At 69.6% G+C, this 57,671-nt stretch carries 39 protein-coding genes and 1 pseudogene (2 of these 40 cut by a window edge); 26 read left to right on the forward strand and 14 right to left on the reverse strand.

The window, feature by feature from the left end; all coding sequences use genetic code 11:
- On the forward strand, positions 1-1,053 hold the 3' portion of the coding sequence (locus tag ACFIMZ_RS27825) for a glycoside hydrolase family 68 protein (protein ID WP_431822687.1). The gene continues 528 nt to the left of window position 1, outside the view; the window shows 1,053 of its 1,581 coding nt (coding positions 529-1,581); its start codon lies beyond the left edge, outside the window; the stop codon is at positions 1,051-1,053.
- Positions 1,054-1,192: 139 nt separating this feature from the next.
- Positions 1,193-2,839 (forward strand): glycoside hydrolase family 32 protein, encoded by a 1,647-nt coding sequence (locus tag ACFIMZ_RS27830; RefSeq protein ID WP_431822688.1) that lies wholly within the window; start codon positions 1,193-1,195, stop codon positions 2,837-2,839.
- A 45-nt stretch (positions 2,840-2,884) separates the two neighbouring features.
- Here ACFIMZ_RS27830 and ACFIMZ_RS27835 read toward each other — a convergent pair whose 3' ends face one another.
- Both ACFIMZ_RS27835 and ACFIMZ_RS27840 read right to left on the reverse strand, forming a co-directional pair.
- Positions 2,885-3,634 carry an SDR family oxidoreductase gene (locus ACFIMZ_RS27835; RefSeq protein WP_431822689.1) on the reverse strand — a complete coding sequence of 250 codons (750 nt, stop codon included), beginning with the start codon at positions 3,632-3,634 and terminating at the stop codon, positions 2,885-2,887.
- Between the two features lie 145 nt (positions 3,635-3,779).
- Positions 3,780-4,696: pseudogene (locus ACFIMZ_RS27840) on the reverse strand (LysR family transcriptional regulator).
- Positions 4,697-4,848: 152 nt separating this feature from the next.
- Between ACFIMZ_RS27840 and ACFIMZ_RS27845 the strand changes: the two are divergent.
- The 8 genes from ACFIMZ_RS27845 to ACFIMZ_RS27880 all read left to right on the forward strand — a co-directional run bounded on the left by ACFIMZ_RS27845 (position 4,849) and on the right by ACFIMZ_RS27880 (position 12,778).
- Positions 4,849-6,309 carry a PLP-dependent aminotransferase family protein gene (locus tag ACFIMZ_RS27845; protein WP_431822690.1) on the forward strand — a complete coding sequence of 487 codons (1,461 nt, stop codon included), beginning with the start codon at positions 4,849-4,851 and terminating at the stop codon, positions 6,307-6,309.
- Positions 6,310-6,425: 116 nt separating this feature from the next.
- A complete protein-coding gene (locus ACFIMZ_RS27850) occupies positions 6,426-6,863 on the forward strand; it encodes a carboxymuconolactone decarboxylase family protein (protein ID WP_431822691.1) in 438 nt (145 codons plus the stop codon).
- Between the two features lie 10 nt (positions 6,864-6,873).
- A complete protein-coding gene (locus ACFIMZ_RS27855) occupies positions 6,874-7,299 on the forward strand; it encodes a cupin domain-containing protein (RefSeq protein WP_431822692.1) in 426 nt (141 codons plus the stop codon).
- Between the two features lie 252 nt (positions 7,300-7,551).
- On the forward strand, positions 7,552-8,226 hold the full coding sequence (locus ACFIMZ_RS27860) for a TetR/AcrR family transcriptional regulator (protein ID WP_431822693.1): 675 nt from the start codon (positions 7,552-7,554) through the stop codon (positions 8,224-8,226).
- A gap of 5 nt (positions 8,227-8,231) precedes the next feature.
- The gene (locus tag ACFIMZ_RS27865; protein ID WP_431825381.1) at positions 8,232-9,185 is read left to right on the forward strand and encodes an HlyD family secretion protein; all 954 of its coding nucleotides are present in this window, start codon (positions 8,232-8,234) and stop codon (positions 9,183-9,185) included.
- Entirely contained in the window at positions 9,182-10,129 is a 948-nt protein-coding gene (locus ACFIMZ_RS27870; RefSeq protein WP_431822694.1) for an ABC transporter ATP-binding protein, read from the forward strand. Before ACFIMZ_RS27865 ends, ACFIMZ_RS27870 begins: the two co-directional genes overlap by 4 nt.
- On the forward strand, positions 10,126-11,280 hold the full coding sequence (locus ACFIMZ_RS27875) for an ABC transporter permease (RefSeq protein ID WP_431822695.1): 1,155 nt from the start codon (positions 10,126-10,128) through the stop codon (positions 11,278-11,280). Before ACFIMZ_RS27870 ends, ACFIMZ_RS27875 begins: the two co-directional genes overlap by 4 nt.
- Before the next feature lie 10 nt (positions 11,281-11,290).
- Positions 11,291-12,778 (forward strand): efflux transporter outer membrane subunit, encoded by a 1,488-nt coding sequence (locus tag ACFIMZ_RS27880; RefSeq protein ID WP_431822696.1) that lies wholly within the window; start codon positions 11,291-11,293, stop codon positions 12,776-12,778.
- A 150-nt stretch (positions 12,779-12,928) separates the two neighbouring features.
- On the opposite strand, the gene ACFIMZ_RS27885 is transcribed toward ACFIMZ_RS27880, so the two are convergent.
- From ACFIMZ_RS27885 to ACFIMZ_RS27895, 3 genes are all read right to left on the reverse strand, one after another.
- A complete protein-coding gene (locus tag ACFIMZ_RS27885) occupies positions 12,929-13,528 on the reverse strand; it encodes a hypothetical protein (RefSeq protein WP_431822697.1) in 600 nt (199 codons plus the stop codon).
- 210 nt (positions 13,529-13,738) lie between these two features.
- Entirely contained in the window at positions 13,739-14,959 is a 1,221-nt protein-coding gene (locus tag ACFIMZ_RS27890) for a porin (protein WP_431822698.1), read from the reverse strand.
- 497 nt (positions 14,960-15,456) lie between these two features.
- A complete protein-coding gene (locus ACFIMZ_RS27895; protein WP_431822699.1) occupies positions 15,457-16,521 on the reverse strand; it encodes a phytoene/squalene synthase family protein in 1,065 nt (354 codons plus the stop codon).
- A 323-nt stretch (positions 16,522-16,844) separates the two neighbouring features.
- Between ACFIMZ_RS27895 and ACFIMZ_RS27900 the strand changes: the two genes are divergently transcribed.
- Complete coding sequence (locus ACFIMZ_RS27900) at positions 16,845-17,987, forward strand: glycerophosphodiester phosphodiesterase (RefSeq protein ID WP_431822700.1); 1,143 nt, start codon at positions 16,845-16,847, stop codon at positions 17,985-17,987.
- A gap of 37 nt (positions 17,988-18,024) precedes the next feature.
- On the opposite strand, the gene ACFIMZ_RS27905 is transcribed toward ACFIMZ_RS27900, so the two are convergent.
- Both ACFIMZ_RS27905 and ACFIMZ_RS27910 read right to left on the reverse strand, forming a co-directional pair.
- The gene (locus ACFIMZ_RS27905) at positions 18,025-19,647 is read right to left on the reverse strand and encodes a rhodanese-related sulfurtransferase (protein WP_431822701.1); all 1,623 of its coding nucleotides are present in this window, start codon (positions 19,645-19,647) and stop codon (positions 18,025-18,027) included.
- 68 nt (positions 19,648-19,715) lie between these two features.
- Complete coding sequence (locus tag ACFIMZ_RS27910) at positions 19,716-20,282, reverse strand: cysteine dioxygenase (protein ID WP_431822702.1); 567 nt, start codon at positions 20,280-20,282, stop codon at positions 19,716-19,718.
- Positions 20,283-20,344: 62 nt separating this feature from the next.
- On the opposite strand from ACFIMZ_RS27910, the gene ACFIMZ_RS27915 reads away from it, so the two are divergent.
- Positions 20,345-21,262 carry a LysR family transcriptional regulator gene (locus ACFIMZ_RS27915; protein ID WP_431822703.1) on the forward strand — a complete coding sequence of 306 codons (918 nt, stop codon included), beginning with the start codon at positions 20,345-20,347 and terminating at the stop codon, positions 21,260-21,262.
- Between the two features lie 76 nt (positions 21,263-21,338).
- Here ACFIMZ_RS27915 and ACFIMZ_RS27920 read toward each other — a convergent pair whose 3' ends face one another.
- Positions 21,339-22,649 carry an acyl-CoA dehydrogenase family protein gene (locus ACFIMZ_RS27920; RefSeq protein WP_431822704.1) on the reverse strand — a complete coding sequence of 437 codons (1,311 nt, stop codon included), beginning with the start codon at positions 22,647-22,649 and terminating at the stop codon, positions 21,339-21,341.
- 193 nt (positions 22,650-22,842) lie between these two features.
- Here ACFIMZ_RS27920 and ACFIMZ_RS27925 point away from each other — a divergent pair, with 193 nt between their 5' ends.
- The 8 genes from ACFIMZ_RS27925 (at position 22,843) to ACFIMZ_RS27960 (ending at position 30,962) form a co-directional block, all read left to right on the forward strand.
- Positions 22,843-23,928 (forward strand): LLM class flavin-dependent oxidoreductase, encoded by a 1,086-nt coding sequence (locus ACFIMZ_RS27925; protein ID WP_431822705.1) that lies wholly within the window; start codon positions 22,843-22,845, stop codon positions 23,926-23,928.
- An 18-nt stretch (positions 23,929-23,946) separates the two neighbouring features.
- Positions 23,947-24,786: a class II aldolase/adducin family protein gene (locus ACFIMZ_RS27930; protein ID WP_431822706.1), complete on the forward strand. Its 840-nt coding sequence runs from the start codon at positions 23,947-23,949 to the stop codon at positions 24,784-24,786.
- 37 nt (positions 24,787-24,823) lie between these two features.
- Entirely contained in the window at positions 24,824-25,864 is a 1,041-nt protein-coding gene (locus tag ACFIMZ_RS27935; RefSeq protein ID WP_431822707.1) for an ABC transporter substrate-binding protein, read from the forward strand.
- Between the two features lie 4 nt (positions 25,865-25,868).
- Positions 25,869-26,969, forward strand: coding sequence for an ABC transporter permease (locus tag ACFIMZ_RS27940; RefSeq protein ID WP_431822708.1), 1,101 nt, complete (start codon positions 25,869-25,871; stop codon positions 26,967-26,969).
- Positions 26,963-27,781 carry an ABC transporter ATP-binding protein gene (locus tag ACFIMZ_RS27945; protein WP_431822709.1) on the forward strand — a complete coding sequence of 273 codons (819 nt, stop codon included), beginning with the start codon at positions 26,963-26,965 and terminating at the stop codon, positions 27,779-27,781. The genes ACFIMZ_RS27940 and ACFIMZ_RS27945 overlap by 7 nt, the downstream gene beginning before the upstream one ends.
- Before the next feature lie 35 nt (positions 27,782-27,816).
- Positions 27,817-28,998 (forward strand): c-type cytochrome, encoded by a 1,182-nt coding sequence (locus ACFIMZ_RS27950; protein WP_431822710.1) that lies wholly within the window; start codon positions 27,817-27,819, stop codon positions 28,996-28,998.
- Between the two features lie 57 nt (positions 28,999-29,055).
- Positions 29,056-30,012 carry an ABC transporter substrate-binding protein gene (locus tag ACFIMZ_RS27955; protein ID WP_431822711.1) on the forward strand — a complete coding sequence of 319 codons (957 nt, stop codon included), beginning with the start codon at positions 29,056-29,058 and terminating at the stop codon, positions 30,010-30,012.
- Between the two features lie 80 nt (positions 30,013-30,092).
- Positions 30,093-30,962, forward strand: coding sequence for an MOSC domain-containing protein (locus ACFIMZ_RS27960; protein ID WP_431822712.1), 870 nt, complete (start codon positions 30,093-30,095; stop codon positions 30,960-30,962).
- 27 nt (positions 30,963-30,989) lie between these two features.
- Here ACFIMZ_RS27960 and ACFIMZ_RS27965 read toward each other — a convergent pair whose 3' ends face one another.
- The 3 genes from ACFIMZ_RS27965 to ACFIMZ_RS27975 form a co-directional block, all read right to left on the reverse strand.
- Positions 30,990-32,393 (reverse strand): sensor histidine kinase N-terminal domain-containing protein, encoded by a 1,404-nt coding sequence (locus ACFIMZ_RS27965; protein WP_431822713.1) that lies wholly within the window; start codon positions 32,391-32,393, stop codon positions 30,990-30,992.
- Complete coding sequence (locus ACFIMZ_RS27970; RefSeq protein WP_431822714.1) at positions 32,390-33,061, reverse strand: response regulator; 672 nt, start codon at positions 33,059-33,061, stop codon at positions 32,390-32,392. The genes ACFIMZ_RS27965 and ACFIMZ_RS27970 overlap by 4 nt, the downstream gene beginning before the upstream one ends.
- Before the next feature lie 86 nt (positions 33,062-33,147).
- Positions 33,148-34,374 carry a multidrug effflux MFS transporter gene (locus ACFIMZ_RS27975; RefSeq protein WP_431822715.1) on the reverse strand — a complete coding sequence of 409 codons (1,227 nt, stop codon included), beginning with the start codon at positions 34,372-34,374 and terminating at the stop codon, positions 33,148-33,150.
- A 104-nt stretch (positions 34,375-34,478) separates the two neighbouring features.
- Here ACFIMZ_RS27975 and ACFIMZ_RS27980 point away from each other — a divergent pair, with 104 nt between their 5' ends.
- The 5 genes from ACFIMZ_RS27980 (at position 34,479) to ACFIMZ_RS28000 (ending at position 41,258) form a co-directional block, all read left to right on the forward strand.
- The gene (locus ACFIMZ_RS27980) at positions 34,479-35,975 is read left to right on the forward strand and encodes a PLP-dependent aminotransferase family protein (RefSeq protein ID WP_431822716.1); all 1,497 of its coding nucleotides are present in this window, start codon (positions 34,479-34,481) and stop codon (positions 35,973-35,975) included.
- A gap of 103 nt (positions 35,976-36,078) precedes the next feature.
- Complete coding sequence (locus ACFIMZ_RS27985; RefSeq protein WP_431822717.1) at positions 36,079-37,167, forward strand: ABC transporter substrate-binding protein; 1,089 nt, start codon at positions 36,079-36,081, stop codon at positions 37,165-37,167.
- 95 nt (positions 37,168-37,262) lie between these two features.
- Positions 37,263-39,032 (forward strand): ABC transporter permease, encoded by a 1,770-nt coding sequence (locus tag ACFIMZ_RS27990; protein WP_431822718.1) that lies wholly within the window; start codon positions 37,263-37,265, stop codon positions 39,030-39,032.
- Positions 39,025-40,092, forward strand: coding sequence for an ABC transporter ATP-binding protein (locus tag ACFIMZ_RS27995; RefSeq protein ID WP_431822719.1), 1,068 nt, complete (start codon positions 39,025-39,027; stop codon positions 40,090-40,092). The genes ACFIMZ_RS27990 and ACFIMZ_RS27995 overlap by 8 nt, the downstream gene beginning before the upstream one ends.
- A 74-nt stretch (positions 40,093-40,166) precedes the next feature.
- Positions 40,167-41,258 carry a porin gene (locus ACFIMZ_RS28000; protein WP_431822720.1) on the forward strand — a complete coding sequence of 364 codons (1,092 nt, stop codon included), beginning with the start codon at positions 40,167-40,169 and terminating at the stop codon, positions 41,256-41,258.
- Between the two features lie 51 nt (positions 41,259-41,309).
- Here ACFIMZ_RS28000 and ACFIMZ_RS28005 read toward each other — a convergent pair whose 3' ends face one another.
- A complete protein-coding gene (locus tag ACFIMZ_RS28005) occupies positions 41,310-42,275 on the reverse strand; it encodes a quinone oxidoreductase family protein (RefSeq protein ID WP_431822721.1) in 966 nt (321 codons plus the stop codon).
- 26 nt (positions 42,276-42,301) lie between these two features.
- Complete coding sequence (locus tag ACFIMZ_RS28010; protein ID WP_431822722.1) at positions 42,302-42,553, reverse strand: hypothetical protein; 252 nt, start codon at positions 42,551-42,553, stop codon at positions 42,302-42,304.
- A 96-nt stretch (positions 42,554-42,649) separates the two neighbouring features.
- On the opposite strand from ACFIMZ_RS28010, the gene ACFIMZ_RS28015 reads away from it, so the two are divergent.
- A complete protein-coding gene (locus ACFIMZ_RS28015; protein ID WP_431822723.1) occupies positions 42,650-43,462 on the forward strand; it encodes an AraC family transcriptional regulator in 813 nt (270 codons plus the stop codon).
- A 149-nt stretch (positions 43,463-43,611) separates the two neighbouring features.
- Here ACFIMZ_RS28015 and ACFIMZ_RS28020 read toward each other — a convergent pair whose 3' ends face one another.
- Positions 43,612-57,671, reverse strand: the 3' portion of a protein-coding gene (locus ACFIMZ_RS28020; RefSeq protein WP_431822724.1) for an SDR family NAD(P)-dependent oxidoreductase. The gene runs 2,935 nt beyond the window's last position; only the last 14,060 of its 16,995 coding nucleotides appear in the window; its start codon lies off the right edge, out of view — the gene reads right to left on this strand; its stop codon occupies positions 43,612-43,614.

Below are 57,671 nucleotides of genomic sequence, written 5' to 3' on the forward strand. Positions count from 1 at the left end.
GACGGCGCGAGCGTCAAGGTGTTCGGCACCGCGCCGATGACCAACAACGCCGAATGGTCGGGCTCCGCGCGCCTCACGCACGGCGACAACGTCAGCCTCTACTACACCGCGACGTCGTTCAACCGCTCGGCGCCGGGCGGCGCCGACATCACGCCGCCCGGCGCGATCATCACGCGCGCCGACGGCCATATCCACGCCGACGACAAGCACGTGTGGTTCAGCGGCTTCGACGATCACAAGGCGCTGCTGCAGCCGGACGGCAACGACTACCAGACGGGCCAGCAGAACACCTACTTCTCGTTCCGCGACCCGTTCGTGTTCACCGACCCCGCGCACCCGGGCAAGACCTACATGGTGTTCGAGGGCAACACGGGCGGCCCGCGCGGCGCGCGCACCTGCACCGAAGCCGACCTCGGCTACGCGCCGAGCGATCCGTTCAAGGAAGACCTCAACGCGGTGATGAATGCCGGCGCAGTGTATCAAAAGGCCAACGTCGGCCTCGCGGTCGCGACGAACCCGCAGCTGACCGAATGGAAGTTCCTGCCGCCGATCCTGTCGGCGAACTGCGTGGACGACCAGACCGAGCGTCCGCAGATCTACCTGAAGGACGGCAAGTACTACCTGTTCACGATCAGCCACCGCAACACGATGGCGGCGGGCGTCGACGGTCCGGACGGCGTGTACGGCTTCGTCGGCAACGGCATCCGCAGCGATTTCCTGCCGCTGAACGGCGGCAGCGGCCTCGTGCTCGGCAACCCGACCGACTTCTCCGCGCCGGCCGGCCAGCCGTACGCGCAGGACCCGAACCAGAACCCGCGCGAATTCCAGTCGTATTCGCACTACGTGATGCCGGGCGGGCGCGTCGAGTCGTTCATCGACGCGATCGGCCCGCGCCGCGGCGGCACGCTCGCGCCGACGGTGAAGGTCAACATCAACGGCGCGTCGACGGCGGTCGACCGCCAGTACGGCCGCGGCGGTCTCGGCGGCTACGGCGACATCCCCGCGAACCTGCCCGCGCAGGGTCCCGGCCACCACGACGGCAACGCGCAGTAATGCGCAGGTGCGCGCATCGGGCGTGTCCCGTGCGCGCGTCCCGCCATCCTCCTCTGCCTGCCGCGCGCTGCGCCGCCAATCCGCATCCGGCGCGCAGCGCGCGGCGGCCCGCTTCGCCGGACGCAGCATGAAACCACGCATGAGAATCACGCTACCCCGCTTTCCCTTCCGCGCGGCGCTGCTGCTCGCGTGCGCGGCCGGCGCGCACGCCGCCGCGCCGCACACCGCCCCATGCGCCGCGCCCGCCGCCGACGGCACGCCGCAATGGCGGCCCGCGCTCCACTACACGCCGCGGCGCAGCTGGATGAACGACCCGAACGGCCTCGTCTACGAGAACGGCCGCTATCACCTGTTCTATCAGTTCAATCCGGCCGGCAACGACTGGGGCAACATGTCCTGGGGCCACGCCATCAGCACCGACCTCGTCCACTGGCGCGAGCAGCCGGTCGCGATGCGCGCGAACGCGACCGAGGAATTCTTCTCGGGCTCGATCGTCGCCGATACCCGCAACACGTCCGGCCTCGGCGCGCCGGGGCAGGCGCCGCTCGTCGCGCTGTATACGAGCGTCTACAAGGCGGGTTCCGGCCACGCGCCCGGCACGCAGGCGCAGTCGCTCGCGTACAGCCTCGATCACGGCGCGACCTGGCAGCCGTACGCGCACAATCCGGTGCTCACGCTCGATCCGGAATCGAAGCAGTTCCGCGACCCGAAGGTGTCGTGGTACGCGCCGGGCAGGTACTGGATCATGACGACGGTCGTCGCCGATGCGCACGTCGTGAAGCTCTATCGCTCCGACGACCTGATCCACTGGGCGTTCCTGAGCGACTTCACGCTGCCGGGCGTGCCACACGAGGGCACGCTGTGGGAAATGCCCGACCTCGTGCCGCTGCCGCTCGACGGCGATCCGATGCGGATCAGGTGGGTGATGATCGTCAACGTCAATCCGTGGTCGATCGCGGGCGGCTCGGGGGCGATGTACTTCGTCGGCGATTTCGACGGCCGCACCTTTACGCCCGATCGCGTCGCGCCCGGCGGCTCCGATCCCGCGCAGTTCCGCTGGGTCGATCACGGCGCGGACTTCTACGCGGCCGGCACGTTCTCCGGCGCGCCGGGCGCGCAACCGGTCGGCATCGCGTGGATGAGCAACTGGGACTATGCGGCCAAGGCGCCGACCACGCCGTGGCGCGGCGCGATGACGCTGCCGCGCGCGTTCGCGCTGAAGACGATCGACGGCGAGCCGCGGCTCGTCGTCACGCCGGCTCCGGCGTTCGACGCGTGGGCGGACGGCCGGCCCGCGACGCATCTCGGCGATGTGAGCGTCGCGTCGGCGACGCGCGAACTGCCGGCCGCGACACGCGGCACGGTGCAGCGGATCACGCTGACGCTCACGCCGCAGTCCGCCGCGCGCGCAGGGCTCGTCGTGCGGCGCTCGGCGGATGGCGCGATCGGCACGCGGATCGTCTACGACACCGCGCGGCAGACGCTGACGCTTGATCGTTCGCAATCCGGCGAATCGAATTTCTCGCACGCGTTCAGCCTGGAGCACATCGTGAACCTGCCGCTCGAGCGCGGCCGCCTGACGCTCGAGATCGTCGTCGATCGCGGCTCGGTCGAAGTGTTCGCCGGCCACGGCCGCACCGCGATCACCGACCTGATCTTCCCGCCCGGCGACGCCGACCGCGTCGCCGTGTTCGCGGAGCATGGCGGCGCGACATTCGGCGGGCTGACGGTGACGAATCTCGCGGGGCCGGACGACGCCGGCCGTGCTTGCGACGCGCCGCGCTAGCAGCGCGAACGCGCCGGTTGACGGCGGACGCCCGCCGTCAGCCGCTCAAAGCAACCCCATCCCGCCCGACGCGATGATTTCCGCGCCGACGATGAACGCGGACTCCGGCGCGCTCAGGTGCAGCACGGTCGACGCGATCTCGTCCGGCGTGCCGAACCGGCCGATCGGCACGAGGCCCTTGATCTTCCCGGCGGTCGCCTCGAGCGCCGCGGCGTCGAGCCCGAGCTTGCCGTACAGCGGCGTCTCCACGGGCCCCGGGCTCACGACGTTCACGCGCACGCCGTTCGGCAGCAGCTCCGTCGACAACGTCTTCGCGAGCGAATTCACCGCGGCCTTGCTCGCCGCGTAGACCGACGACCCCGGCATCCCGATGTGCGCGTTGATCGACCCGTTGATGACGATCGACGCGCCGCGGTTCAGCAGCGGCACGAGCGCCTGGATCTGGAAGTACGCGCCCTTCACGTTGGTGTTGAACACGAGATCCCACAGGGCCTCGTCGACGTCCGCGAACGGCGCGAGCTTCGCGACGCCCGCGTTCACGAACACCGCGTCGAGCCGCGCACCCGCCGCGCCGATCGCGTCCGCGAGTTCACGGGCCGCCGCCACGCTGCCCGCGTCGTTGCGGATCGCGAGCGCGTCGCCACCGAGCGTGCGTTGCGCGGCGGCGAGCGCCTCCACATCGCGCCCGGTGACGATCACCCGCGCGCCTTCCGCCGCGAATGCCCGCGCGGCCGCGAGGCCGATCCCGCTGGTGCCGCCCGTGACGAGCACCGTCTTGCCTTTGAAGCGTTCCATGCTGTTCTCCAGTGATTCCGGTGAATGACCGTGAACGCATGGTGCGCGCGAAGCCGCCCGCTGCCGTACGACTCGCGCGACGAAAACGTTCGAATGCATCGAACGTGTTCCGGCCGCGACGGCTCGCGTGCCGCGCCGCGCGCCGTCACGGCACGACGTCGATCCCGTCGAGCAGGCGCTGCGCCAGACGTGGCGCGCGCAGCTGCTCGAGCCACCACTGCAACGCCCGGCCTTCGCGATCGCCGCGCCACGCGCCATACAGCACGTTCGGCTCGCGCGGCTCGGCGGTCGGCATCTCGACCAGCTCGCCGCGCGCGAGCAGCGTCGCGGCGCGCCGCCGCGGCACCCAGCCGACCCGAGCCCGTCGCGCTGCGCGAGGATCTTCGTGCGCATCGACGGCACCGCCAGCACCGTCTGACCACCCAGCAAGCCGTACGCGCGGCCGGCGGCGAGCCGCGACGAATCCGCGACCACGATCGCGCGATGCGCGCCGATCGCATCGCGCGTCAGCGGGTCGCGCGACGCCGCGAGCGGATGGCGCGGCGACACCGCGAACACCCAGTCGAGCGCGCCCAGCTCGAACCATTTCAGCCCCGGAATCGCCGGCGGCTCGTTGGTCGCGCCGACGATCAGGTCGGCCCGGCCGTCGCGCAGCGCTTCCCAGGTGCCGCCGAGCACCTCGTGCGTGAAGCGCAGCGACACGCCCGATTCGAGCGCGTCGAACGCGCGGACCACCGGCATCATCGATTCGAACTCGAGCAGCTCGTCGCTGACGATCCACAGCCGGTCCTCCCAGCCGCTCGCGATCTGCCGCACCCGTTGCGTGAGCCGCGCGACGTCGAGCATCAGGCGCGCCGCCTCGTCGGCCAGCAACTGGCCGGCGGGCGTGAGCTGCAGCCGATAGCGGCGCCGGTCGAACAGCAGCGCGTCGAAGCGCGCCTCGAGCTGGCGCGCCGCATGCGACACCGTCGACGGCGCCTTGCCGAGGCGCGCCGCCGCGCGCGACAGGCTGCCGGTCGCGCGGATCGCATCGAGCAGCGCGAATTCTTCTTCAGACAACATGGTCACGCTCCGGTCCGGGGACGTCGTGATCGGAATCGTGATCGTAAGGCAGCCGCGCATGCCGGTCCAATCCGCGACGCACCGCCCTTCAACCGGCATACTGGCGGCATGCCGAATCCGGCAAAATCACCCTGAACGAGGTAGCCACTGCGATGGACATCGCGATTCGCATCGACGGCCGTCACGACCTGACCGGCCAGATCTTCCGGCAACTGCGCGCCGCGATCGTCGACGGACGTCTCGCCGGCGGCGCGCGGCTGCCGTCCACCCGCGATCTCGCCGCGCAGCTCGGCGTGTCGCGCAAGACGACGCTCGACGCGTTCGAGCGGCTCGCCGCCGAAGGCTACCTGCACACGCGGCGCGGCGACGGCACGTTCGTCGCCGACGGCCTCGCGCGCGTGCCGCACGAGCCGGCCGCGGCCATGCCGGCGATCGCCGCGGACCGCCGGCCGGCCGACGCGCCGACCGCGCGCGCGATATGGAACGACGTACCCGATGCGCTCGCGATGCCCGAGCCGCTGCCCGCGCTCGGCTTCGATTTCCGCGGCGGCGTGACCGACAAGACACTGTTTCCGTTCAACGTGTGGCGGCGCTGCCTGCACCATGCGCTGCGCCAGCAGGCGCGCGGCCCGGGCCAGTATCACGACCCGGCCGGCGACCAGCAGCTGCGGCTCGCGATCGCGCGCTACGTCGCGTTCAGCCGCGCGGTCGCGTGCAACTGGCAGGACGTGATCGTCACGCAAGGCGCGCAGCAGGCGCTCGACGTGCTCGCGCGCGTCGTGGTGCGGCCCGGCGACGTCGTCGCGGTCGAGGACCCCGGCTACCCGCCGGCCCGCGCCGCGTTCGCGTCGCTCGGCGCGACGGTGGCGGGCGTGCCGGTCGACGCGCACGGGCTCGTCGCCGACCGGCTGCCCGACGACGCGCGCCTCGTCTACGTGACGCCGTCGCACCAGTTCCCGCTCGGCATGCCGATGAGCCTGGAGCGGCGCGTCGCGCTGCTCGAATGGGCGCAGCGGCGGCGGGCCGTCATCATCGAGGATGACTACGACGGCGAGTTCCGCTTCGAAGGACGTCCGATGGAATCGCTGAAGAGCCTCGACCGCGCGGGCCTCGTCGCGTATGTCGGCACGTTCTCGAAGACGATCTTTCCCGAGCTGCGGATCGGCTACGCGATTCCGCCGGCCGCGCTGCGCCCGGCGCTGTGCAAGGCGAAGCAGATCGCCGACTGGCATACCTGCACGCTGACCCAGACCGCGCTCGCCCGCTTCATGCTCGACGGCGATTTCGCGCGGCATCTGCGCCGCATGCAGAAGCACTACGACGCGCGGCGCAAGGTGCTGATCGCGCACCTGCGCGACAGCCTCGCGCCGTGGCTCGACGCGATCGTGCCGGCTGCGGGCATCCACCTCGCCGCGCGCCTCAGGGCCGGCGTCGACGAAGCCACGCTGATCGCCGCGGCGCGCGCGCACGACATCGGGCTGTACGGCATCGCCGCCTTCCACGTCGACGCGCCGCGCCAGGCCGGCCTGCTGTTCGGCTATGGCGGCATCGACGCGACGCGCATCGATACGGCGCTCGCGCAGCTCGCCGCGCTGCTGCGGGCGGCCGGGTGACCGCGCGCCACTGGCTACCTCAATTTATCGGAAATTGGTTATTCCAGCAGGCCAGTCCACTCGCTAATCTGGGTCCTGTCGCGCCGCCGTGCGCATCGATCGAACGAGGACCTGCCATGCAACCCCGCCTGAACTTCTACACCGCCAGCCCGAACGCCATCAAGGTAATGCGCAACGCCGAGGAATTCCTCGCCAAAAGCTCGATCGAGAAGCCGCTTGCCGAGCTCGTGCGGCTGCGCGCGTCGCAGATCAACGGCTGCGCGTTCTGCGTGGACATGCACACCACCGACGCGCGCAAGGGCGGCGAAACCGACCGCCGCCTCGCGACGGTCGTCGCCTGGCGCGAGACGCCGTTCTTCACCGACCGCGAGCGCGCGGCGCTCGAATGGACCGAGGCATTGACGCTGGTCGCGGACAATCACGTGCCGGACGCCGTCTGGGAAGCCGTGAAGCCGCATTTCAGCGACGAGGAGCTGTTCGACCTGTCGCTGCTGGTGACGACGATCAATGCGTGGAATCGCTTCGCGATCGCATTCCGCAAGATGCCCGAGTAAGGAGGCGGCCATGACTCGCAGCGTTTTCGTGCGCGCCGCCGCGTGCGCCGCGCTCATGCTGGGCGCGACGATGCCGGCCGCGCACGCGCACGACGGCGGCGGCAGTGGCAACAGCGTGCGCCCCGTCATGAAGCAGGCCGTGCCGGAAGCGCCCGGCAAGCTGGCCGTGGTCGCCACCGTCGACTACGCGCCCGGCCAGGCGTCCGAGCCGCATCGGCATCTCGGCTCGGTGTTCGCGGTCGTGTCGAAGGGCGAAGTGCTGTCGCAGGTCAACGACGGCCCGCTGCGCCGCTACCGCGCGGGCGAAGGCTGGTATGAACCGCCCGGCTCGCGGCATCTCGTGTCGCGCAACGGGAGCGATACCGAGCCGGCGCAGCTGGTCGTGTTCGGGCTGACGGGGGAGAACGCGCCGCTCAAGTCGGCGCTGGATCGGTAGATGCGATCCTGCCTGCGCGGTCGTCCCGCGCGCCGCCGCGGGCGGATCGGTGCCCCGCCGATCCGCCGGACACCGGCGCATGCTTCTGTAGCCGCTCCCTTCATTGCCACGCCGGCGCCCGCCGCACCGTCCCGCCCCCGTTCCGCCCCGCCCCGCCCACCCGCGCCCCGCCTCGCGCTCCGCCTGACGACCGTCAACTTCGTCGAAAACCCTTCCTTGAAATTAACTAACCCATCAATTAGCGTCGTCTGCATGAACGCGAAATCCGCCGTCGCCAGGCCGCGCGGGCGCCGCCCGTCGGTGGACGACTTCGACCTGCGCAACCACATGCTCGACGTCGCGACGTGCCTGTTCGCCGAGCGCGGCATCGCGGCGACCACGGTCGCGCAGATCGCGGCGGCGGCCGGCGTCACGTCGGCGATGGTCCACTACTACTTCACGAACCGCGAGCAGCTGCTCGACGCGATCGTCGAGGAGCGTCTCGCGCAGGTGATCGCGTTCGTCTGGCGGCCGACCGAGCCGCAGGTCGAGACCGATCCGTTCGCGCTCGTCGCGGAGCTCGTCGACCGCTTCTTCGACGTCACCGCACGGATGCCGTGGCTGCCGTCGCTGTGGCTGCGCGAGATCGTCAACGAAGGCGGCCAGTTGCGCGAGCGGATGGTCAAGCGCATCCCGCTCGAGCACATCGGCCGCTTCGCCGAACGCATCCGGCACGCGCAGCAGGCAGGCGTCGTGAACCCCGCGCTCGAACCCGCGCTCCTGTTCCAGTCGATCATCGCGCTCGTGATGCTGCCGCTCGCGACCGCGAAGCTGTGGCAAAGCGCGCGCGGGCTGCCGCCCATCGACCGCGGCGTGCTGCAGCGGCACGTCGGCGCGCTGCTCGGCTTCGGCATGCAGCCGCCGACCGACTCCGGGAGCCGGTCGTGAACGCGATGCGCGCCACGTCGCTTCTGCTGGCCGCAGGCGTCGCGCTCGCCGCCTGCGGCCAGCGCGCCGACGAGCGCGCGACCTACCAGGGCTACGTCGAAGGCGAATTCGTCTATCTGTCGTCGTCGCAATCGGGCACGCTGACGCAGCTGGCCGTGCAACGTGGCCAGAGCGTCGCCGCGAACACGCCCGCGTTCGCGCTCGAAGCCGTCAACGAGACCGCGGCGCTGCAGCAGGCGCAGCACCAGCTCGCCGTCGCGCAGGCGCAGCTGGCCGACCTGCGGACCGGCAAGCGCCCGCCGGAAGTGAACGTCGCGAAAGCGCAGCTTGCGCAGGCCGTCGCGCAGGCCGGCAAGGCCGCCGACCAGCTCGCGCGCGACGAACGGCAATACCGGGCCGGCGGCATTTCGGCGCAGCAGCTCGACGACTCGCGCACGGCGGCGCGCACGACCGCCGCCCAGGTGCGCGAGCTGCAGAGCCAGGTCGACGTCGCGCGCCTGCCCGGGCGTTCGCAGCAGATCGCCGCGCAGGCCGCGCAGGTCGATGCCGCGCAGGCGGCCGTCGCCGTCGCGCAATGGAAGCTCGACCAGAAGCGCGTCGCCGCGCCGGCGGCCGGGCGCGTCTACGACACGCTGTACCGGCTCGGCGAATGGGTGCAGGCCGGCAGCCCGGTCGTGCAGATGCTGCCGCCGCAGAACGTCAAGGTGCGCTTCTTCGTGCCCGAGACCGCCGTCGCGTCGCTCGCGCCCGGCCACGCGGTCGCGATCCACTGCGACGGCTGCGCGGCCGACGTGCCCGCGCGCATCACCTACGTGTCGAGCCAGGCCGAGTACACGCCGCCCGTCATCTACAGCAACGAAAGCCGCACCAAGCTCGTGTTCATGATCGAGGCCCGGCCGGCCGTCGCCGATGCGCCGAAGCTGCACCCGGGACAGCCGGTCGCCGTGAGGGTGCCGTGAACGCGCCGCCCGTCCCGTACGCGATCGACGTCGACCGCCTGAACAAGCATTTCGGCGACAAGCACGTCGTGAAGGACGTGTCGCTGCGCGTCGCGCGCGGCGAGATCTTCGGCTTCCTCGGCCCGAACGGCAGCGGCAAGACGACGTCGATCCGGATGATGTGCGGCCTGCTCACGCCCGACTCGGGCAGCGGCACCTGCCTCGGCTACGACATCGTGCGCGAGAGCGCGCAGATCAAGCGCAGCGTCGGCTACATGACGCAGCGCTTTTCGTACTGGGAAGACCTGTCGATCCGCGAGAACCTCGACTTCGTCGCGCGCGTGTACCGGATGCCGGACCGCAAGGCGGCCGTCGACCGCGCGCTCGACACGCTCGGCCTGGCGAGCCGCGCGAACCAGCTGACCGGCGCGCTGTCCGGCGGCTGGAAGCAGCGTCTCGCGCTCGCCGCGTGCATGCTGCACGGCCCCGAGCTGCTGCTGCTCGACGAGCCGACCGCCGGCGTCGATCCCGCCGCGCGCCGCGACTTCTGGGAGGAGCTGCACCGGCTCGCCGCGCAGGGCATCTCGGTGCTCGTCAGCACGCACTACATGGACGAAGCCGAGCGCTGCCACAAGCTCGCGTACATCGCGTACGGCGAGCTGCTCGCGCAAGGCACGTCGGCGGAGATCGTCGCGTCGCAAGAGCTCGCGACCTGGGCGATCGGCGGCGAGCGCCTGACGGAACTGTCCGCGCGGCTGCGCGCGATGCCCGGCGTCGACCAGACGGTCGTGTTCGGCGCCGCGCTGCATGTGAGCGGCCGCGACCGCCGCGCGCTGGAGGCGACGGTCGAGCAGGTCGCGGCCGACGCGTCGCTGCAGGTCCGGCCGGTCGACACCGGCCTCGAGGACGTGTTCATCTACCTGATGAGCCGCACGCCCGACCACGCCGGCGGAGCCGCGCGATGAGCACGCGACCGACCTTTCGCTGGTCGTTCTCGATCGCGCGCTGGTGGGGCATCGTGCTGAAGGAATTCCTGCAGCTGCGCCGCGACCGCGTGACGTTCGCGATGATCGTCGGCGTGCCGATCATCCAGCTCACGCTGTTCGGCTTCGCGATCAACACGGACCCGAAGCATCTGCCGACCGCGGTGATCGTCGCCGACGCGAGCCCGTTCTCGCGCAGCTTCATCGCGGCGATGCGCAATTCCGCGTACTTCGACATCGTCGCGACGCTGCCCGACGAAGCGGCCGGCCGGCATGCGCTCGCGCGCGGCGACGTGCAGTTCGTGCTGACGGTGCCCGCCGATTTCTCGCGGCGGCTGCTGCGCGGCGAACGGCCCGCGCTGCTCGTCGAAGCCGACGCGACCGACCCGGTCGCGACCGCGTCCGCGATCGGCGCGCTGCCGGGGCTCGTGCAGCCGGTCGCCGACAAGGACCTCACCGGCCCGCTCGCGCGCCTGAACGGCCGCCCGGCCGCGTTCGACGTCGTGCTGCACCGCCTGTACAACCCCGAGGGGATCACGCAGTACAACGTCGTGCCCGGCCTGATGGGCGTGATCCTGACGATGACGATGGTGATGATGACCGGCCTCGCGATCACGCGCGAGCGCGAGCGCGGCACGATGGAGAACCTGCTCGCGACGCCCGTGCTGCCGCTTGAGGTGATGACCGGCAAGATCGTGCCTTACGTGTTCATCGGGCTGATCCAGGTGTCGATCATCCTCGCGGCCGCGCGCTTCGTGTTCGACGTGCCGTTCGTCGGCGGCGTGTTCGCGATCTACCTGTCCGCGCTGCTGTTCATCGCCGCGAACCTGACGGTCGGCATCACGCTGTCGTCGCTCGCGCAGAACCAGCTGCAGGCGATGCAGCTCGCGGTGTTCTACTTCCTGCCGAACATCCTGCTGTCCGGCTTCATGTTCCCGTTCGCCGGGATGCCGAAGTGGGCGCAGTTCATCGGCAACCTGCTGCCGCTCACCTATTTCAACCGCCTCGTGCGCGGCATCCTGCTCAAGGGCAACGGCTGGGCCGACCTGTGGCCGTCGGTGTGGCCCGTCGCCGTGTTCACCGTGGTCGTGATGACCATCGCGCTGCGCTTCTACCGGCGCACGCTCGACTAGGGGCCCGACGATGCCGCCCGCCCCGCGCCGCGCCCGTCCTGCCGCATGCGGCGTCGCCGTTGCCGCCGTTTTGCTGATCGCCGGATGCGCGGTCGGGCCTGACTTCAGCCCGCCGGCCGCGCCGCCGACGCAGCGCTACACGCGCGGCGAGCCGCCCGCGACGACGGCTGCCGCGAGCGGCGCGGCAGGCAACGCGCAGACCTTCTCGAGCGCCGCGCACGCGCCGCCGCAGTGGTGGACGCAATTCGGCTCCGCGGCGCTGAACCGGCTCGTCGACGACGCGCTGCGGCACAGCCCGACGCTCGACGAAGCACGCGCGCGACTCGACGAGGCCCGGCAGAACTATGTGGCCGAAGCCGGCGCGACGCTGCTGCCCAGCATCGACGCGAGGCTGTCCGGCACGCGCGAGCAAGTCGACACCGCGGCGTTCGGGCTGCCGGCCAATGTGCCGCCGGCGGGGCCGTTCACGCTGTACAACGCGTCGGTCAGCGTGTCGTACGTGCTCGACGTGTTCGGCGGCAACCGGCGCGCGCTCGAGGCGCTGCGCGCGCAGGTCGACTACCAGTCGTACGAGCTTGACGCGGCGCGCCTGACGCTCGCGGGCAACGTCGTCGCGACGGTGATCCGGCGCGCGTCGCTCGCGCGGCAGGTCGCGCTGACCCGCCGGCTCGTCGACGCGCAGGCGCGCCAGTTGCGCATCGTCGAAGCGCGCCACGCAGCGGGCGGCGTGCCGCTCGCGGACGTACATGCGCAGCGCACGCTGCTCGCGCAGACGCAGGCGTCGCTGCCGCCGCTCGCGGCCCAGTCCGCGCAGGCCGGGCACCGGCTCGCGATCCTGCTCGGCGTGCCGCCGTCGGACGCGGACCTGCCCGACGTGCCGCTCGACGCGCTCGCGCTGCCCGGCGCGCTGCCGGTCACGCTGCCGTCGACGCTGGCGCGCGAACGGCCCGACATCCGCGCGGCCGAAGCGCTGCTGCATCAGGCGAGCGCGAACGTCGGCGTCGCGACCGCGTACCTGTATCCGCGCTTCGCGATCTCGGCCGGCGCAGGCTCGGAGCGCATGCGCATCGCGGACCTCGTGAACAGCCTGAACATCTGGAACATCGGGCTGAACCTGACGCAGCCGCTGTTTCATGGCGGCGAGCTGCGCGCGAAGAAGCACGCGGCCGAAGCGGCCTACGACGCGGCGTTCGCCGTCTACCGGCAGACCGTGCTGCAGGCGCTGCAACAGGTCGCGGATGCCATGCGCGCCGTCGAGCAGGATGCGGCGGCGCTGCAGTCGCGCGAGGTGGCCGCGCGCGAAGCCGAAGCCGCCGATGCGATTTCGGCCGACCGCTACGCGGCGGGCGGGCTCAGCGAATTCGGCTGGCTCGACGCGCAGCGACAGGCGCTGCAGACCGCGCTCGACCGCACGCGCGCGCAGGCGGACCGGCTCGCCGACACCGCGGCGCTGTTTCAGGCGCTGGGGGGAAGCCGGATGGAGGACGCCGCGCGCTGACGATGCGCCGGCATGAAAAAGATGGCCCCGTCGAGCCGGGCTACGGGACCACGAAAGGGCACCCCGGCGATGCGCGCCCGGCGGCGCCCCTCGCTCGCCGCCGGGCGGACGACGCGGTCTCGCATGCCGCGTCGTCTGCGTGTCGCCGGATCAATCGGTGCGATCGATCGAGATTTCGATGCCGGCGTGGTTGTTGTCGGCGCCGGCATACGACTTTTTCTTCGCGGTGCAGGCGTAGCCGCGCCAGTCGCCCGACGCATAGACGCGATCGAGATCCCAATCGGAGTACCCGCCGCCGGCAAACAGCACCTTCACGCCGCATCGGCGTATCAGCTCGCTGTCGTTCGCGCGGTTGAAGTCGCCGATCCAGAGGGTCTTCTGCGTGCTCTGGTAGCCGAACTGCCCCTTGTCGACGATGGCGCTCACCGCCGCGTTGAGCGCGTCGGTCGCATACGTGACGTTGCCGGATTTCAGGTGAACGAACACCACGCGGATGTCGTCGCCGCGGATCGTGAACGTCGCGAGCGGGCGGACCTGCTGCGCCAGTACGTCGAGATCCGTGACCCCGGTAATGACGCGTCCGGCGTCCGCCTTCTGCTGAACGGACATCACCGGATTGCCGCCGCGCCAGTTCCGCTCGAATCCCTGTTTGACGACATCTGATTCGGCCAGCAGCACCAGGTCGAAATCCTGGTACTTGATCGCGCCCCACTGCCCGCGGCCGCCCTGGTTCATGTAGAAGATCTTCATCGCTTCTCCTCGTGTTCGTGTGTCGGTAACGAGAAGCGTAGGGGCCGCGCGCGATCGGAGAAATGCGCCGGAAGTCGCGACTTCGGCCCGGGAAGGCCGTCGTATGTCGCCGTTTGGGAAAGCGGATCGTCCGGCCAGAAATGGAAAAACCGGCCCGAAGGCCGGTTTCTGTACCGCGTTCCGGATGCGGCGCTCGCGCGCCGCGCGGAATCAGAAGCGGTGGATCAGGCCGACGCCGACGCCGATCTGGTTCTGGCCTGCGCCAGCGGCGACACCGTCGCCGATCGAGGTCGTTGCCTTGATGATCGCACCCTTGTTGAGCGTGTCGCCGCTCGCGTGCTGGTATGCCTCAACCGCGTACAGGCCCGTGCGCTTCGACAGGCTGTAGTACTGCGACAGCGTGACCTGGTGGTACTTCGCCGAGCTCGTGACGCCGTTCGACTGCGTCGCTGCCGTGTACGAGTAGCCGGCCGCGAAATCCCACTGCGCGTTCGCCTTCCAGTGCAGCACGGCGCCGCCCGTGTTGAAGGTCGCCGTGTTGTGGAACGTCGACAGCGTACCCGGGATGTACTGGACGTTCGAGTACGACACCGAGATGTCCCACGCCGGCGTGAACTGGTAGCCCGCCGTCACCGCAAAACGCTGCTGCGCTTGTGCCGTCTTGTAGCCGTTGTTGATCGCCGTCACGGCCGGCTGGTTGCCGTTGCCCGTCGTCGCATCGGTACCGTTCTGGGCCGTCGAGTTCGCGCCCCAGTCGCCGCCGCCCAGCGTCGAGTTGTTGATGCGCTGGTAACCGACCGCGATGCCTGCCGGGCCGTTCATGTACTGGATCGCCGCGCTCCACGTCGAGCCGCGGTTGAAGCTGCCCGGCACGCCGCCGAGCGAGTACGAGCCGCCGACCGTGAAGCCGTAGTACTTCGGCGAAATGTAGACGATCGAGTTGTTCGCGCGGTAGCTGGTATCCAGCGAATCGATATCGCCCGGGTGCGCGCCGTAGTAGCCGGTCAGCCAGGTCGTCGGGCTGTACGGCGACAGCAGCGTGTAGTACGCGGTGTACTGGCGGCCGGCCGTCAGCGTACCGTACGTCGGGTTGGTCAGGCCGACCCACGCCTGGCGGGTGAACATGCCGCCCGCGAAGGTCGACGTACCGTCGTTGGTCCGCACGCCCGCTTCGAGCTGGAACACCGCCTTCGTGCCGCCGCCCAGATCCTCACTGCCCTTCAGGCCGAAGCGGCTGCCCGCCCACACGCCCGTGGACATCAGAAACTTCGAGTGACCACCCGAGGTTGCGCCGGTCGACGGTGCTGCGTTGTTCTGATAAGCGATACCGTTGTCGACGATACCGTACAGGGTCACGCTGCTCTGTGCGTGTGCGGTGGTGACGGCCGCAAGGCCAGCTGCCGTCATGGCGACAGCGACGCGCTTTTTCATTGATTCTCCGTCCTCAAAGAATGAATTCTTATCTGGTGTGGTTGTGACACATGTGCGAGTACATGCGGACGCAATTCTGACGGATTACCGAATATTTCCCAACCCACATAGTCGGTCATCGTATGATCGACGCAACGCCAAGGTTCACCAAACGGTTAGGCGCCGCCCGCAACGGCACGACTGGCACCGGTTTCAGGCGTTTCCCAGTGAAAACCCTAGCTTTACATTTTTACGTGCGCGCCGCGCCCGTCTCATGTCGTCAGACGCCTGCGGCCCGGCTCGTCTGACGAATCGGCCGACGCAGGCTTGTGTTGCGTTTCGCATGGCCGTGCAGGATGACTGACGAATGTGGCAAACGTATTTCGGCAACCAAAACGTTGCACGGCGGCGTTGCGCGAAGCGGAATGTTGCGGATGGCGAAGCACTGGCGCCCGGCATTGCACCGGGGCGAATGGGAACGCCGACGCGACCGTGCGCGCCGGCGCCTTCCCTATTGATCAGGAGCGGGCCGCCGTCCGGATCGACGCGTCGACCGCGTCAATGAGACGCGTCACCCGCGCGCGGATCGCGGCGTTCGAGCCGACGGTCGCGAGCGACGACGCCATGATCCGGTAGACGCGTTTTCTCGTCACCTTGGCCGGCCGCGCCGGATCGAGCCACGCGTCGTGGCCGGCGAGCAGCTCGAGCGTCTCGAGGCCGATCAGGATCGGCCACAGGCACGCCAGCCGCAGCCGCACGAAGCGGCGCGGAATCGCGACCGTGTACAGGCATGCGTCGCGATACTGCGCGAGCGCGACGCGCAGCAGGTCGAGCAGCACGGCCCGCGCGCGCGGCGACGCATCCGGCGCCAGCAGGTCCGGCACGCCGACCCCGTGGGCGTCCAGCACCTCTTGCGGCAGGTAGCAGCGGCCGATCCGCAGGTCCTTCGCGCAGTCGCGCAGGATGTTGGTCATCTGCAGCGCCTTGCCGAAGCGGATGCCCTTCTCCCGCATGTCCGGCAGGTCCCAGCGCCGCGCGGCCCGCGTGTGCATGCCGGTCATGTCGGTCCAGAACTCGCCGACGCAGCCGGCGACCAGATACGTGTAGCGATCGAGCAGCTCGCGCGACGGCAGCGCGGCCACCTGCCCCGCCTGCTCGTCGGGAAACGTGCGCAGGTCGAATTCCATTCCCGACGTCAGCGTCGCGACGACCTTGCGGATCGCCGCGCTGTCGGCGTCCGACTGCGTGCGCAGCAGCGCGAGCATCGGCTGCATCGAGCCGAGCAGCACGTGCTCGTGGGAATCCGTCTGCATCCGCGTCACGTCTTCGAGCGCTTGCGACAGCGCGACGCCGTCGTCGAGCCGTTCGATGTTCTCCCGCAGCTGCGTCAGCAGCGCCGCGCGGCGGTCGGGCGCGACGAGCGCGGTGTCCGCGATCGTGTCGGCCGCACGGGCGAGCAGGTACGCGAGACCGACCGGGTCGCGCATGCCGTCGGGCAGCACGCGCAACGTCAGGTAGAAGGAGCGGGAAACGTTCTTCAGGAGGTCGCCGAGCAGGTAGGCGGAATCGGTGTGGTTCGTCATGGGTCCGGGAAATTCGGCCGGAGCGCGGGCCGGACGCGCGCGGCGGCCGGCGCCCGCCCCCGTCCGCGAGTCGCCGCATCGCCCGGCGCGGCCGGCGGTCCGCCCGGCCCGGCGATGCAAAATTCCCGCAAGTTTAGTGCATCCGGCGCAAGACCTGCCCACGAACCGGCTGGCGCCGCACGAATCGGCCAGAAAGCAGAAGGTAATATAGATGTAATGATCCGATGAGACGATCGCGTCCCGTTCGGCATCGTTTACATGCCCGCGCCGTCGCGCGCAGGGCGCCCCGACATCCGTCATTTCCATTCCGAAGGTTTACCGACATGTTTTTCAAGCGCTCGTTCGCCCTCCGCTGCGTCCCCGTTGCCTGCGCCGCCACGTTCGTGCTCGCCGGCTGCGGCGGCGACGAAATCACGCGGGATCCCACGCAGCCGCTGTCCGCCAAGGTGCAGGTGGTCGGCCATCGCGGCGCGAGCGCGCTGCGCCCCGAGCACACGCTCGCGTCGTACCGCAAGGCGATCGAGGACGGCGCCGACGTGATCGAGCCCGACCTCGTCTCCACGCGCGACGGCGTGCTCGTCGCGCGCCACGAGAACGAGATCTCCGGCACGACGAACGTGTCGGCGCTGCCGCAGTTCGCGAGCCGCAAGGCGACCAAGACGATCGACGGCGTGCAGCTGACCGGCTGGTTCACCGAGGACTTCACGCTCGCCGAGCTGAAGACGCTGCGCGCGCGCGAGCGCATTCCGCAGTTCCGTCCGGCGAACACCGCGTACAACGACCAGTACGAGATTCCGACCTTCGACGAAATCGTCGCGCTCGCGAAGCAGATGTCCGCGCAGGTCGGCCGCACGATCCACCTGTATCCGGAGACCAAGCACCCGACCTACTTCCAGTCGATCGGCCTGCCGCTCGAGGACCGTCTCGTCGATGCGCTCCAGAAGGACCCGTACACCGCGCGCACCGCGACCATCTACATCCAGTCTTTCGAAGTCGCGAACCTGAAGACGATCCGCAACCGGATCGGGTCCAGCCAGCCGAACTGGAAGCTCGTGCAGCTGATGGACGACGCGGCGCAGCGCCCGTACGACTTCGTGAAGGCGAACGACAAGCGCACGTATGGCGACCTGTCGACGCGTGACGGGATGCGCGAGGTCGCGACCTATGCGAACGGCGTCGGCCCGTACAAGGCGTCGATCATTGCGGTCGGCGCGGACGGCACGCTGCAGCAGCCGACCCCGTACGTGCGCTACGCGCACGAGGCGGGCCTCGTCGTGCATCCGTACACGTTCCGGCCGGAAAACAACTTCCTGCCGGCGTCGCTGAAGGACGGCGGCGCGGCGAGCGCGCGCAACACCGCCGGCTCGGTGCGCGAGATCCAGGCGTACCTGCGCGCGGGCATCGACGGCTTCTTCACCGACGATCCGGCCGTCGGCCGCACGGCGGTCGATACGTTCCAGCGCTAAGCGCCGGGAACGGACGCGCGCCGCGGCCGGGCGCGCGTCAGATCACGCGAAAGTGGTGCGTGCCGTCGCGCCTCAACTGATCGACGAGCCCGAATTCCCAGTCGAGATACGCCTGCATCGCGGCGGCCGCGTTGTCGGTGCCCTCATACGGACGCCGGTAGCGATCGATGCGCGGCGACGCGAGCCGCGTGTCGCCGGATTCGACCGGCAGGCCCGCGTCGATCCACGCCGCGGTGCCGCCGGCCAGCACCACGATCTGCGCCGACGCGGGCAGCAGCGCGCGCGCGTCGGCCGCCGCGAAGCGCGCAAGCAGGCTCGATCCGCAGGTGAACACGTAGCGCCGAGCGGCCGGAATCGCCGCGAGCGCGTCGCGCAACTGCGCGCGCACCGCGAACCACGCGCCCGGGACATGGCGCTTCACGTAATTCGCGCTGGCCGTGACATCGACGATCGCGATCTCGTCGGGCGCCGCTTCGCGCAGCCAGCCCGCCAGCGTCGCGGGCGATACTTCCGCGGCGGCGGGCGCAGCCGGCGCGGCGCGCGGCGGCTGGCCGGTCTCGCCGAACGCCTGCGCGCCGGCCTCGACCACCCGCACGTCCCAGCCCATCTGCGCGAGCCACGACGCGGTCATGTCCGCGCGCACGCCGTCGTCGTCCGCCAGCACGATCCGCGCGCCGCGCACCGGCGCGTGATGGTCGGTCTCCTGCACGAGCTGGCCGCCCGGCGTGCTCGCAAAGCCCGGCAGGTGACCGGCTTCGTATTCCTCCGGCGTGCGCACGTCGAAGCGATACAGCGTGCGGCCCGGCTCCGCGAGCGCGGCCACGTCGGCAAGCGCGATGCGCGGCACGCCCGCCCGGTCGGCGACCTTGCGCGCGGCGCCGCGCGCATCGGCGCGCAGCGTTGCGTCGATCTCGTCCGGGAAACGGCGCGCCGCGCCGTGCTCCAGCGCCTGCCCCGCGAGCGTCCAGCCGATCGTGCCGTTGCGCAGCGCCGCGACCGGATTCGGCAGGCCCGCGTTGATCAGCGACTGCGTGCCGATGATGCTGCGCGTGCGGCCCGCGCAATTGACGATCACCTGCGTCGCCGGGTCCGGCGCAAGCGCGCGCACGCGCAGCACGAGCTCCGCGCCCGGCACGCTGGTCGAGGTCGGAATGTTCATCGTCCGGTATTCGTCGAAACGGCGCGCATCGACGATCACGACGTCCGCGCGCGCGTCGATCAGCGCCTGCACTTCCTGCGCGGACAGCGACGGCGTATGGCGTTCGGCCTCGACCCATTCGCCGAACGACTTGCTCGGCACGTTGACGTCGATGAACAGTTCGCCGCCCGCGGCGCGCCAGCCCGCGAGGCCGCCGTCGAGCAGCCGCACGTCGCCGTAGCCGAGCTGCGCGAGCCGCGCGGCCGCGTGCGGCGCGAGATCCTCGCCGGCCGCGTCGCCGTACACGACGATCGGCGTGTCGCGGCGCGGAATCCGCGTCCACGCGTCCAGTTCGAGCTTCGACAGCGGGAAATTGGCCGCCCACAGCGGGTGGCCCTGCGCATACGGGTCTTCCTCGCGCACGTCGATCAGCGCGATCTCGTCGCCGGCGAGCAGGCGGGCGCGCACGTCCTGATACGACGCGGTGGCGAAGCGTTGGGTGGAATCAGCGGGTTGCGTCACGATGTCGGATGAAGTCGGTGAAAGAAGTGAATGAAATCCCGGGCCATAGCGGCAATGCACGGCGCGCGTCACGCATTCGAATAGCCCGAGATGAACGGCTTCACGGTGCCGTCCTCGAGATAGACGGCGCGCTCGACCTTGCCGATGTTCGCGCCGTACACGTGGATGCTGATCGACACGCGGTCGGCAAATGCATTGCTCACGCGATGGATGTCGCCGATGCGCGGCGACACGGCCTCGACCTGCCCCGGCGAGAGCCGGACCGCGTCGCCGGTCGGCACCGGCCGCCCCTGCGCGTCGAGCCGGTACGGCTGCGAGAACTCGCCGCCGCGCAGCATCCCGATCAGCCCCCACACCGTGTGGTCGTGGATCGGCGTGGTCTGGCCCGGCCCCCACACGAAGCTGACGATCGAGAAGCGCTCGTCCGGATCGAGATACAGCAGGTACTGGCGGTAGCGCTCGGGGTCGGGCTGCGCGAACGCATCGGGCAGCCAGTCGTCGTGCGCGACGAGCGCGCCCAGCAGCGCGCCGCCCTCGTCCAGGATGCGCGCCTCGTTCGCGCCGGACGCGAGCAGCACGTCCAGTCCGTCGACGAACGGGCGCAGCGGCGTGTGCTGCAACGCAAGCGTATTCATCGGCAGCCTCTTCGAATATGATGGATCGTCATGATGCACCCGAATGACCATGCAGAACAAACATGAAAATTAGCGATATCGACGCTTTTGCAGCGGTGGTCCGCTGCCAGACCCTCAGCCAGGCGGCCGCCGAGCTGGGGATGACGCAGCCCGCGATCACGCGGCGCGTGCAGAATCTCGAGGAAGCGCTCGGCGTGGTGCTGCTCGACCGCAACACGAAACCGCCGCGGCCGACCGACATCGGCCGGCAGGTATTCGAGCAATGCCGCGCGATCCTGCGCGAAGTCGACGCGCTGCGCGAGCTGACCGCCGGACAGCGGCCGCCCGCCGGCGCGTTCCGTCTCGGCCTCACGCAGGGCCTCGGCGAGCTGATGCTGCCCGGCCTGCTCGCAACGCTCGGCGCACGCTGGCCCGCGCTCGCGCCGCAGGTCACGACCGCGTGGGGCGGCGCGCTCGTCGAGCGTGTCGCGCGGCGCGAGCTCGACGCGGCGCTCGTGTTCCTCGCGCGCGAGATGGTGCTGCCGCCGCAGGTCGAAGGCGAGCGGCTGCTGGCCACGCGGCTCGTCGCGGTCGGCCGCCACGGCGACTGGCCGCGCCGCAGCTACCGGCTCGCCGACTGCCACGCGCGCGGCTGGGTGCTGAACCCGGACGGCTGCGGCTTCCGCGCGGGCCTGCGCCGCGCGCTCGACGCGCAGCGCCTGCCGCTGCAGGTCACGCTCGATGCGTACGGCCGCGACCTGCAGCTGCAGAGCGTCGCAAACGGCGTCGGCCTCGGCCTGATGCCGTTGCCGCTCGTCGAGCAGAGCCCGCTGCGCGACGCGCTCGACATCGTGCCGCTCGCCGACTTCAAGCCGCAGATCGACCTCTGGCTGCTCCGGCGGCACGACGCGGCCCGTCTCGCCGCGCCGCTCGCGGCGGTGGCCGAACAGGCGCGCGCCGCCTTCGACCTGCCCGCGCACGCGAACGACAAGGCCGCATAAACACACGCCCCACACGCCCCGCACGCCCCGCCCGCCCGGCCCGGCCATCCGGCCGGCCACGGCTGCCATGCGCGGCTTACGCGCCGTCGCGCTGCCGCGCACGCGCTTCCCGTTCCGCGCCGCCTTCCGCCCCCCGCGCCGCATCGAGCGCCGCGCGCCCCGCCGCAACCGCGATCGCATCGTCCTGCGGCGTATGCACGCGGCTGCACAGCACGTCGCGATAGTGACGTTCGAGCGGATTGCTGCGGCTCAGCCCGTGATTGCCCGACAGCTTCAACGCCTGCTCGACCACGCGGATCGCGTGCTCGGTGACGGTCCGCTTGACGAGCCCGCTCGTCGTCAGCGCAAGCGGTGCGCCGGCGTCGGCGCGCGCGATCGCGTCGTCGAGCAGCACGCGGTTCGCATGCAGCCAGCCCTCGATCTCGCCGATCGCTTCCTGCACGCGCGGCAGCGTCGCGAGCGGCGCGCCGAGCCCGCTCGGCGAGCGCGTCGCGACGAATCCGGCCAGCCAGTCGCGCGCCGCGCGCGCGACCGCGTCGTAAAGGCTGCCGAGCAGCGCGACCATCCACGCCTGCTGGTCGGCCTGCGCGTCGACGTCCACGTGGCTCGCCGCCGACGCCGCCCACGCGTCGGGCGCGCGCACGTCCACCGCGTGGCCGGCCGGCAGCCGGACGTCGTCGAACACGACCTCGTGGCTGCCCGACGCGCGCAGGCCCAGATGATCCCAGCTCTCGATCACGCAGATGCCCGGGTCGCCGCGCACCGGATCGCGCGGCACGAGAAATACGCCGACGCGCGGCTCGGGCTCGTCGGTGCGCGCCCACACGGCGAGCCAGCGCAACGCGGGGATGCCGGTGCTGTACAGCTTGCGGCCGGACAGCCGCCAGCCGTCGCCGTCGCGGCGTGCGACCGTCTCGGGCAGGCCGCCGCGCGTCGGCGAGCCGAGCGCCGGCTCGACGCGCAACGCGTTGATCAGCGCCCCGTCGGTCACCGCGCTGTCGAACACCGCGCGCCGCAGCGGCACGGGCCAGCGGCTGTCGGCGCGGCCGAGCGCGCGATGCTGCAGGTACGTCATCGTCAGCACCAGCGCGGTCGCCGGATCGGCCCGCGCCACCGCCGCGACGATCCGGCTCGCCTGCGCGAGCGTCGCGCCCGCGCCGCCGTAGTCGCGCGGCACGACCTGCGCGATCAGCCCCGCGCGCTGCAGTCGCGCGAAGTTCTCGTGCGGAAAGCGGCCGAGCACGTCGTTGCGCGCGGCGTCGGCCGCGAGTTCGGGCGCGAGGCGGTCGAGCAGCGCGGCGACGCGCGCGTCGTCGGCGGGCAGGCGCTGCAAGGGCAACGGCTGCGGCTTTGACGGCGGCGGGGAAACGGCAAGGCGGGCAGGCATCGAAGCGGATTCCATCGAAAAGGCGCAAGCGGAGATCGATCGCGAACGCAAAGCGTAGGCGCGTCGTCCGATCGATCAAACCATGCAAATCTGATATTCAATTCGGGATTGATTATTTCCGTTTCGCATGATCCCGGCGGTAATCTGCGCTCCAGTCCGGCCCGCCGCCGGCCCCCCTGCACCGGAGACCCAGATGAGCGTCGAATTCATCGGCATGATCCAGAGCCAGAAGCAGTCGGAGATCCACCCGCCGGCCGGCAACGCGGTCGATCCCGACTACGTGCGCGACTTCGCCCGCGCACACGAGACGGCCGGCTTCGACCGCATCCTCGTGCCGCACCACTCGACCGGCCCGTCGGCGACGCTGACGATCGCGTACGCGGCCGCCGCGACCGAGCGGATCCACTTCATGCTCGCGCATCGCCCGGGCTTCACCGCGCCGACGCTCGCCGCGCGCCAGATCGCGACGCTCGACCAGTTCAGCCGCGGCCGGCTCGCGGTGCACATCATCTCGGGCGGCTCCGATGCCGAACAGGCGCGCGACGGCGATTTCCTCGACCACGACGCCCGCTACGCGCGCACCGACGAATACCTCGGCATCCTGCGCCGGATCTGGACCGACGAGCAGCCGTTCGACCACGAAGGCGCCCATTACCGCTTCCGCCAGGGCTATTCCGACGTGCGGCCCCACCAGGAGCCGCACGTGCCGATCTATTTCGGCGGCGCGTCGGACGCGGCGCTCGCGGTCGCGGGCAAGCACGCGGACGTCTACGCGCTGTGGGGCGAATCGCTCGACCAGGTGCGCGACCTGACGGCGCGCGTGCGCGCCGAAGCGGCGAAGCACGGTCGGCAGGTGCGCTTCTCGGTGTCGTTCCGCCCGATCCTCGCCGCGACCGAGGACGACGCGTGGGCGCGCGCGCACCGGATCCTCGACGAAACGCGCCGTCTGCGCGAAGCGGCCGGCCTCGGCGCCGGCGGCCCGCTGCAGAGCGAAGGCGCGCGCCGCCTGCTGGCCGCCGCCGAGCGCGGCTCGCGCGTCGACAAGCGGCTGTGGACCGAGATCGCGAAGCTGACCGGCGCGCGCTCGAATTCGACGGCGCTCGTCGGCACGCCCGAGCAGGTCGCCGACGCGCTGCTCGACTACTACGACCTCGGCGTGACGACGTTCCTGATCCGCGGCTTCGATCCGCTCGACGACGCGATCGACTACGGCCGCGAACTGATTCCGCGCGTGCGCGCGGCCGTCGCCGCGCGCGATGCCGCACGCCGCGCCGCCTGACGACGGGAGACGACCACCATGTCCGCCGTCCCGCCCTCGCCCGAGCGCACCGCGTCGGGCCTCGTGCTCGCCGCCGCGCCACGCCAGCATTTCTGGTTCGACCCGCCCGCGCCGCGCACCGACGTCGCCGCCGAGCGCCGCCACCGGCAGGAGCGCCTCGCGGCCGCGTTCCGCCTGTTCGCGCGCCACGGCTTCGCGTCGGGCCTCGCCGGCCACATCACCGCGCGCGACCCGGAGCTGCCCGATCACTTCTGGGTGAATCCGCTCGGCGTGCATTTCTCGCGAATCAGGGTGTCCGACCTGCTGCTCGTCAACGCGCGCGGCGAAACCGCGATCGGCGAACGACCGCTGAACAAGGCCGCGTTCGCGATCCATGCGGCGATCCACGAAGCGCATCCGCAGGTCGTCGCCGCCGCGCACACGCATTCGACCTACGGCAAGGCGTGGTCGACGCTCGGCCGCCTGCTCGATCCGCTGACGCAGGACGCGTGCGTGTTCTACGGGGATCACGCACTGTTCGACGATTTCACCGGGATGGTGGTCGACACGCGCGAAGGCGCGCGGATCGCGCAGGCGCTCGCGAAGCCCGGCGGCGGCACGCACAAGGGCGCGATCCTGAAGAACCACGGCATCCTCACCGCCGGCCCGAGCGTCGAGGCGGCCGCGTGGTGGTACATCGCGCTCGACAACGCCGCGCACACGCAGCTGCTCGCCGAAGCGGCGGGCGCGCCGCAGCCGATCGACCCCGACACCGCCCGCCATACGCACGGCCAGATCGGCGGCCCCGACGGCGCGCTGCATGCGTTCGACAGCCTGTACGCGCGCATCGTCGCCGACGAACCCGACCTGCTCGACTGAGCGTCACGCATCACCCCGCACGACCGGAGACCTGACGATGACACACCCCACCGCCACCGCGCCCGAGGCGCACGATGCGCATGACGGCCGGCGCCGCCGCCTGCTGCGCGCCGCCGGCGCGGCCGCGCTCGCCGCGCCCGCGCTCACGCTCGGCAGCCGCGTGTGGTCCGCGACGCCGCTGAAGAAGCTGACCTTCGCGTGGAACCAGAACGCGTTCTGCCTGACGCCGATCGTCGTCGCGCAGGAGCGCGGCTTCTTCGAGAAGAACGGCCTGAAGGTCGACCTGATCAACTACAGCGGCTCGACCGACCAGCTGCTCGAATCCATCGCGACCGGCAAGGCCGACGCGGCGGTCGGGATGATCCATCGCTGGCTCAAGCCGCTCGAATCCGGCTTCGACGTGAAGATCGTCGGCAGCTCGCACGGCGGCTGCGTGCGGCTGATCGGCGCGAAGGCGGCCGGCGTCACGACGCTGCAGGCGCTGAAGGGCAAGACGGTCGGCGTCAGCGATCTCGCCGCGCCCGGCAAGCATTTCTTCTCGATCCTGCTCGCGAAGAACGGCATCGATCCGGAGCGCGACATCACGTGGCGGCAATATCCGGCCGATTTGCTCGGCGTCGCGGCCGACAAGGGCGAGATCCACGCGATCGCCGACGGCGACCCGAACCTGTACCTGCTCGAGAAGCGCAGCGCCGGCAAGTACGCGGAGCTCGCGACCAACCTGTCCGGCGAATACGCGCACAAGGTGTGCTGCGTGATCGGCGCGCGCGGCGAGCTCGTGCGCAACGACCGCCCGGCCGCCGCCGCGCTCGCGCGGTCGATCGTGCAGGCGACCGAGTTCACGCACGACAATCCGAACGAGGCCGCGAAGGTGTTCACGAAATATTCGCCGAAGATCGATCCGGAAGACCTGCGCAAGCTGTATGCGACGCTCACGTACACGCACCACCCGACCAGCGTCGACCTGCAGCAGGAGATCGCGTTCTACGCGGACGACTTCCGCCGGATCGGCGTGATCAGGAAAAGCACCGACCCGCAGCGCTTCGCGCAGCAGGTCTACGCGAACGTGCTGGGGTGACGCGATGTCGACGCTCGACCATCCTTCCGTGGCGCGCGCCACGTCAGCGCCGGCCGGTACGCCGGGCACCCTGCCGGCGCCGGCATCGCGCATCGCCTGCGCCGCGTGCGAAGCCGCCCGGGCGGCCGACGCCCGCCGCGCGCGCGTCTGGCCGGCCGGCATCGCCGCGGCGCTCGCCTGGGGCGCGCTCGGCGCGGTGACGCGGCTGTGGCCGAACCGCATCGTCGGCTTCAGCGACTGGGCGTACACCGACACCTTCGGCACGGCCGCGTGGGCGATCGCCGCGCTGCTGCTCGTGCTCGCGACGCTCGGCCCGCGCGTGGCCGCGCTGCGCGCGCCGCTCGCGCGCGTGCGTCCGGCCGGCCCGTGGCTCGTCGCGGCGCCGCTCGCGCTGGCGGCATGGGAAATCGCCACCGCGAAGACCGGCTGGCTCCCGACGCCGTTCTTCGCGCCGCCGCAGGCGCTGATCGAGGTCTATGTCGACGACTGGCCGCGCCTGCTGGGCAGCGCCGGCAACACGCTGAAGCTGCTCGGCGTCGGGTTCGCGTACGGCGTCGCGGCCGGGTTCGCGCTCGGCGTGTCGATCGGCTGGTCGCGCCGGGTCGGCTACTGGGTGCATCCGCTGCTGCGCGTGCTCGGGCCGGTGCCGGCCACCGCGCTGCTGCCGCTCACGTTCTACTTCTTTCCGTCGAGCTATTCGGCCGCGACGTTCCTGATCGCGCTGTCGACCGGCTTCCCGGTCGCGGTGCTGACCTGGTCCGGCGTCGCCAGCGTCGACAGGCAGTACTACGACGTTGCCCGCACGCTCGGCGCGAACGCGCGCTTCCTGGTGCTGCGCGTCGCGATTCCCGCCGCGTTGCCGCACGTGTTCGTCGGCATCTTCATGGGCCTGAGCGCGTCGTTCACGGTGCTCGTCGTCGCCGAGATGATGGGCGTCAAGTCCGGGCTCGGCTGGTACCTGAGCTGGGCGCAGGGCTGGGCGTCATACGTGAACATGTACGCGGCGCTGCTCGTGATGGCGCTGCTGTTCTCCGGCCTGATCGCGCTGCTGTTCGCGGTGCGCGACCGCACGCTCGCATGGCAGAAAGGGACCGTCAAATGGTAAGCGCCGCGCTCGACTCCCTTGTCTCCGCTTCGCCGGCGCCGGCCGCCGCAGCGCCGCGCGGCGCGCGCATCGACGTGCGCCGCGTGAGCCATGCGTTCGACACCGCGGGCGGCGCGCTGCCGGTGCTCGACGACGTGACGCTGTCGGTCGCCGCCGGCGAATTCGTCGCGCTGCTCGGCCCGAGCGGCTGCGGGAAATCGACGCTGCTGCGGCTCGTCGCGGGCCTCGACGCCGCGCGGCAAGGCACGATCGCGCAGGACGGCGTGCCGATCGCGCGCCCCGACCCGTCGCGCATCGTCGTGTTCCAGGACCCGACGCTCTATCCGTGGCGCCGCGTGCGCGCGAACGTCTCGCTCGGCCTCGAGGCGCGCGGCGTGCAGCGCACCGCGCGGCATCGCGTCGACGATGCGCTCGCGCGCGTCGGGCTGCAGGACTTCGCGAACGTGTTCCCGCATCAGCTGTCGGGCGGCATGGCGCAGCGCGTCGCGCTCGCCCGCGCGCTCGTCAACGATCCGCGCCTGCTGATCCTCGACGAGCCGCTCGGCAAGCTCGATTCGCTGACGCGGCTGACGATGCAGGCCGAGCTGACCGCGCTGTGGCAGCGCGAGCGCTTCTCCGCGCTGCTCGTCACGCACGACGTCGAGGAAGCGCTGTTCCTCGCGCAGCGCGTGATCGTGTTCGGCCCGCGGCCCGCGCGGATCGTCGCGGAACTGCGCGTCGACCTGCCGTATCCGCGCCATCGCGGCGATCCGCGCGTCGCCGCGCTGCGGCACGACGCGCTGCGCCATCTCGGTCTCGATGCGAGCTGGTAGATGCGCGGCGTCGCATTGCCCCGGCCGCGCCGCCGATGAGCGCGCCGCCGTTCGCCGAGTGGTCGCTCGCGTTCCTGCAGGCGCTGTATCGCCTGCAATGGACGCTCGCGCGGCTGCTGCGCGTCGCCGGCCTGACCGGCGATGCGGACGGCCAGGCCGCGTGGCCGTGGCCGCAGCGGATCGCGATCGAGACGCTGCGCATCGATGCGGGCCTGACGCGGCAGCTCGCGATCGCGTTCGGACTGACGACGCTCGCGGCGGTGCTCGCATTGATCGCGCTCGCTTCGCGCAGGCATCGCATCGTTGCGGTGGGCGCGGCGCTGCTCGCCGCGTGGTGCGCGCCGTGGCCGCCCGCCGCGCTGTGGCTCGCGCCGGCCGCGCCGACCAGTTTCCAGCGCAATCCCGCGCCGTTCTCGGTGACGAGCGTGGTGCATGGCGCGCGGCTGTACGAGCGTCATTGCGCGGCGTGCCACGGTGCCGACGGGCGCGGCGAGGGCCCGCTCGCCGCGTCGCTCGCACACTGGCCGCCGACCTTCGCCGGCACGCTGCTGGCGCGCCGCCTCGACGGCGAGCTGGCCTGGCGCGTGCGGCACGGGATGCGCGATGCGCACGGCGCCGAGTCGATGCCCGGCTTCGGCGCGACGCTCGGCCCGCGCGACACGTGGGCCGTGCTCGACTACCTGAAGGCGCTTGCCGCGGGCAGCGGCGCGCAGGCGGACGGCGCGTGGCCGGTGCCCGTCGCGCTGCCGGCGCTCGACGTGCGCTGCGGCGGGCAGCCCGCGACGCTGCCGCTCGAACGCTGGCGCGAAGGCCAGCGCGTGCGGGTCGTCGCGCTCGCGCGCGGCGCGCCGCCGCCGGCCGAGGACGCACGCTGGCAGACGCTCGTGGTCACGCAGGAGCCGGCCGCCGTCCCGGCCGTCGCCGGGTTGGCGAATTGCGTCGCCGCGACGCCCGGCGCGTGGCTGGCTTTCGCGACGATCGCGGGGACGCCGCCCGATGCGCTCGGCGGCACGCAATTCCTCGCCGACCGCCGCGGCTGGCTGCGCGCGCGGGCCAAGCCCGGCAGCGCCGGCTGGTCGGATGCCGACCTGCTGTGCAGCACGTCCGATTCCGCGCGCTCCGCCGCGCCGGCCGCCGGCCGCGATCCGCTGACCGCGCTGCTGCTGCGGCTCGACGCCGATCCGGTGCGCGACGTGCAGGCCGGCCTGCCGCATTGACGACCGCTCCGCCGCTGCGCGACGACCGGCCCACTTCCTGACCGACCGAGCTCCACGATGATCCCGACCCGACGCCATTTCCTGACCCGCGCCGCCGCCTGCGCGACGCTCGCTGCCGCCCCGCTCACCCTGCGCGCGCAATCCGGCGCACGTCCGCTGCTGCGCGCCGGCGACCAGAAAGGCGGACTGCGCGCGCTGCTCGAAGCGGCGGGCGAACTGAACGGACTCGCGTACGACGTCGCGTGGACCGAATTCCCGGCCGCCGCGCCGCTTGCCGAAGCGTTGAACGCGGGCGCGGTGGATTGCGGGCCGATCGGCGACGCGCCGGTGATCTTCGCGCTTGCGTCGGGCGCGCGGATCAAGGTGATCGGCGCGAGCCGCTCCGATCCGTACGGCACCGCCGTCGTCGTGCGGCCGGACGCGTCGCTGAAGACCGCCGCCGACCTGAAAGGCAAGCGCGTCGGCACGACGCGCGGCTCGATCGGCCATTTCGTCACGCTGAAGGCGCTCGACGCGGCGGGACTCGCGCCGGCCGACGTGTCGTTCCGCTTCCTGCCGCCCGCCGACACGATGCTCGCGCTCGCGAGCGGCTCGATCGACGCATGGGCGACGTGGGAGCCGTACACGGCGCTCGCGGAAACGAGCGGCCGCGCGCGTGTGCTCGTCGACGGCCGCGGCCTGTGGTCGGGGCTCAGCTACGTCGCGGCGACCGACGCCGCGATCGCCGCGAAACGCGACGCGCTGCGCGATTTCCTGCAGCGCGTCGTGCGCGCGCAGGCCTGGTCGTACCGGCATGCCGACGCGTTCTCGGCGACCCTCGCGCGCATCGTCGGCATCCCGCAGCCGGCCGCGAAGCTGCAATTCGAACGGCGCCGCACGCACTGGCAGCCGATCGACGCGGCGGTGATCGCCGAGCAGCAGCGCACGGCCGACTTCTACCTGAAAGCCGGTTTGCTGCGCCAGCCGCTCGACGTGCGTCCGACGTTCGATCGCGGCTTTCCGCTGCCGGCCTGACGCCGAGACTGCGCAAACGCGCGGCGGAGCGATCTGGCACAATCGCGCTTTGAGTTTCCGCGTCAGTCGAAGCCCGCACCATGCCAGCCATCAGCGAACTTTTCGTCTACCCGATCAAATCCTGCGGCGGCATCGCGCTGCGCCGCGCGCTGCTGCTCGAGACCGGGCTCGCATACGACCGTCGCTGGATGGTGACCGACCCGACCGGCGCGATGATGGTCACGCAGCGCACGCATCCGCGCCTCGCGCTCGTGCAGCCCGCATTCGACGGCGACGCGCTGGTGCTGAACGCGCCCGGCATGCCCGAGCTGCGCACGCCGCTCGACGGCGAAGCGTCGGCGCAGACGCCGAAGATGAAGGCAACCGTCTGGCGCGACACCGTCGACGCGATCGACACCGGCGCGGCCACCGCCGCCTGGTTCAGCGAATTCCTCGGCATGCCGGCGAAGCTCGCGCGCTTCGCGCCCGATGCGCGGCGCGCGTGCAACCGTAAATGGACCGGCGAGCTCGACGCATCGACCCAGTTCGCCGACGGCTACCCGCTGCTCGTGATCGGCCAGGCGTCGCTCGACGACCTGAACGCGCGCCTCGTCGCGAAGGGCGCGCCCGCGATTCCGATGGACCGCTTCCGTCCGAACCTCGTCGTGTCGGGCATCGACGCGTTTGAAGAGGATTTCATCGAGCACCTCGATGCCGACGGCGACACGCCGGTGCGGCTGCGCCTCGTGAAGCTGTGCACGCGCTGCCCGGTCCCGACGATCGACCAGCGCACCGGCGCGCCCGATCCCGCATGGCCGCACGAGCCGACCGACACGATGCAGACCTATCGCGCGAACCCGAATTTCGACGGCGCGCTGACGTTCGGCAACAACGCGATCGTCGTGCGCGGCGCGGGGCGTGTTCTCGAAATCGGGCAGGCGCTCGAAGCGGAAATCGGATTCGGCGACTGAACGCGCACGCCATCGGCGGAATACGCGCTAGGCCGCCTCGCGCAGCGCGGGCAGCGTCACCGTCACGATCAACCCGCCCCCGCCGCATCGCCGAGCCCCACCCCCCTGATGCACCCGCGCGATCTCTCTCACGATCGACAGCCCGAGCCCCGTGCCTTCGACGGTCTGCGTCTTGCTGCCGCGATGGAACCGCTCGAACACCGCGTCGCGTTCTTCCGCCGGAATCCCCGGCCCGCTGTCGATCACGTCGAGCCGCGCATGCTCGCCGTCGCGCGACACGCGCACGGTGATCACCGCATGGTCGCCCGCATAGCGGATCGCGTTGTCGATCAGGTTGCCGACCATCTCGCCGAGCAGATCGGACTGCCCCAGCACGTCCACGTCGGCCTCGTGCTCGAAGCCGAGATCGATGTCGCGCGCGCGAGCCACCGGCGACCAGTCGAGCGTCACGCTGCGCGCGAGCCGGTGCAGCGCGACCGGCTGGTGCGCGACCGCGTGCCCGCTGTCCGAATCGAGCCGCGACAGCGACAGCAGCTGCTGGACGATCTTCGCCGCCTGCCGCACCGCGCCGTTCACGCGCCGCAGATGGACGTTCACGCGCGGCTGCTCGGCGGGCCGCAGCGCCAGCTCGACGCCCGCCTGCACGGCCGCGAGCGGCGTCTTCAGCTGGTGCGCGGCGTCCGCGAAGAAGCGCCGCCGCGCGACCTGCATCCGCTGCGTGCGGCCGATGTACTGGTTGATCGAGTCGACGAGCGGCGCGAGCTCGCTCGGCATCCCGCCGGTATCGAGCGGCGTCGGATCGTCCTCGGCGCGCGCGGCGACCGTCGCCGACAAGCGGTTCAGCGGCCGCAGCCCGCGCCCGACGCCGAGCCACACGATGCCCAGCGCGAGCACGACGAGCAGCCCTTCCTGCAGCAGCGAGCCCATCAGGATCTCGCGCGCGAGCGCCTGGCGCGCCTCGATCGTCTCGCCGACCATCACCCACACGATGCGCGACTGCGCGCTCGGCACGTCATGCACCGGCAGCCGCAACGCCGCCATCCGCAGCCGCTCGCCGCGATAGGCCGCATCGTAGTAACGCGTGACGAACAGCGCGCCGTCGCCCGCGTCGCGCCCCTGCGGCAGCGGCAGATCGGGGTAGCCCGTCACCGCGCGGCCGCTGTCCTCGCGGATCAGGTAGAAGATCTTGCCGCCGTCGCTCGATTCGAGCATCTCGAGCGCGAGATACGGCAGGTCGACCTCGATCTCGCCCTGGTTGAGCCGCACGCCTTCGCGGATCGACTTCAGCGACGACGACAGCGTGCGGTCGAACGCGACGTGCGCGGCATTCATCGCGCGCTGGTAGGTGAGCCACGAATCGAGCGCGAGCAGGCCGAGCAGCGGCAGCAGCAGCCACAGCGCGACCTGCATCCGCAGGTTCGGCCGCGTCATTCAGCCTTTGCCTCGAGCAGGTAGCCGAGCCCGCGCAGCGTGACGATCGCGACGCCGCTGTTTTCGAGCTTCTTCCTCAGCCGGTACACGTAGATCTCGATCGCGTCCGCATTGACCGACTCGTCGAGCCCGAAGATCTTCTCCGACAGCGTCTCCTTGTTGATCGCGCGGCCGTTGCGCAGGATCAGCACCTCGAGCACCGAGCGCTCGCGCGGCGTGAGCGGCAGCGCTTCGCCGGCCAGGCGGAAGCTGCGGTCGACGCCGTCGAACGCGAGCGGCCCGCATTCGACTTTCGAATGCTCGTGCCCGAGGCTGCGCCGGATCAGCGCGCGGGCGCGCGCCTCCAGCTCGGTCAGCTCGAACGGTTTCGCGAGATAGTCGTCGGCGCCGAGATCGAGCCCCTTCACACGGTCCTCGACCGAACCGTGCGCGGTGAGGATCAGCACCGGCACCGGATTGCGCCGCGCGCGCAGCCGCCGCAGCACTTCGAGCCCGTCGAGCTTCGGCAGCCCCAGATCGAGGATCACCAGCGCGTAATCCTGCGTGCGCAGCACGTGGTCCGCCGCCTCGCCGTCCGCCATGTGATCGACCGCGAAGCGCGCGGCGGCCAGCGCGTCGGACAGCGACTGCGCCAGGATCGGGTTGTCTTCGACGAGCAGCACACGCATCTGGATTCCTGTCAGGCAAACGTCAGGCCGCTACATTACATGATCCTTTCCGCCGTGACGCCTCTCGGAAACACCTGTATCGCGCGTCAGCCCGCCGCCTTCGACACGCCAGCGCCGCCGGCCGGCCCGGCGTTGCGCTCGCGTAGACCGACGACCACGCCCAGGAACGCGACGCTCGCGCAGACCGTCACCGCGATCATCGGGCGCGCGGTGCCGTCCGACCACCACGCCAGCACGCCGCCGCACCCGGCGGCGATCGCCATCTGGATGAAGAAGAACAGCCCGGAAGCCGTGCCGGCGATCGTCGTGTAAGGCTGCATCACCGCGAACTGGCAGGCCGGAATCGCGATCCCGACGGCGATCATCACGAAGCACATCGGCGCGACGATGGCCGCGGCGGACGCGGGCGCGACGGCGCCGCCGGCCCACAGCATGACGGCCCCGGCCAGGTTGACGCAGGCCGCCGCCGCGATCACCGCATCGGCTTGCCAGCGGCCGCTGGTCCGCCTGAACACGCTCGACCCGATCAGGTACCCGAGCACGGTCAGGCCGAAGATCGCCGCATAGACCGGGCCGGACACGCCCATCTGCCGCTGGAACAGCGTCGACGATTCAGCGATGAACGGGAAGTACGTGCAGTAGACGAAACTGATCGCCAGCGAATAGCGCAGGAAACGGCGCTCACGCAGCAGCCCGGCGTAGGTCCGAAGCAGCCCCGGGCCCGGCGCCGGCCGCGTGTCGCGTTCGCGGGTCTCGGGCAGATAACGCAGCACCATCGCCGTCGCGACGAGCCCGCCGGCCGCGAGCCACGCGAACACGCCGCGCCAGCCGAGCCATTCGGCGACCGCGCTCCCGGCCAGCGGCGCGATCACCGGCGACAGCGCCATGCCCGCCGAGATGCGGCTGAGCATCGTCGCCTGCCGCGCGGCCGGAAAGCGCTCGCGCACGATCACGCGCCCGATCACCGTGCCGGTGCAGCCGCCCAGCGCCTGGAAGACGCGCACGCAGACGAGCGCCGGGATGCTCGTCGACAACGCGCAGGCGACGCTCGCGGCCACGTAGATGCACAGGCCACCGAGCAGGACGGGACGGCGGCCGTACCGATCGGACAACGGCCCCGACACCAGCATCGACAACGCATAGCCGACCATGTACAGGGTCAGCGTGAGCTGCAGCTGGGCATCGGTGCCATGCAGCGCGTCCGCCATCGCGGGCAGCGACGGCAGGTAGGCGTCGATCGTCACGCGCGGCAGGCAGACGACGAGCATCAACAGGAACAACCAGCCCCACTGGGGCAACGAGCGGGTCTTCATACGGCGAATTCGTCTCCAGCAACGTCGGAATGTCACCGGCAGAAATCTACGGGGAAAGTGATATAAGCTGAAGGACCATTAATTCGAACCCTGACTGGACCACTATGACGCGAGGCAAAGCCGCGATTCCGCTCGATCTGCCGTGCCCGCCCGGGCTGTCGACGCAAAGCCCGCAGTCGAAGCAGGAATGCATTGCCGACGCGCTGCGCGACGCGATCCTGAAACGCCTGCTGCCCGGCGACAGTCCGCTGCCGTCCAGCCGGACCCTCGCCGCGCGATGGGGCGTGGCGCGGGGCACGGTCGAAGCGGCCTACGACCGGTTGTGCGCCGAGGGCTACATCGCGCGAACGCAAGGGTCCGGGTCGCGGGTGTGCGCGGTGGTGCCGGACAGCTACCTGCGCGCGTCCGCGCAGTCGCGGGAGAGCGGCCCCCGCCGCTCCGGCGCGGCCCACGAGCCGGCGGCAGCGATGGACACGGCCGCGCCCGAACACGCGGTGCGCCCGGGCGTGCCGTTCATCGCGCGGCTCGCCGATCCCGACTTGCTGCCGTTGCAGCAATGGAAGAAGACCGTCGGAACGAGCCTGCTTGCCGCCACGGCGAGCGACCTCTGTTCGACGCCGTCGCAAGGCGTCGAAAGCCTGCGCGCCGAAATCGCCGGCTACCTGCGCGAATACCGCGGCATCGCTTGCGAAGCCGACGACATCTTCATCACGACCGGCATCCGGCACTCGATCGATCTCGTCGCGCGCACCGTGCTCTCGCCCCGCAGCACGGTACTGATGGAAGATCCGGGCTACGCGTCGGCGTGGCAGATCTTCACGATGGCGGGCGCGACCGTGGTCGACGTGCCGGTCGACCGCGAAGGGATCGAGACGGCCGATCTGCACCGGCATCCCGATGCGCGCGCCGCTTACGTGACGCCCGCGCATCAGGCGCCGCTCGGCGTCACGATGTCGGTGTCCCGCCGGCTCGAACTGCTCGACTGGGCGCAGCGCAATCGGGCGTGGATCATCGAAGACGACTACGACGGCGAGTTCGGTTATCAGGCCGCTCCGCTTCCCGCATTGAAGTCGCTCGACACCTGCGATCGCGTGATCTACTGCGGCTCGTTCAACAAGACGCTGTTCTCCGGGCTGCGCGTCGGCTTCATGGTCGTGCCGGCGGAACTGCGGCCGGCGCTGTCGGCCGTGTGGCGCGTGACCGGGCGCGCCGTCAGCGTGACGCCGCAGCTCGCGCTGGCGCGCTTCATCGGAAGCGGCGATTTCGCGAAGCACCTGCGCGCGAGCCGTCACGCGTACCGCCACCGGCGCGACCTCGTGCTCGAGCAGCTGGCGAAACACGGCAACGGGCAGTACACGGTGTCGGGCGAGCACGCGGGCTTTCATTTCGTGCTGTGGCTGCCGCCCGGCATGGACGACGCGTCGTACGTCGCACGGGCCCAGGGGGCCGGCGTGTCGCTGCAGCCGATCCGCGGATTCTGCCGCAGCGCCGAACTCGCAGCGGGCGTGATCGTCGGCTATGCGGCCTTGACGGCCGCGCACGCGCGGCATGGCGGCCGGCTCCTCGGCAAGCTGCTGGCGCCGACCCCGGGAAATCCATGACACAAACCGCGTCATTGTGAACAGAAATGAAAGCAGGCTGAAAGTGCGCCGCAATTACCATCCGCGTCACTCGAACAACACAGACGCGCAATTGGAGGAAGACATGCCGTTCGCACCGAAGCACCTCGCCGCCATCCTGTCGATCGTCGCCGGCGCCGCCTGGGCGCAGGTTCCGGCCGGATATCCGGGCAGCTACCAGGGCGTCGTCGACGCCGCGAGGAAGGAAGGCAGGCTGATCGTCTATTCGACGACCGACACGGGCCTCGTGCGCCCGCTGATCAAGGACTTCGAAAGCCTGTACGGGATCAAGGTCGAATACAACGACATGAACAGCACCGAGCTGTACAACCGCTACATCAGCGAGAACGCGGCGAACAGCACCAGCGCCGACGTGCTGTGGAGCTCGGCGATGGACCTGCAGGTCAAGCTCGTCAACGACGGCCTGATGGCGTCGTACGAATCGCCCGAAAGCACCCACGTGCCGCAATGGGCGCAATACCAGAAGCTGGCATACGGCACGACGTTCGAGCCGCTCGCGAGCGTCTACAACAAGCGGCTGATTCCCGACAACGAAGTGCCCAAGACCCGCGCCGACCTGATCAAGCTGCTCGCCGCGCAGCCGGACAAGTTCAAGGGCAAGGTCACGACCTACGACATCGAGAAGTCGGGTGTCGGCTTCAACTACCTGACGCAGGACGCGCACGTGAACGAGAAGGTCACGTGGGAGCTCGTGAAGGCGATCGGCGCGACGGGCCCGAAGCTGCAGTCGAGCACCGGCGCGATGATGGAGCGGATCTCGTCCGGCGAGAACCTGATCGGCTACAACATCATCGGCTCGTATGCGTATGCGAAGGCGAAGAAGGACAAGTCGATCGGCTACGTGTTTCCGAAGGACTACACGCAGGTCGTGAGCCGCCTCGCGACGATCTCGAAGAAGGCGAAGAGCCCGAACGCCGCGAAGCTGTGGGTCGACTACCTGCTGTCGCAGCGCGGCCAGACGCTGATCGCGAACCAGGCGAACCTGTATGCGATCCGCGCGGACGTGAACGGCGAGACGTCGGCCGCGAGCCTGACGAAGGAACTGGGCGATTCGCTGAAGCCGATCCAGATCGGCACCGGCCTGCTCGTCTACCTCGACCAGTCGAAGCGCCTCGCGTTCCTCAAGCAGTGGCAACAGTCGATCAAGCGCTGATCGCCGCATAGCGCGTCGCCCGCATCGCGGGCGATGCCGCCTTCCCCTTTCCGACGACTCTCTTTATGCGGCCCGCGGGCCGCAGGGGCGAACTCATGCTTTCAACCAGCACACGCGGAGCGCCGCCGGCCGTTCCGCAACCCACCGGCGGCGGCGCGATTCCCGCGCTGCGCGCCAGCAGCCTGCAGCCGCTCGCCGGCATGCTGCGCTGGATCGTCATCGCGGTGCTGACCGTCGCGGTCGCGCTGCCGCTCGGCTTCATCCTGTTCCAGAGCCTGTTGTCCGCGCCGTTCTTCGACGCGAACCGCACGGTCGGCATCGACGGCTTCCGTTTCATCTTCAACGACCCCGACTTCTGGTCGGCCGTGAAGAACTCGTTCATCATCGCCGGCGGGATGCTGTTCATCTCGATCCCGCTCGGCGGCATCCTCGCGTTCCTGATGGTGCGCACCGACCTGCCCGGCCGCCGCTGGCTCGAGCCGCTGCTGCTCACGCCGGTGTTCGTGTCGCCGATGGTGCTCGCGTTCGGCTACGTGGTCGCGGTCGGTCCGGTCGGCTTCTACTCGGTGTGGTTCAAGGGGCTGTTCGGGGTTGAAAGCGTGCCCTGGAACATCTACTCGATCTTCGCGATCACGCTGATCGTCGGCCTCACGCACGTGCCGCACGTGTACCTGTACTCGTCGGCCGCGCTGCGCAACCTCGGCTCCGACGTCGAGGAAGCGGCGCGCGTCGCGGGCGCGCGGCCGTTTCGCGTCGCGCTCGACGTGAGCCTGCCGATGACGATGCCCGCGCTGCTGTTCGCCGGCGTGCTGGTGTTCTTCCTCGGCTTCGAGGTGTTCGGGCTGCCGCTCGTGCTCGGCGACCCGGAAGGCCACCTCGTGCTCGCGACCTACCTGTACAAGCTCACCAACAAGCTCGGCGTGCCGTCGTATCACCTGATGGCCGCGGTCGCGATCTGCATCGTCGCGATCACGTTCCCGCTCGTGCTGCTGCAGCGCCGTCTGCTGAAGACCGCGAACCGCTTCGTCACCGTCAAGGGCAAGGCCGGCCGCACGACCGTGCTGCCGCTCGGCGTGTGGCGCTGGGTCGCGCTCGCGATCGTTGCGCTGTGGCTTGCGCTGACCGTGATCGTGCCGATCTCCGGCATCGTGCTGCGCGCGTTCGTGACGAGCTGGGGCGAAGGCGTCGCGCTCGCCGAAGTGCTGACGCTCGCGAACTTCGTCGAGCTGTTCGAGCAGGACAACCTCGTGCGGGCGATCGTCAACACGCTCGGCATCGGCGTGATCGGCGGCGCGCTCGCGGTCGGCTTCTACTCGCTCGTCGCGTTCGCCGGCCACCGCCGTCACGACTGGGCGACGAAGCTGCTCGACTACCTCGTGCTGCTGCCGCGCGCGGTGCCGGGTCTGCTCGCCGGTCTCGCATTCCTGTGGATCTTCCTGTTCGTGCCGGGGCTGCGCGAAATCAAGAACTCGATGTGGAGCATCTGGATCGCGTACACGGTCGTGTGGCTCGCGTACGGGATGCGCCTGATCCAGAGCGCGCTGCTGCAGGTCGGGCCGGAGCTCGAGGAAGCCGGGCGCAGCGTCGGCGCGACGCGCGCACGCGTGTCGCTCGACGTGACGCTGCCGCTCGTGCGCTTCGGCCTGCTCGCCGCGTGGCTCCTGATCTTCATGATCTTCGAGCGCGAGTACTCGACCGCCGTCTACCTGCTGTCGCCCGGCACCGAAGTGATCGGCGCGCTGCTCGTGTCGCTGTGGGCGGCCGGCGCCGTCGACCAGGTCGCCGCGCTCTCTGTCATCAACATCGCGATGGTCGGCGCCGGTCTCGGCGTGGCCTTGCGCTTCGGAGTGAAACTTCATGGATAAGCTCATCGTCGACGATCTGCATCTGAGCTACGGCGCGAACCCGATCCTCAAGGGCGTGTCGTTCGAACTCAAGGCCGGCGAGGTCGTGTGCCTGCTCGGCGCGTCCGGCAGCGGCAAGACCACGCTGCTGCGCGCGGTCGCGGGCCTCGAGCAGCCGTCCGGCGGCCGCATCCAGCTCGACGACCGGGTGTTCTTCGACGGCGCGCGGCGCGTCGACCTGCCGGTCGAGCAGCGCTCGCTCGGGCTCGTGTTCCAGTCGTACGCGCTGTGGCCGCACCGCACCGTCGCCGACAACGTCGGCTACGGGCTGAAGCTGCGCCGCGTCGCGCCGGCCGAGCAGAAGCGCCGCGTGCAGAGCGCGCTCGACCAGCTCGGCCTCGGGCATCTCGCCGAGCGCTATCCGCACCAGCTTTCCGGCGGCCAGCAGCAGCGCGTCGCGATCGCGCGCGCGCTCGTCTACAACCCGCCGGTGATCCTGCTCGACGAGCCGCTGTCGAACCTCGACGCGAAGCTGCGCGAGGAAGCGCGCGCGTGGCTGCGCGAGCTGATCGTGTCGCTCGGGCTGTCGGCGCTCTGCGTCACGCACGACCAGACCGAGGCGATGGCGATGTCCGACCGCATCCTGCTGCTGCGCAACGGCCGCATCGAGCAGGAAGGCACGCCGGCCGAGCTGTACGGCGCGCCGCGCTCGCTGTACACGGCCGAGTTCATGGGCAGCAACAACCGGATCGACGCGCGCGTCGCGGCGGTCGACGGTGAATGCGTGACGCTCGCCGGCGACGGCTGGCAACTGCGCGCGCGCGCCCGCGACACGCTCGCGCCCGGCCAGGACGCGCAGGCCGTGATCCGCCTCGAGCGCGTGCAGGTCGCCGACGGCCCCGGCGCGAACCGGCTGCAGGCCGACCTCGTCACGTCGATGTATCTCGGCGACCGCTGGGAATACCTGTTCCATTGCGGCGACCTGCGGCTGCGCGCGTTCGGCCACGTGCCGCGCGCGGCCGGCCGGCACTGGCTCGAATTCCCGACCAACGACTGCTGGGCGTTCGCGACAGCGGGCTGACCCGCGCGGCGGCGCATCGTTCGCCGCCGCGCGCACCACGAATTCCCCTCACAACAAACCAGGAGACACCGTCAATGAAGTCTTGCGCAGCACGTTCCCTTCGCACAGCAGTACTAACCGGCTCGGCGGCCGCGGCGTGCGTCGCTGCCCCGCTCGCCCATGCGCAGTCGTCGGTCACGATCTACGGGATCATGGATGCCGGCATCGAATACACGAACCACGCGGCGCCCGAGGGCGGCAACGCGTTCAAGCTGAAATCCGGCAACAAGAACACGTCGCGCTGGGGGCTGCGCGGCGTCGAGGATCTCGGCGGCGGGCTGAAGGCCGTGTTCCGCCTGGAAAGCGGGATCGACCTCGCGAACGGCGCATTCGACGACGGCCCGGACTCGATCTTCGCGCGCCGCGCGACCGTCGGCCTGAAAGGCAAATGGGGCGAGCTCACGCTGGGCCGCAACTTCACCGTCACCTACGACTACATGCTGCCGTTCGACCCGATGGGCTACGCGCAGAACTATTCGTGGGCGACGTCGTCGACGGCGACCGGCGGCCGCAAGGACGGCCTGTTCACGCGCTCGTCGAACGCGGTGCGCTACGACGGCGAATACGCCGGCTTCAAGTTCGGCGCGATGTACGGGTTCGGCAACGTGGCCGGCAGCGTGAAGACCAGCTCGAAGTACGACTTCGCGCTCGGCTACGAGAAGGGGCCGTTCGCCGCGGTCGTCACGTTCGACCGCCAGAACGGCGCGGCCGACAGCGTCACGCCCGCCGATCCGGTCAACTACATCCAGGGCATCCACGCGGGCCTGAGCTACGACTTCGGCAACCTGAAGACGATGGCCGGCTACCGCAATTACCGGCGCACGTTCCGCACGACGGCGGCGAACCAGTTGAGCGACATGTATTGGGTCGGCGGGTCGTACCAGTTCACGCCGGCGTTCTCGCTGATCGCGGCCGTGTATCACCAGAACATCAAGGGCGGCACCGATGCCGATCCGACGCTGGTCTCGGTGCGCGCGAACTACGCGCTGTCGAAGCGCACGGTGCTGTATGCGTCCGGCGGCTTCGCGATCGCCAGGCACGGGCAGAAGGTCGGCGTGTCGCGCGACGTCGCGGGATACAGCGATACGCAGGTCGGGGCGACCGTGGGGATCCAGCAGCGGTTCTGAGCGTGACGGCGCAGCCGGTCGGCAGCATCGCGAACCGGCTGCGTCGCTGCGTCACGCATCCCCATGCATCACGAATACCGGGCGGACGAGACTGCTCGTGTCGCCCCAATACCGGTCGACATCCGCCAGCGGGACGGCGTGAGCGTCGATGTGCAGGCGCGCCGGCTCGACCGCGTCGAACACTGCGCGCGCCGCGTCCAGCAGGCGCGGCAGCGCAATGCTCCCGATGCCGCTGCCCATCAGCGTGATCGCGGTCGCGCGCAGCACCGCGCCGGGCAGCAGCACCTCGGCGCCGCTGATCGAGCCGATCTGCACGAAGCGCAGCGGCCGGCCTTCCGGCGTCGCCTTCGCCGCCGACACCAGCAGCGCCCGCGCGCTGGCGCCCCACAGATAATCGAGCACGACGTCCACGCCCGCGCGGAAATGCGGTTCGAGCGCGCGCGCGAGGTGCGCGTCGTCCTGCTGCAGCGACACCACGACGTCCGCCCCCGCCGATTGCAACGCCGCCAGCGCCGCCGCGTTGCGTCCGGTGGCGATCACCTTCGCCGCGCCCAGGTGCTTCGCGATCCGCACGGCCAGCCGCCCGGACGCGCCCGTCGCGCCATTGACCAGCACGGTCTCCCCGGCCGCCATGCGCGCCCGCTCCGTCAGCGCGGCCCATGACGACATTCCCGGGATCGCGATCACGGCAGCGGTGACATCATCGAGCGCGTCAGGCAGCGGCACGCATTGCGCGTCGGGCACGACCGTGCGCTCGGCCATCGCACCAAACGGCGCGACCGGGCCGAAGAAATACACACGCTGTCCGTCCTCGAGGCGTCCGGCGCCGTCGACGCCTGCGACGAACGGAAAGCCGCCCGTCGAAGAATAGTGCGAGCCGGACGCCCGGGCCTGCGCAAGCCGGCTCAGGGCGGACGCGGTCACGTCGATCAGCCGGTGGCCGGGCAACGCGTGCGGCGACTCGAACTCGGCATGAACGGGGCGCTCGCCCGCTCCATTGACGATTGCGGCTTTCATCGGTGCGCCTTCAGATGACTGCGCCATCATCGTGCGTCGACCCAAGCCCGCAGCGCGGCGTCGCGGAGCTCGAACACGTCGAACAATCCGAGCGCACGCAGGGCCGGCAGCACGTCGGCGGCATCGGCCGCCGCAAGCGACCGCTCGGCCTCGTCCGCGTGCGGGTCGGTCAGCACCCGCGCATTCGCGAGAAAGGCGCCTACGCTGCCCTTGCGGATCATCGTGCCGTTGAGGTCAAGCTGATTGTCGTGGTCGGGAAGCATTTCGTCGGCTCGCATCGCGCGCCCTCCTGAAGTGTTGGACATGCATGCAGTGTATGGATGCAGATTCGGCCAGACTCCGGTATAAACGCCATTCGATACCGCAAACCAGCCATGCCTGACGATCCGCTTCTTCCCGCCGGCCTCGTGACGTCTTCCGACGGCCCGTTCGTCGCCGCCGCCGAACTGACGCAGCGCGACGCGCGCGTGACCGCGCCGCATCGCCATGCGCGCGGCCAGTTGGTCGGCGCGCTGACCGGCCTGCTGTCGCTCGGCCTCGACGACCAGGACTGGGTCGTGCCGGCTGTCCATGCAATCTGGATTCCGCCGCATTGCGTGCATTCGCTGCGGTCGTTCGGGCCGTTCTCCGGCTGGAGCGTGTTCGTCGCGGAACCGCGCTGCGCATCGCTGCCGCAAGCGCCGCGCGCGATCCGCACCTCCGCGCTGCTGCGCGAGGCGGTGCGGCGCGCGGCAAGCTGGCACGGCGGCGCGCTCGACGCGGCGCAAACGCGCGTGGCGGAAGTGATCCTCGATGAAATCGCGGCGTCGCCGCCGGTCACGCTCGGCCTGCCCCGCCCGCGCGATCCGCGGGTCGGACGGATCGCCGATGCGTTGAGCGTCGATCTCGCGGACAACCGCCGGCTCGAGGAGTGGGCGGCCTGGGCAGGTATCGCGCCGCGCACGCTGAGCCGGCGCTTCGTCGCCGAAACGGGGCTGACGTTCGCACAATGGCGGCAGCAGGCACGCCTGCTGCGCGCGCTGGAAAGGCTGGCCGACGGCGTGTCGGTCACGACGATCGCGCTCGATCTCGGCTACGACAACGTGAGCGCGTTCATCGACATGTTCCGCCGCACGTTCGGCACGACGCCGGGGCGGTATCCGACCGCCGAACGGCCCGCGTCGCCGCCGGACACGCCGGACAGGTAAGCGCCGGCGCGCGTCGGCACGGACCGCTCCCGGTCCGTGCCGCGCGGCCCGCCTCCCGCTTGAACTGCGCCGCCGGCCGCAGCGTGCAGCAAGTGAAATGAAAAGCGCTCCATCCGGCGCGCCGGGGACCATGCAACGGTTTGGCCACGTCAAACGACATCCTCGAGCGGGTCCACCGCGGTCAGGTAGGCATCGCGGCGGGCGCGGATCACGTCGTCGAATCCGCCGCGCGACCAGGCGGCCGGGTCGTGCGACAGCAGCGACAGCAGACGCAGGTAGCCGTCGAACATGTCCCGCACCATCTCCGGTGCGTAGACTCCGTTGGCGAAATCCCAGTGGCATTCCAGACGCTCGCCGGTCTCGCTGCTCAGGTTGTCGAGGTGCACCTGCGGCGTCCGGCTTTGTCCCTCGCCCAGCGTGAACTGCGTGCCCGGCAGCGTGTGCCGCGTGATCTGGTTCGTGAACACCACCGGATAACCCTGGCGCTTCCCGCGCTCTCGCATCATCACTCGGCGCAGCACCTGCAGACCGCTGACCGGACGGTGCGACAGGTCCTCCGCGTGTTCGCGCGCCACGCGCGATACGCGCTCCCCGAAGTCCAGTGGCTCGCTGTCGCGGCTGGCCCAACTCAAGGTTGTGAAGTCGCCCACCACCCGATCGATGTCCGCATGCACCGGCAAGCGCTCCCAGCCCGGCACCACCACCGACAATGGCTGGTGGCCATTCCATGCGTACAGCACCTCCAGATACGCGCTCAGCAGCACCAGCCCCGGGGCCACGCCGCGCGACGCCGCCTGCTGCTTCAGCGCCGCCCAGCCGTTCAGCTCCCCGCTGATCCGGCGATGCGTGTCGGGGTTCGTCGAGCTCGACTGTTGCGGCAAGGCCGGGCCGGCCGGCAAGGTCGTGAACTTCCGGTTCCAGTACGCCAGGCTCGCCGCATGGGCCGCGTCGTGGCGGTAGTGCTCGACCGCGCGCTGGTATGCGCGGAAGCTCAGCGCGGGAGGCGGTTCCAGCGGGGCTTGCTCGTAGAGCTGGATCAGTTCGGCCAGCAGCTGGCCAATGCTGCTGCTGTCGACCAGCATCAGGTCGAAACACACGTGCACGCAGGCTCGATCGCCTTCGGTCAGCGATACCGATACGTTGACGTAAGGCCAGCCGCCCAGACGCATCCCGTGGCTGAGCAGATCGCGCCGGGTGGCGGCCAGCGCCGTGCCGCGCTGCTCCGGCGTGGATTGACGGAGATCCGTCACCACGATGGCGCTTCGCGAGACCTTCGGCTGCACGCGCTGGCTGCCGTCGGCTTCGATCACCGTGCGTAGCGCCGGGTGGCGCGCGATCAGGCTGTCCATCGCCTGCTCCAGACGCGTCATGTCCAGACGGTCGATCCATAACGCCTGATAGAACTGGCATGCGCCGCCGTCCGGCAGGCTCGCGTCCCGGCCGAATGCGTACGCTTGTTGCTGGTCTGTCAGCGTGAATGGAGCGAATGGATCTTCCTGTTCGGCTTCGGTCAGGTAGGCGGACAGTTTGGCTGTGGCAGGGGTTGATTTGGCTCCCGCGACAAAGGATGCAGCACCAACCGGCTTCCAGTCCGCACGACCGGCCGCCAACGCCGCCAGCGCTTGCGCATAGGCGTCGAACATCGCCTGCGCCACGCCCGGTGCAAAGTACCCTTCCGCCACATCCCAGCTGCAATCCAGCCCGGCTTCGGAATCACGCAACTGGTGGTCCAGATACACCTGTGGCGTTTGGTTCACCACGTACCCCAACTCGCCCAGATGAGTCAGCGGCTCGCTCACCACCTCACTGCCCAGCATCGAGGTGAACACCACCGGCAACGTCGTCGGCACCGCACGGCCCGCCTTCCTCCGCAATTGCCGCAGCACCTGAATACCGCTCACGCTGCTGTGTTCCAGCGCGTTCCAAAGCTGTCCATGGTGAGCGCGCACCGTCGTGTCGAAATCATCGCCCTCCTGTGAATCAACCACGAACAGCAGCGACGAAATCGCCGGCCCCACCAGTTCCCGCACCTGCGGATGCAGCGGCGGACGATTGAAGTACGTCAGGACCAGCGTGAACGACGGGCCCTCGCTCCATGCACGCAACACCTCGGCAAACACGCTCAGCGTCAGTGCCGTCGGTGAAACACCCAGCGTGCTCGCCTTCGCCTGCAACGCGCGCCAACCTTCCGCAGGCAAGCGGTAAGTCAGCCGGGTCCGTTTCAACGCGGCGTCGCCCTCCGGCAACACGGCAGCGCGCGGCAACGCCGGCCCGCCCGGCAGATGCGTCAAGCGCTCCAGCCAGTACGCCACGTCCCGCTGATACCGCGTGGAGCCTTCATATGCCTTCATCGCCAGCACGTAATCGCGGAACGTCAGCGCCAGCGGCGTCAGGCTCCGCTCCGGGTCCGCGTACAAGCGGTCCCATTGACGCATCAACGTATCGACCGACAAGCCATCGACGATCAACTCATCGATGCTGAAGTGAATTCGATAGCGGCCCTCGTCCAGAATCGCCACACGGATGTCGAACAACGGCCATTCGTCTCCCGCGAACACCCGGTGTTCCATCGTCTCCCGCAACACATCCGCCTTGAAGCGGCGTTCCGCATCGGCGAGCCGGCGCAGGTCGACCACCTTGAAGCGATAGTCGCGAACACTTGGCAAGACTCGCTGCTGGCTGCGATCGATAAAGACCGTGCGCAACATGTCATGGTGCGAAACCAGACGGTTCCAGGCACGGTTCAACTGGAAAATATCGAGCGAGCCAGCGACATTGATTTCCGCGTAGATATGCGCACCGATCCGGTCGCCGCCAATCGTTGCCTGTCGCCCGAGCAGGAATGCCTCCTGCATGTCGGTCAGCGGGAACGGCTCGTGACGTGCGGCCGGGTCGGGCGACCAGACCGGCAGGATCGGTTCGGTGGCTGCGCTGCTGGCTTGCGATCCCCGTTGCACGCCGCTGAGATGCTTGGCCAAGTCAACGACCGAACGGCTGGAATCCGCGATCCACTCCAGCCCGATCGCGCTTTGCAACGCGGTCTCAAGCCGGTACTTCAGTTCCATCGCCGCGATCGAGTTGTAGCCCAGCGTCTGCAAGGATTTGCGGCGCGGCAACTCGGCCAGCGGAATACCCAGTGCAGCCGCCACCGCTTGCGCGACCACCTCTTCGATTCCATTCTCAGCAATGCCGGACGCGGAATGCGTCGGCTCTGCGTTGCTCGATTCCGCGTGGCTCGGCGGCGGCACCTCACCCGATACCGGCGTGCCGTAGTGAATCGGATAAACCGTCGGCGCGAACGGATAGGTCTCCCATTCAATCCGACGCCCACCGCCTTCACCGTGCAGCCGGTCCCAAACCACGTTCCCGCCCTGCGCCCAATACAACGCCAGCCCTTCCAGATTGCGCTCGCTCACCATCGCCGCCGCCAGCGACTCTCCCGCCTGACCGCCGAACAGCACCTGCAACGATTCCGCCGACGTTTCATCCGGACCGTGGCAGACCGTACCGCCCACCGTCTCCGTCCCGTCCAGCCATGCGCGCAGGTTCGCGCACAAAACTTCCCGCGTCGACGCCACCACCGCCAGCCGGCGATCCATCGCTTCCCGGCCGATCTGCAACGTATAGGCCAGATCCGCCAGATCCACGCCGCCCTCACGCTCCAGCCGATGCAGCGCACGCTCGGCCACGACCCGCAACCGCTCGTCGGTGCGCGCCGACCACACGAACAGGAACGGTCCCGCCGGAACCAGCCCATCGCGCATCGACTCACGCTGGCGCGCATGCTCCTCGACCACCACGCTGACGTAGGTCCCGCCCGCCGCGAACGAATTGATCAGCGCCCGCCTCGGCTGCGGCACGCCATCCGCATCCGTCATCGGCGTCCACGCCGCCAGTTCGCGTTGCAGCACGAACGGCGTTTCATCGAGCCGAATCTGCCGGTTCGGCTCGCCGACATCGAGCAGCGGCGCCAGTTCGCCATGCCGCATCTGCTGCACCACCTTTGCCAGCTGCGCGATGCCGGAAGCCAGTTCCGGATGCCCAAGATTGGACTTGACCGCGCCGACCGCCACCTGACGGCCCGCCGAACGCAGCCCGCCGAATACGCTATTCAGCGCCGCCACCTCGATCGCATCGCTCAAGGCCGTACCGGCCGCCGCCGCTTCGATCCAGCCGATGCTCTCCGGCCCAACGCCCGCGCGGCGCAAGCTTTCGCCAATCACCTTCGCCTGCGCCTTCGGATTCGGCACCGCGTAGCGCTGCGACCGCCCGCTATGCTGGGTCGCCGTCCCCTTGATGACGGCCATGATCGGATCGCCGTCGGCCAGCGCCCGGCTGAGCGGTTTCAGCAACACCGCGCCGACCGTCTCCGCCGGCAGATGGCCGTCGCCGTCAGTGAAACTGCGGCTCTCCAGACGGCTGCCGACCAGTTGAACCTGGCTCAGGCCGACATACTTCTGCGGCGACAGCGTCAGGTTCACCCCGCCCGCCACGGCCAGCGCGCACTCGCCTTGCTGCAGGTCGCGGCAGGCCAGATGCAGCGCCATCATCGCCGACGAGCACATGGTGTCGATGGCGATGCTCGGCCCCTCGAAATTGAAGAAGTGCGAGATCCGGTTGGCGATCGCGCTCGATGCCGACAGCGACGCGATGACCGTGTCGCCGTCGGCGGCCGGTTCGGCCAGTTGCACCATCGCGCCCACGTAGACGCCCACCCGCCCCTGATAGCGCCGCTGCAAACTCTCGCGGGTGTAGCCGGCACGCTCCAGCAAGGTCCACGTGGTTTGCAGGAAGAGACGCGCCTGCGGATCCAGCGCCTGCGCCTCGCGAGGCGAGATGTTGAAGAACAGCGCGTCGAACCGGTCGACGCCGTCGATGAAGCCGCCCCACTTCGTGTAGCTCTTGCCCGGGCGAGCCTTGCGGGGATCGTACCAGGGCGTCATGTCCCAGCGGTCTGCCGGTACTTCGGTCACGCAATCGCGGCCCGCCCGCAGGTTTTCCCACAGCACGTCGGGATCGTCGGCCTGAGGGAAGCGGCCCGCAAGACTGATGATCGCGATCGGTTCGGGGGCGGACCGGGTTTCTGTCGTCGCCGAAGCCAATGCCGCCGGCTGGTTCGGCAAGCGGGCCGGGGCGGCCAGTCGGGTCGCCAATGGCATTGGCCTGGTTGATGCCGATGCCGATGCCGATGCCGATGCCGATGCAACAGTCTGGACCACGTGCGCGGACTCATCGACGGCCAGCAGCGCGCCGAACTTCTCCGCGTACCGACTACTCAAGTGCCGCGCCAGTTCATCCAGCGTCGGGTACTCGAAAAACACCGTCGGCGGCAGGTCCAGCTGGAACTCGCGATTGAGCCGGTTGCCCAGATCCGTCAGCATGATCGAATCGAAGCCGTACTGGCTCAACTCGACATCGCCCTTGATCGCCTCCAGCCTGAGTTTCGTCTGCGCCGATATCACGCCGGCCAGCAGTGACGTGATGCGCGCGACCGGTCCGGCAAGATCGCTTGTCGCGTGCGACGTCGCCGCGCTGGATGACGGCGTACCGGATGACACCGTCCGAGATGCTGTGGCGGGCAGCTCCCTACGCGCGTCGGCCGGTGCCGGTTCGTCTGCCAGCAGACGCCTGACGCGAGCCGGATCGCCTTCGAGCACCGCCACCTGATCCAGCCCGGTGCCCCATGCCCGGTACAGCGCCTCGATCCCGCTTTCCGTGCGCAGCGCCACCAGCCCCGTTGCGCGCTCCAGCGACGCTGCCGTCGCCGCGTCCACCTTCATCCCGCCTTCTCGCCACAGCGGCCAGTTCAACGACAGCGTCCGCCCGTGACGCTCGCCCAATGCCACCAGGCTGTTGCGATAGCCCGCGTAGCTGTCCATGAAGCCGTTCGCCGCCGCGTAGTCGCTCTGCCCTACGTTGCCCTTCACCGCCGAGATCGACGAAAAACAGATCAGCCAGTCGAGCGGGACATCGCGGCTCGCTTCGTCCAGATTCACCAGCCCCGCCACCTTCGCCGACAGCACCTCGCGCAGCACGTCCGGCTTCTTGCCAGTCAGCAAGCCGTCGCGGATCACGCCCGCGCCGTGCACGATGCCGTTCAGCGCCTGATGTTCTTCCTGAATCTGCAGAACCAGTTGTCGTACCGCTTCGCGATCCGATACATCCAGTGCGTGATACACGACCGTCGCGCCCAGCGCTTCCAGCTCGCGAACCAGCGACCGGTTCGATTCATCCGACAGGTCGCTCCATTCGCGCCGACCTGTCAGCACCAGCGTGACGCATCGCGCGCGCGTTGCGATTTCCTTCGCGAAGATTCGGCCCAGTCCGCCCAGGCCGCCGGTGATCAGATAAACGCCGCCGTCCTTCCACGGCATCACCGGCTCAGCGACCGTCACCTCACGCCAGCCCAGCACGTGCCGCTCGCCGTCCGTGTAGCGAATCCGCACGTCATCCGTGCTACGAGCGTTCTCACGCAGTCGCGCAGCCAGTACATCAGTCGCTTCGCCCTGCGCAGCCTCGATCAACTGACCCACGAACTTCGCGTTCTCCAGCCGTGCACTCCTGAGCAAGCCCGCGAGCCCCGACGACACTTGCCCCGCCCCTGAACCCGGCACCACCACCTGAAGCAGCACGCGCTCGTTCCGTTTCTCGGCGAACAACGTCTGCAACTGCGCCAACACGAATTCCGCCTGCGCCGCGTAATCCTCCGGCAAGCGTTCGCAACGCACACCCAGTTGCGCCGACAGCGCGTCGCCATCCACCTCGCGATCACCCAGCAACACCAGATGGCTCGTCACTTCAACCGGATCGCCCTCCACCGCCGCGACCTGCCAGGCAGGCTCCAGCAACAAGGTCTGCGGCGTCGACACCTCACCGCCAACATCCAGCGTCCGCACCGACAATCCAACAAACCGCACGCACACCCGCCCCGTGTCATCGCACAGATCCAGATCGAACTTCCGCACCCGGTCGTTCACCTGACTTTCATCGCTCGGACGCGCCACCACCCACATCGCCTCGCGACACGCATCATGGATTTCCAGCGACTGCAACGCGAACGGCAATGCCAGCCGATCGTTGCCGATACCCGCTCGCATCAGCAGCGCGGCCGGTGTGGTCACCACCGCGTCAAGCATGCTCGGATGCAGCAGATAACGCATCCGGTCACCCAAGGCAACAGCCGGCATCCTCAATTGCGCCAGCACCTGTCCTTCGCCCAGATACAGCGCCTGCACCGCGCGCAAGTGAGGTCCCAGCGACAAGCCCTTTTCATGGAACATCGCGTAGAAATCCGCTGCCGCGACCTCCCCCGCGCGGCACGCCGCGCGCACGGCATCCAGATCAATGCGCGCGTCGGCAACCGTCTCCGACACCGCCACGCCCTGGCTATAAACCACCCGCTCGCCGCTCTCGGCATCCACGCCGTGCAGCGTATACGCCAGCCCGCCATCCGCTTCCGGACGCACGCCGACATGCACCTCCAGCCCAGCTTCGCCCACCAGAATCGGCCGCGAGAACACCACGTTCCGCAACTGCAGGCCGTTCACCCCGACACCGCCGTCCATCGACAATGCCTCGCCCAGCGCGGTACGCGCCATCTCCAGATGCGCGACACCCGGCAGCATCTTCCTGCCTCGCACGACGTGATCCGCCAGCCACGGCTCCTGCCCGCTCAACACCGACGTAAACCGCTGTTCCGCCAGATTCGACGTATTGCGGTGAACCAGCGGATGCAACACGGCCAGCGCGGCATCGCCGCTTGCCGCTCTGGCATCCGGCGCCAACGCGGCCCAATAACGCTCTTTCGCGAACGGATATACCGGCAACCGAAGCCGCTGCGGACGCGCATCCCCATACATCCGCAGCCAGTCGACATGCAACCCCTTCACCCACAGTTCCAGCAGCCTGTCGTACTTGCCTTTCTCCAGCCACGCTTCCACCATCCGCGCGGCGTCCTCGTCCGACGCGAACAGCGCCAGCTCCTGCTTGTGCCGACGAACCTCTCCGCGATACACGTCATCGATACCCGCCTCGTCCGCCAGCACCGCATCCAGCTTCGCCGCCAGTTCCTCCACCGACGTCACCGCCACCGCCAGCCGCGCGTCCATCGCTTCCCGGCCAACCTGCAACGTATATGCCGCATCCCCGAGGTTTGCCGCCGTCACCCAACCCGCGTCGATCGCCCCGCGCAATTGCGCCACCCGTTCGCGCAGCCGCTCCGGATTCCGTGCCGACAGCACCACCAGCGCCGGATGGTCCGCATCGACCACCCACGACGCCCGCACATCCTTCGGCTGATACTCCTCCAGCACCACGTGCGCGTTCACCCCGCCGAACCCGAACGACGACACCCCCGCCCGCCTCGGCAACGCCCGCCCTTGCGCATCGCGCGGCGCCACCCATTCCCGCGCCTCGCGCACGATGTCGAACGGGCTGCCCTTCAGGTCGATATACGGATTCACCGTCTCGCAATGCAGGCTCGGCGCCAGCGTCCGGTGCCGCATCTGCATCAGCACCTTGATCACCCCCGCCACCCCCGCCGCCATTTCCAGGTGGCCGATGTTCGTCTTCACCGAACCGATCCCGCAATGCGTCTCGCGCACCTGCGCATCGCCCGTCGCCGCATACAGATCGCGGAACGCCATCTTCAAACCGTTGACCTCGACCGGGTCCCCGAGCGGCGTCCCCGTGCCGTGCGCTTCCATATAGCCAACCGTACGCGGATCGATGCCCGCCTCGCGAAACGCCGTCTTGATCAACTCCGCCTGCGCGTTCGGATTCGGCGCGGTCAGCGAATTCGCGCGACCGCCATGGTTCTCCGACGTCCCGCGCACGATCGCATAGATATGGTCCCCGTCGCGCTCCGCCGCCGACAGCCGCTTGAGCAGCAGCATGCCGACACCTTCGCCGCGCGCATAACCGTTCGCCTGGTCCGAGAAGGTCTTGCAGCGGCCATCCACGCTCAACATGCCGGCCTTGCTGAAACTGATATGCGGATTGGGACTGACGATCGTGTTCACGCCGCCGACGATCGCCATGTCGGACTCGCCGCTGCGGATCGACTGCACGCCGCGATGGAGCGCGACCAGCGCGCTCGAACAGGCGGTTTCCACCGGTTCGCTGGGACCGCGCAGGTCCAGGAAATAGCTCATCCGGTTCGGCCCCACCGATTGCACGCCGCCCGTGATCGTATAGCCCTCGATCGGCACCTGGGCGCGCGACACGACGTCGAGATAGCCGGTCGTCCCGGTGCCCGCCAGGATCGCCGTGCGGCTGCCGGCGAGGCTCGCGGGCGCATGCCCGGCATCCTCGATGCAGTTCCACACATGCAGCATCAGGAGCCGCTGCTGCGGATCCATCACCTCCGCCTCCTTCGGCGAAATGCCGAAGAACAGCGGATCGAAGTGCCCGACGCCGTCGATGAAGCCCCCCCACTTGATGTTGGTCTTGTTGACCTCCTTCGTCGGGTCGCCCCACGTTGCGCGCCAATCCCAGCGGTCAGGCGGGATCTCCGACATGCAGTCCCGGCCCTCGCGCAGGTTGGTCCAGAACTGGTCGAGATCGTCGGCCATCGGGAAACAGCCGCTCATGCCGACGATCACCACCGGATCGTCAACCGGCGGCGCCGCCGCTGCCGCGACGGCATTCACGCCGAAGCGCGAACGGATGGCGATGCCGGACTGCGCCGGCATGCGGTCCGCACGCGCGACCGGATGCGCCGCTGGTTCCGGCCGCGCGGCCACCTCAAGGCGCGCCGCCAGCGTGGCGTGATGCGCGTCGCTCAGGTGACGCGCGAAACGGTTCAGGGTCGGGTATTCGAAGAACACCGTCGGCGCGAGCGCGAGCCCGTAGTCCTGATTCAGCCGGTCGACGAATTCCGCCAGTTGCAAGGAATCGAAACCGTAGCTGCTCAGTTCGGCATCGCCGTTGATTTCCGTCGCCTTCAGCTTGAGCTGCCGGGCCGCGGCCTGGCCCAGCATGCGCGTCACTTTTTCCAGCAGTTGCGGCGCGCGCTCCGTCGCGGCAACCACCGCCACCGGCACGGCAACGGGCGCCGCGCCGGGTGCGGACGCAACGACCGGCGCGGCAGCGGTCGCCACGCCCAGCGCGTTGACCAGTTGAGCCGCGTGCTCGTCGCGCAGATGGCGCGCCAGACTATTCAACGTCGGATGCGCGAAGAAAATCGTCGGGTCGAGGCTCAGCCGGAGATCCTGATTGAGCTGATTGACGAAATCGGTCAGCAGCAGCGAATCGAAGCCATAGCGGGTCAACTCGGCGTCTTGATTGATCTCGCTCACCTTGATCTTCGATAGCTTGCTGGCCGTCTGGGCCAGCATGCGCCGAATCTTGTCGAGCAGTTCACCCCCCTCCGCGACTGGCTGGGAGGACACGGCAACGGGAGCGGTACGCGCGTCGGCCGGCGCCGGTTCGTCTGCCAGCAGACGCCTGACGCGAGCCGGATCGCCTTCGAGCACCGCCACCTGATCCAGCCCGGTGCCCCATGCCCGGTACAGCGCCTCGATCCCGCTTTCCGTGCGCAGCGCCACCAGCCCCGTTGCACGCTCCAGCGACGCTGCCGTCGCCGCGTCCACCTTCATCCCGCCTTCTCGCCACAGCGGCCAGTTCAACGACAGCGTCCGCCCGTGACGCTCGCCCAATGCCACCAGGCTGTTGCGATAGCCCGCGTAGCTGTCCATGAAGCCGTTCGCCGCCGCGTAGTCGCTCTGACCTACGTTGCCCTTCACCGCCGAGATCGACGAAAAACAGATCAGCCAGTCGAGCGGGACATCGCGGCTCGCTTCGTCCAGATTCACCAGCCCCGCCACCTTCGCCGACAGCACCTCGCGCAGCACCTCCGGCTTCTTGCCAGTCAGCAAGCCGTCGCGGATCACGCCCGCGCCGTGCACGATGCCGTTCAGCGCCTGAAGTTCTTCCTGAATCTGCAGAACCAGTTGTCGTACCGCTTCGCGATCCGATACATCCAGTGCGTGATACACGACCGTCGCGCCCAGCGCTTCCAGCTCGCGAACCAGCGACCGGTTCGATTCGTCCGACAGGTCGCTCCATTCGCGCCGACCTGTCAGCACCAGCGTGACGCATCGCGCGCGCGTCGCGATTTCCTTCGCGAAGATTCGGCCCAGTCCGCCCAGGCCGCCGGTGATCAGATAAACGCCGCCGTCCTTCCACGGCATCACCGGTTCAGCGACCGTCACCTCACGCCAACCCAGCACGTGCCGCTCGCCGTCCGTGTAGCGAATCCGCACATCGTCCGCGCTACGGGCGTTCTCACGCAGTCGCGCAGCCAGTACATCAGTCGCTTCGCCCTGCGCAACTTCGATCAACTGACCCACGAACTTCGCGTTCTCCAGCCGCGCACTCCTGAGCAGGCCCGCGAGCCCCGATGACACTTGCCCCGCCCCGGAACCCGGCACCACCACCTGAAGCAGCACACGCTCGTTCCGCTTCTCGGCGAACAACGTCTGCAACCGCGCCAACACGAACTCCGCCTGCGCCGCGTAATCCTCCGGCAAGCGTTCGCAGCGCACACCCAGTTGCGCCGACAGCGCGTCGCTATCCACCTCGCGATCGCCCAGCAGCACGAGCGAGTCCGTCATCTCAACCGAGTCGCCCTCCACCGCAGCGACCCGCCAGGCAGGCTCCAGCAACAACGTCTGCGGCGTCGACACCACTGCCTCGTCCCCGGCATCCAGCGTCCGCACCGACAACCCGACAAACCGCACGCACACCCGCCCCGTGTCATCGCACAGATCGAAATCCAGCTTCTGCACCCGGTCGCTGGCCTGGCTGCCCGCGCTGAAGCGTACATACGACCACATCCGCGCGGTCGTCGGCGCCAGAATCTCCAGCCGCTCCAGCGCAAACGGCAAGCCCAGCCGCGTATCGACTTCGCCCGCCGCGATCAGCAGCCCCATCGACGCCTGCAGCGCGCCATCCATCATGCTGGGGTGCAACACGAACCGCCCGGCCTGATCGGCGAGCGCATCCGGCAGTTCCAGCCGGGCCAGCGCCTGCTGGTCGCCAAGCTGAATCTCGCGAATCGCCCGGAAGCTCTCGCCAAGCATCAGCCCCTTGGTCGCGAATGCCGCGTAGCACTGTTCCGCCGTCGCCACCCGCATGCCGCACGCGGCCCGCAACGCGCCCAGATCGTGCCGCGACTCGGCCGGCTCCGCGAATTCGATTCCACCCTGACTGTGAATCGCCGGCTCGCCCGCCTCCGTCTTCTGATAGATGCGATACAGGATCCGTCCGTCGGCATCGGGCACGAGCCCGACATGAAAGTTTTCCGGCGCCTGCCCGACCGCGATCGGCCGCGAAAACAGCACCTGTTGCAGGCAGATGCCCACCGGTGCGCGCTCATCCAGTTCGAGCGCCATGCACACCGCCGCCCGCGCCATTTCCAGCTGGGCCACGCCGGGCAGCACCTTGACGCCGCGCACGATGTGCTCCGCCAGGAAAAACTCCCGCCCCGTGAACGTCGTGCTGAAACGTTGTTCCGACAGCGTCGACGAATTGCGCTGCAGCAGCGGGTGCAATGCCGCGGCCCCCGCCGTCGCGGCGACGGCGCGTCCGCCGTCCTGCGGCACCCAGTAGCGCTCCCGCGCGAACGGATAGGTCGGCAGGCCGATCCGGCGCGGCATCGTCGTGCCGTACAGCTGAGACCAGTCGAGCGTCACGCCTTTCACCCACAGTTCGGCCAGCTTGCCGAGCTTGCCGCGCCGGATCCACTTGCCGATCGCTTCCTGCAGCTCCTCATCGGCTGCGAACACCGCGACGAGTTCCTTCTGCCGCTTCGCTTCGCCCCGGTACAGGTACTCGATCGCGGCCTCGTCGGCCAGATAGCGCGCGAGCTTGTGCCGCAACTCGTCCATCGTGCCGACCACGCACGCGAGCCGCGCCTCCATCGCGTCGCGACCGACCTGCAGCGTGTACGCGAGGTCCGCCAGATCGGCGTGCCCCAGTCCTTGCCGCTCGATCGCGTCCAGCAGTTGCCGCGCGCGTTCGCGCAGGCGTTCGTCATTGCGCGCCGACAGCACGATCAGCACGGGCCCCGCGCCCGGCGCCGCGCGCGTGACGTCGCCCGCCACATACTCTTCCAGCACGACATGGGCGTTCACGCCGCCGAAGCCGAACGACGACACCCCCGCGCGCCTCGGCAGCGGCCGGCCCGCCGCGTCGTGAATCGGCAGCCACTCGCGTTTCTCGCGCACCACGTAGAACGGACTGCCGTCGAGTTCGACATACGGATTGAGCGTGTCGCAATGCAGGCTCGGCGCGAGCGTCCGGTGCCGCATCTGCATCAGCACCTTGATCACGCCCGCGACGCCCGCCGCCAGTTCCAGGTGACCGATGTTCGTCTTCACCGAACCGATCCCGCAACGGGCTTCCGGCAGGGTCTCGCCGCGCTCGCCCGCCAGTTCCTGGAACGCGGTCTTCAGCCCCTGCACCTCGATCGGATCGCCCAGCGACGTTCCCGTGCCGTGCGCCTCGATATAGCCGATCGTCGCGGGATCCACGCCGGCCTGCCGGATCGCGGTCTTGATCAGGTCGGCCTGCGCGCGGGGATTCGGCGCGGTCAGCGAGTTGGCCTTGCCGCCGTGGTTCTCCGCGGTGGCGCGCACGAGCGCGTAGATCCGGTCGCCGTCGCGCTCGGCGGCCGACAGCGGCTTGAGCACCAGCATGCCGACGCCTTCGCCGCGCACATAGCCGTTCGCCTGGTCCGAGAAGGTCTTGCAGCGCCCATCCGGGCTCAACATCCCTGCCTTGCCGAAGCTGACGTGGATCTCCGACGAGATCAGCGTGTTGACGCCGCCCGCGACGGCCAGCGTGCATTGCCCGGATTGCAGCAGTTCCACCGCCCGGTGAATCGCCACCAGCGAACTGGAACAGGCCGTCTCCACCGGTTCGCTCGGACCGTGAAGATTCAGCAGGAAGCTCATCCGGTTCGGGCCGACCGACGCGACCGCGCCCGTCGACGAATAGCCCTCGATGGCCTCGCCCGCCTGTCGCAGCAGCGCGGAATAGCCACTCGCGCTGGTGCCGATGATCAGCGCGGTCTGGCTGCCGGACAGGCTCTGCGCCGCATAACCGGCGTCCTCGATCGCCGCCCACACGTGCGTCATCAGCAGGCGCTGCTGCGGGTCCATCGTTTCCGCTTCGCGCGGCGAAATGCCGAAGAACTGCGGATCGA

The organism is Burkholderia sp. F1, assembly GCF_050813845.1.
Taxonomy (GTDB): Bacteria; Pseudomonadota; Gammaproteobacteria; order Burkholderiales; family Burkholderiaceae; genus Burkholderia; species Burkholderia ubonensis.

Excerpts from the sequence above, each read along its gene's own strand:
- ACFIMZ_RS27855 (WP_431822692.1), top strand. The coding sequence starts at position 6,874 with ATGACTCGCAGCGTTTTCGTGCGCGCCGCCGCGTGCGCCGCGCTCATG.
- ACFIMZ_RS28010 (WP_431822722.1), bottom strand. The coding sequence starts at position 42,553 with ATGCGAGCCGACGAAATGCTTCCCGACCACGACAATCAGCTTGACCTC.
- ACFIMZ_RS27920 (WP_431822704.1), bottom strand. The coding sequence starts at position 22,649 with ATGCCTGCCCGCCTTGCCGTTTCCCCGCCGCCGTCAAAGCCGCAGCCG.
- ACFIMZ_RS27835 (WP_431822689.1), bottom strand. The coding sequence starts at position 3,634 with ATGGAACGCTTCAAAGGCAAGACGGTGCTCGTCACGGGCGGCACCAGC.
- ACFIMZ_RS27875 (WP_431822695.1), top strand. The coding sequence starts at position 10,126 with ATGAGCACGCGACCGACCTTTCGCTGGTCGTTCTCGATCGCGCGCTGG.
- ACFIMZ_RS27990 (WP_431822718.1), top strand. The coding sequence starts at position 37,263 with ATGCTTTCAACCAGCACACGCGGAGCGCCGCCGGCCGTTCCGCAACCC.
- ACFIMZ_RS27830 (WP_431822688.1), top strand. The coding sequence starts at position 1,193 with ATGAGAATCACGCTACCCCGCTTTCCCTTCCGCGCGGCGCTGCTGCTC.
- ACFIMZ_RS27925 (WP_431822705.1), top strand. The coding sequence starts at position 22,843 with ATGAGCGTCGAATTCATCGGCATGATCCAGAGCCAGAAGCAGTCGGAG.
- ACFIMZ_RS27970 (WP_431822714.1), bottom strand. The coding sequence starts at position 33,061 with ATGCGTGTGCTGCTCGTCGAAGACAACCCGATCCTGGCGCAGTCGCTG.
- ACFIMZ_RS27890 (WP_431822698.1), bottom strand. The coding sequence starts at position 14,959 with ATGAAAAAGCGCGTCGCTGTCGCCATGACGGCAGCTGGCCTTGCGGCC.
- ACFIMZ_RS27845 (WP_431822690.1), top strand. The coding sequence starts at position 4,849 with ATGGACATCGCGATTCGCATCGACGGCCGTCACGACCTGACCGGCCAG.
- ACFIMZ_RS27935 (WP_431822707.1), top strand. The coding sequence starts at position 24,824 with ATGACACACCCCACCGCCACCGCGCCCGAGGCGCACGATGCGCATGAC.
- ACFIMZ_RS27995 (WP_431822719.1), top strand. The coding sequence starts at position 39,025 with ATGGATAAGCTCATCGTCGACGATCTGCATCTGAGCTACGGCGCGAAC.
- ACFIMZ_RS27860 (WP_431822693.1), top strand. The coding sequence starts at position 7,552 with ATGAACGCGAAATCCGCCGTCGCCAGGCCGCGCGGGCGCCGCCCGTCG.
- ACFIMZ_RS27880 (WP_431822696.1), top strand. The coding sequence starts at position 11,291 with ATGCCGCCCGCCCCGCGCCGCGCCCGTCCTGCCGCATGCGGCGTCGCC.
- ACFIMZ_RS27985 (WP_431822717.1), top strand. The coding sequence starts at position 36,079 with ATGCCGTTCGCACCGAAGCACCTCGCCGCCATCCTGTCGATCGTCGCC.
- ACFIMZ_RS27865 (WP_431825381.1), top strand. The coding sequence starts at position 8,232 with ATGCGCGCCACGTCGCTTCTGCTGGCCGCAGGCGTCGCGCTCGCCGCC.
- ACFIMZ_RS27960 (WP_431822712.1), top strand. The coding sequence starts at position 30,093 with ATGCCAGCCATCAGCGAACTTTTCGTCTACCCGATCAAATCCTGCGGC.
- ACFIMZ_RS27945 (WP_431822709.1), top strand. The coding sequence starts at position 26,963 with ATGGTAAGCGCCGCGCTCGACTCCCTTGTCTCCGCTTCGCCGGCGCCG.
- ACFIMZ_RS27975 (WP_431822715.1), bottom strand. The coding sequence starts at position 34,374 with ATGAAGACCCGCTCGTTGCCCCAGTGGGGCTGGTTGTTCCTGTTGATG.
- ACFIMZ_RS27930 (WP_431822706.1), top strand. The coding sequence starts at position 23,947 with ATGTCCGCCGTCCCGCCCTCGCCCGAGCGCACCGCGTCGGGCCTCGTG.
- ACFIMZ_RS28015 (WP_431822723.1), top strand. The coding sequence starts at position 42,650 with ATGCCTGACGATCCGCTTCTTCCCGCCGGCCTCGTGACGTCTTCCGAC.
- ACFIMZ_RS27885 (WP_431822697.1), bottom strand. The coding sequence starts at position 13,528 with ATGAAGATCTTCTACATGAACCAGGGCGGCCGCGGGCAGTGGGGCGCG.
- ACFIMZ_RS27955 (WP_431822711.1), top strand. The coding sequence starts at position 29,056 with ATGATCCCGACCCGACGCCATTTCCTGACCCGCGCCGCCGCCTGCGCG.
- ACFIMZ_RS28005 (WP_431822721.1), bottom strand. The coding sequence starts at position 42,275 with ATGAAAGCCGCAATCGTCAATGGAGCGGGCGAGCGCCCCGTTCATGCC.
- ACFIMZ_RS27915 (WP_431822703.1), top strand. The coding sequence starts at position 20,345 with ATGAAAATTAGCGATATCGACGCTTTTGCAGCGGTGGTCCGCTGCCAG.
- ACFIMZ_RS27950 (WP_431822710.1), top strand. The coding sequence starts at position 27,817 with ATGAGCGCGCCGCCGTTCGCCGAGTGGTCGCTCGCGTTCCTGCAGGCG.
- ACFIMZ_RS28000 (WP_431822720.1), top strand. The coding sequence starts at position 40,167 with ATGAAGTCTTGCGCAGCACGTTCCCTTCGCACAGCAGTACTAACCGGC.
- ACFIMZ_RS27895 (WP_431822699.1), bottom strand. The coding sequence starts at position 16,521 with ATGACGAACCACACCGATTCCGCCTACCTGCTCGGCGACCTCCTGAAG.
- ACFIMZ_RS27900 (WP_431822700.1), top strand. The coding sequence starts at position 16,845 with ATGTTTTTCAAGCGCTCGTTCGCCCTCCGCTGCGTCCCCGTTGCCTGC.
- ACFIMZ_RS27850 (WP_431822691.1), top strand. The coding sequence starts at position 6,426 with ATGCAACCCCGCCTGAACTTCTACACCGCCAGCCCGAACGCCATCAAG.
- ACFIMZ_RS27980 (WP_431822716.1), top strand. The coding sequence starts at position 34,479 with ATGACGCGAGGCAAAGCCGCGATTCCGCTCGATCTGCCGTGCCCGCCC.
- ACFIMZ_RS27965 (WP_431822713.1), bottom strand. The coding sequence starts at position 32,393 with ATGACGCGGCCGAACCTGCGGATGCAGGTCGCGCTGTGGCTGCTGCTG.
- ACFIMZ_RS27940 (WP_431822708.1), top strand. The coding sequence starts at position 25,869 with ATGTCGACGCTCGACCATCCTTCCGTGGCGCGCGCCACGTCAGCGCCG.
- ACFIMZ_RS27910 (WP_431822702.1), bottom strand. The coding sequence starts at position 20,282 with ATGAATACGCTTGCGTTGCAGCACACGCCGCTGCGCCCGTTCGTCGAC.